Source organism: Pseudomonas sp. 2024-210, from assembly GCF_045062345.1.
In the GTDB taxonomy this organism is placed as follows: Bacteria; Pseudomonadota; Gammaproteobacteria; order Pseudomonadales; family Pseudomonadaceae; genus Aquipseudomonas.
In genome coordinates, this window is record NZ_JBJGEJ010000007.1 from 1 (window position 1) to 57,671 (window position 57,671).

At 52.7% G+C, this 57,671-nt stretch carries 47 protein-coding genes and 1 pseudogene (1 of these 48 running past the window's edge); 10 read left to right on the forward strand and 38 right to left on the reverse strand.

Annotated elements, in window-relative coordinates; genetic code table 11:
- From ACI7MX_RS11850 to ACI7MX_RS11880, 7 genes are all read right to left on the reverse strand, one after another.
- A partial coding sequence (locus tag ACI7MX_RS11850; RefSeq protein WP_405587460.1) for a T6SS phospholipase effector Tle1-like catalytic domain-containing protein occupies positions 1-1,892 on the reverse strand: 1,892 nt, incomplete at its 3' end.
- A complete protein-coding gene (locus ACI7MX_RS11855) occupies positions 1,877-2,413 on the reverse strand; it encodes a DUF3304 domain-containing protein (protein ID WP_405587463.1) in 537 nt (178 codons plus the stop codon). The genes ACI7MX_RS11855 and ACI7MX_RS11850, both read right to left, overlap by 16 nt.
- A complete protein-coding gene (locus ACI7MX_RS11860) occupies positions 2,398-2,922 on the reverse strand; it encodes a DUF3304 domain-containing protein (protein WP_405587465.1) in 525 nt (174 codons plus the stop codon). Before ACI7MX_RS11860 ends, ACI7MX_RS11855 begins: the two co-directional genes overlap by 16 nt.
- A 488-nt stretch (positions 2,923-3,410) precedes the next feature.
- Complete coding sequence (ligA, locus tag ACI7MX_RS11865; protein WP_405587468.1) at positions 3,411-5,768, reverse strand: NAD-dependent DNA ligase LigA; 2,358 nt, start codon at positions 5,766-5,768, stop codon at positions 3,411-3,413.
- A 97-nt stretch (positions 5,769-5,865) separates the two neighbouring features.
- Positions 5,866-6,744 carry a cell division protein ZipA gene (zipA, locus tag ACI7MX_RS11870; RefSeq protein ID WP_405587471.1) on the reverse strand — a complete coding sequence of 293 codons (879 nt, stop codon included), beginning with the start codon at positions 6,742-6,744 and terminating at the stop codon, positions 5,866-5,868.
- Positions 6,745-7,001: 257 nt separating this feature from the next.
- A complete protein-coding gene (gene smc, locus ACI7MX_RS11875; protein WP_405587474.1) occupies positions 7,002-10,490 on the reverse strand; it encodes a chromosome segregation protein SMC in 3,489 nt (1,162 codons plus the stop codon).
- A gap of 2 nt (positions 10,491-10,492) precedes the next feature.
- Positions 10,493-11,152: a GntR family transcriptional regulator gene (locus ACI7MX_RS11880; RefSeq protein WP_314487344.1), complete on the reverse strand. Its 660-nt coding sequence runs from the start codon at positions 11,150-11,152 to the stop codon at positions 10,493-10,495.
- Positions 11,153-11,377: 225 nt separating this feature from the next.
- Between ACI7MX_RS11880 and xdhA the strand changes: the two genes are divergently transcribed.
- The 4 genes from xdhA to guaD are packed head-to-tail and all read left to right on the forward strand — an operon-like array spanning position 11,378 to position 17,381.
- Entirely contained in the window at positions 11,378-12,835 is a 1,458-nt protein-coding gene (gene xdhA, locus ACI7MX_RS11885; RefSeq protein ID WP_405587478.1) for a xanthine dehydrogenase small subunit, read from the forward strand.
- Complete coding sequence (gene xdhB, locus ACI7MX_RS11890) at positions 12,828-15,239, forward strand: xanthine dehydrogenase molybdopterin binding subunit (RefSeq protein ID WP_405587481.1); 2,412 nt, start codon at positions 12,828-12,830, stop codon at positions 15,237-15,239. Before xdhA ends, xdhB begins: the two co-directional genes overlap by 8 nt.
- Complete coding sequence (xdhC, locus tag ACI7MX_RS11895) at positions 15,232-16,074, forward strand: xanthine dehydrogenase accessory protein XdhC (RefSeq protein WP_405587484.1); 843 nt, start codon at positions 15,232-15,234, stop codon at positions 16,072-16,074. Before xdhB ends, xdhC begins: the two co-directional genes overlap by 8 nt.
- Positions 16,075-16,082: 8 nt before the next feature.
- Complete coding sequence (guaD, locus tag ACI7MX_RS11900; protein WP_405587487.1) at positions 16,083-17,381, forward strand: guanine deaminase; 1,299 nt, start codon at positions 16,083-16,085, stop codon at positions 17,379-17,381.
- A gap of 153 nt (positions 17,382-17,534) precedes the next feature.
- Here guaD and ACI7MX_RS11905 read toward each other — a convergent pair whose 3' ends face one another.
- A complete protein-coding gene (locus ACI7MX_RS11905) occupies positions 17,535-18,302 on the reverse strand; it encodes a GntR family transcriptional regulator (protein ID WP_314487358.1) in 768 nt (255 codons plus the stop codon).
- Positions 18,303-18,539: 237 nt separating this feature from the next.
- Here ACI7MX_RS11905 and ACI7MX_RS11910 point away from each other — a divergent pair, with 237 nt between their 5' ends.
- A complete protein-coding gene (locus ACI7MX_RS11910; RefSeq protein WP_405587490.1) occupies positions 18,540-19,730 on the forward strand; it encodes a benzoate/H(+) symporter BenE family transporter in 1,191 nt (396 codons plus the stop codon).
- Between the two features lie 18 nt (positions 19,731-19,748).
- Here the strand turns inward: ACI7MX_RS11910 and ACI7MX_RS11915 are convergent, their stop codons facing one another.
- Positions 19,749-20,510, reverse strand: coding sequence for an SDR family oxidoreductase (locus ACI7MX_RS11915; RefSeq protein ID WP_314487364.1), 762 nt, complete (start codon positions 20,508-20,510; stop codon positions 19,749-19,751).
- 205 nt (positions 20,511-20,715) lie between these two features.
- On the opposite strand from ACI7MX_RS11915, the gene ACI7MX_RS11920 reads away from it, so the two are divergent.
- Positions 20,716-21,720, forward strand: a complete 1,005-nt coding sequence (locus ACI7MX_RS11920; RefSeq protein ID WP_405587493.1) for an NADP-dependent oxidoreductase — start codon at positions 20,716-20,718, stop codon at positions 21,718-21,720.
- A gap of 44 nt (positions 21,721-21,764) precedes the next feature.
- Here ACI7MX_RS11920 and pyrF read toward each other — a convergent pair whose 3' ends face one another.
- Positions 21,765-22,463: an orotidine-5'-phosphate decarboxylase gene (gene pyrF / locus ACI7MX_RS11925; RefSeq protein ID WP_405587496.1), complete on the reverse strand. Its 699-nt coding sequence runs from the start codon at positions 22,461-22,463 to the stop codon at positions 21,765-21,767.
- A 228-nt stretch (positions 22,464-22,691) separates the two neighbouring features.
- Between pyrF and ACI7MX_RS11930 the strand changes: the two genes are divergently transcribed.
- The gene (locus tag ACI7MX_RS11930) at positions 22,692-22,859 is read left to right on the forward strand and encodes a DUF2897 family protein (RefSeq protein ID WP_122783318.1); all 168 of its coding nucleotides are present in this window, start codon (positions 22,692-22,694) and stop codon (positions 22,857-22,859) included.
- Between the two features lie 110 nt (positions 22,860-22,969).
- On the opposite strand, the gene ACI7MX_RS11935 is transcribed toward ACI7MX_RS11930, so the two are convergent.
- The 28 genes and pseudogenes from ACI7MX_RS11935 to mtnA all read right to left on the reverse strand — a co-directional run bounded on the left by ACI7MX_RS11935 (position 22,970) and on the right by mtnA (position 55,146).
- Positions 22,970-23,299, reverse strand: coding sequence for a helix-hairpin-helix domain-containing protein (locus tag ACI7MX_RS11935; protein WP_314487377.1), 330 nt, complete (start codon positions 23,297-23,299; stop codon positions 22,970-22,972).
- Positions 23,300-23,408: 109 nt separating this feature from the next.
- Entirely contained in the window at positions 23,409-25,406 is a 1,998-nt protein-coding gene (locus ACI7MX_RS11940; protein WP_405587500.1) for a polysaccharide biosynthesis protein, read from the reverse strand.
- Between the two features lie 85 nt (positions 25,407-25,491).
- Positions 25,492-26,670: a DegT/DnrJ/EryC1/StrS family aminotransferase gene (locus ACI7MX_RS11945; protein WP_405587503.1), complete on the reverse strand. Its 1,179-nt coding sequence runs from the start codon at positions 26,668-26,670 to the stop codon at positions 25,492-25,494.
- A 79-nt stretch (positions 26,671-26,749) separates the two neighbouring features.
- Positions 26,750-27,406 carry an acetyltransferase gene (locus ACI7MX_RS11950; RefSeq protein ID WP_405587956.1) on the reverse strand — a complete coding sequence of 219 codons (657 nt, stop codon included), beginning with the start codon at positions 27,404-27,406 and terminating at the stop codon, positions 26,750-26,752.
- A pseudogene (locus ACI7MX_RS11955) lies at positions 27,386-27,973 on the reverse strand (sugar transferase); the annotation flags it as partial. The pseudogene ACI7MX_RS11955 and the gene ACI7MX_RS11950, both read right to left, overlap by 21 nt.
- Positions 27,966-29,105: a glycosyltransferase family 4 protein gene (locus ACI7MX_RS11960; protein WP_405587506.1), complete on the reverse strand. Its 1,140-nt coding sequence runs from the start codon at positions 29,103-29,105 to the stop codon at positions 27,966-27,968. The pseudogene ACI7MX_RS11955 and the gene ACI7MX_RS11960, both read right to left, overlap by 8 nt.
- Positions 29,106-29,133: 28 nt before the next feature.
- On the reverse strand, positions 29,134-30,195 hold the full coding sequence (locus ACI7MX_RS11965; RefSeq protein ID WP_405587508.1) for an EpsG family protein: 1,062 nt from the start codon (positions 30,193-30,195) through the stop codon (positions 29,134-29,136).
- 24 nt (positions 30,196-30,219) lie between these two features.
- On the reverse strand, positions 30,220-31,242 hold the full coding sequence (gene galE, locus ACI7MX_RS11970; RefSeq protein ID WP_405587511.1) for a UDP-glucose 4-epimerase GalE: 1,023 nt from the start codon (positions 31,240-31,242) through the stop codon (positions 30,220-30,222).
- 27 nt (positions 31,243-31,269) lie between these two features.
- Positions 31,270-32,013: a glycosyltransferase gene (locus ACI7MX_RS11975; RefSeq protein WP_405587514.1), complete on the reverse strand. Its 744-nt coding sequence runs from the start codon at positions 32,011-32,013 to the stop codon at positions 31,270-31,272.
- Positions 32,014-32,055: 42 nt separating this feature from the next.
- Positions 32,056-33,324 carry a glycosyltransferase gene (locus ACI7MX_RS11980; protein ID WP_405587517.1) on the reverse strand — a complete coding sequence of 423 codons (1,269 nt, stop codon included), beginning with the start codon at positions 33,322-33,324 and terminating at the stop codon, positions 32,056-32,058.
- Positions 33,321-34,601, reverse strand: coding sequence for an O-antigen translocase (locus ACI7MX_RS11985; protein WP_405587520.1), 1,281 nt, complete (start codon positions 34,599-34,601; stop codon positions 33,321-33,323). The genes ACI7MX_RS11980 and ACI7MX_RS11985 overlap by 4 nt, the downstream gene beginning before the upstream one ends.
- Positions 34,602-34,627: 26 nt before the next feature.
- Complete coding sequence (gene rffA / locus ACI7MX_RS11990) at positions 34,628-35,758, reverse strand: dTDP-4-amino-4,6-dideoxygalactose transaminase (RefSeq protein ID WP_405587523.1); 1,131 nt, start codon at positions 35,756-35,758, stop codon at positions 34,628-34,630.
- Complete coding sequence (locus ACI7MX_RS11995) at positions 35,745-36,317, reverse strand: acyltransferase (RefSeq protein ID WP_405587526.1); 573 nt, start codon at positions 36,315-36,317, stop codon at positions 35,745-35,747. The genes rffA and ACI7MX_RS11995 overlap by 14 nt, the downstream gene beginning before the upstream one ends.
- A 126-nt stretch (positions 36,318-36,443) precedes the next feature.
- Positions 36,444-36,995, reverse strand: a complete 552-nt coding sequence (rfbC, locus tag ACI7MX_RS12000; protein ID WP_405587529.1) for a dTDP-4-dehydrorhamnose 3,5-epimerase — start codon at positions 36,993-36,995, stop codon at positions 36,444-36,446.
- Between the two features lie 2 nt (positions 36,996-36,997).
- Positions 36,998-37,885: a glucose-1-phosphate thymidylyltransferase RfbA gene (gene rfbA / locus ACI7MX_RS12005; RefSeq protein WP_405587532.1), complete on the reverse strand. Its 888-nt coding sequence runs from the start codon at positions 37,883-37,885 to the stop codon at positions 36,998-37,000.
- A 161-nt stretch (positions 37,886-38,046) separates the two neighbouring features.
- Complete coding sequence (rfaH, locus tag ACI7MX_RS12010) at positions 38,047-38,568, reverse strand: transcription/translation regulatory transformer protein RfaH (RefSeq protein ID WP_405587535.1); 522 nt, start codon at positions 38,566-38,568, stop codon at positions 38,047-38,049.
- Between the two features lie 88 nt (positions 38,569-38,656).
- Positions 38,657-40,102, reverse strand: coding sequence for an MBL fold metallo-hydrolase RNA specificity domain-containing protein (locus ACI7MX_RS12015; protein ID WP_405587538.1), 1,446 nt, complete (start codon positions 40,100-40,102; stop codon positions 38,657-38,659).
- Positions 40,103-40,181: 79 nt separating this feature from the next.
- Positions 40,182-41,552, reverse strand: coding sequence for a Wzz/FepE/Etk N-terminal domain-containing protein (locus tag ACI7MX_RS12020; RefSeq protein ID WP_405587541.1), 1,371 nt, complete (start codon positions 41,550-41,552; stop codon positions 40,182-40,184).
- A 316-nt stretch (positions 41,553-41,868) separates the two neighbouring features.
- A complete protein-coding gene (locus ACI7MX_RS12025; RefSeq protein WP_405587544.1) occupies positions 41,869-42,117 on the reverse strand; it encodes a lipopolysaccharide assembly protein LapA domain-containing protein in 249 nt (82 codons plus the stop codon).
- 24 nt (positions 42,118-42,141) lie between these two features.
- Entirely contained in the window at positions 42,142-42,438 is a 297-nt protein-coding gene (gene ihfB, locus ACI7MX_RS12030; RefSeq protein ID WP_122783296.1) for an integration host factor subunit beta, read from the reverse strand.
- A gap of 340 nt (positions 42,439-42,778) precedes the next feature.
- The gene (gene rpsA, locus ACI7MX_RS12035; RefSeq protein ID WP_122783295.1) at positions 42,779-44,473 is read right to left on the reverse strand and encodes a 30S ribosomal protein S1; all 1,695 of its coding nucleotides are present in this window, start codon (positions 44,471-44,473) and stop codon (positions 42,779-42,781) included.
- A gap of 123 nt (positions 44,474-44,596) precedes the next feature.
- On the reverse strand, positions 44,597-45,286 hold the full coding sequence (gene cmk / locus ACI7MX_RS12040) for a (d)CMP kinase (protein ID WP_405587548.1): 690 nt from the start codon (positions 45,284-45,286) through the stop codon (positions 44,597-44,599).
- Positions 45,283-47,490, reverse strand: coding sequence for a bifunctional prephenate dehydrogenase/3-phosphoshikimate 1-carboxyvinyltransferase (locus tag ACI7MX_RS12045; protein ID WP_405587959.1), 2,208 nt, complete (start codon positions 47,488-47,490; stop codon positions 45,283-45,285). Before ACI7MX_RS12045 ends, cmk begins: the two co-directional genes overlap by 4 nt.
- A gap of 28 nt (positions 47,491-47,518) precedes the next feature.
- On the reverse strand, positions 47,519-48,631 hold the full coding sequence (gene hisC, locus ACI7MX_RS12050; RefSeq protein WP_405587551.1) for a histidinol-phosphate transaminase: 1,113 nt from the start codon (positions 48,629-48,631) through the stop codon (positions 47,519-47,521).
- 12 nt (positions 48,632-48,643) lie between these two features.
- Entirely contained in the window at positions 48,644-49,738 is a 1,095-nt protein-coding gene (gene pheA, locus ACI7MX_RS12055) for a prephenate dehydratase (protein ID WP_122783292.1), read from the reverse strand.
- Positions 49,738-50,823, reverse strand: a complete 1,086-nt coding sequence (gene serC, locus ACI7MX_RS12060) for a 3-phosphoserine/phosphohydroxythreonine transaminase (RefSeq protein ID WP_405587553.1) — start codon at positions 50,821-50,823, stop codon at positions 49,738-49,740. Before serC ends, pheA begins: the two co-directional genes overlap by 1 nt.
- A gap of 193 nt (positions 50,824-51,016) precedes the next feature.
- A complete protein-coding gene (gyrA, locus tag ACI7MX_RS12065; RefSeq protein ID WP_405587556.1) occupies positions 51,017-53,680 on the reverse strand; it encodes a DNA gyrase subunit A in 2,664 nt (887 codons plus the stop codon).
- 389 nt (positions 53,681-54,069) lie between these two features.
- A complete protein-coding gene (mtnA, locus tag ACI7MX_RS12070) occupies positions 54,070-55,146 on the reverse strand; it encodes an S-methyl-5-thioribose-1-phosphate isomerase (protein ID WP_405587558.1) in 1,077 nt (358 codons plus the stop codon).
- 108 nt (positions 55,147-55,254) lie between these two features.
- On the opposite strand from mtnA, the gene ACI7MX_RS12075 reads away from it, so the two are divergent.
- The 3 genes from ACI7MX_RS12075 to mupP all read left to right on the forward strand — a co-directional run.
- On the forward strand, positions 55,255-56,586 hold the full coding sequence (locus ACI7MX_RS12075; protein WP_405587561.1) for a TRZ/ATZ family hydrolase: 1,332 nt from the start codon (positions 55,255-55,257) through the stop codon (positions 56,584-56,586).
- A gap of 62 nt (positions 56,587-56,648) precedes the next feature.
- Positions 56,649-57,347 carry a bifunctional 2-polyprenyl-6-hydroxyphenol methylase/3-demethylubiquinol 3-O-methyltransferase UbiG gene (gene ubiG, locus ACI7MX_RS12080; RefSeq protein WP_314488136.1) on the forward strand — a complete coding sequence of 233 codons (699 nt, stop codon included), beginning with the start codon at positions 56,649-56,651 and terminating at the stop codon, positions 57,345-57,347.
- Positions 57,348-57,350: 3 nt separating this feature from the next.
- Positions 57,351-57,671, forward strand: partial view of an N-acetylmuramic acid 6-phosphate phosphatase MupP gene (mupP, locus tag ACI7MX_RS12085; protein WP_314488133.1) — the start only. Its footprint extends 351 nt past the window's final position; only the first 321 of its 672 coding nucleotides appear in the window; the start codon lies at positions 57,351-57,353; the stop codon falls past the right edge of the window.

Consider the following 57,671-nt stretch of genomic DNA (forward strand, 5'->3'; position numbering starts at 1 on the left):
TTGGTCAGATACACCAGCCCGCCGGCGGCCATATCGACGAACCGACCGACCGTGAACATCTCCGAGTTTTCCGGCAATTGCCACTCGGCCACGTAGTCAACGCGGAACTCGTTCATGGCGGCCCTCAGCTGGCTGTGGTCCAGCGAGGGTTCAAAGGTTTTGGCGGTGTTAATGGCGACGGGGGTGGACGCGCCGATGCGCTGCTCGAAGGCCCGTTTGGTGTGCTCATGCTGCACTCGTTCTTCACGCTCGCTGTCCGACCATTCGGGTAACGGCTGGCCAGAGCGAGCGGCCTGATCTTCTGCCAGTTGCATCGCGTGCAAGGCCTTGAATGCCTCGCGTTCTTTAACGGTCATGTCCGGGCTTTCGCCAGGGTACTTACCGGTGACGTGAGAGTAAGCGGCGGAATCCTCGAACCAGTAACTGGCATAGCGGTGGATGCGCCAACCAGTGATCAGCCCGGCCTGATGCGCCATGGCGGTTTCAAGCGGGCCGGGAATCAGGGTGGTGCGCCAGGTGTTGAAGTGTTGGATGAGGGTTGGGGAGACTTCAAACTCGGCTAACGTTTGTGCATCCATTAACAACCAAGGGCTACGTTCTACTTGATCAGAATGAAGGGCTTCCCTCGGAGCCTGCAAGGGAGCACCCACTTTATAAGCCTCACTGAACATGTGGTGCAGGGCGATTTGCGAAAGTACCTCCTTACTCCCTCCAAGTGATTTGCCCTGATCCCCCGGCGGATAGCCACCGCCCACATCTGAGTGCATGCCGGGGTACAGATATTCAACAGTGCCATTGCGATAGGTCGAGGGGCACAGCGGATCGTCAGGCCGCGCTTTGCGCCGTATCGAATCCAGCGGGAAACAGGCGCGCTGTTCGTGGGCCGAAACCAGATGCACGCAGCGCTCTAAAAACACCTCCGAATCCGACAGGCGCAGCGAATCGTCAGCCCAGCCCATATGCCCGCTGGCAAAGGGCGCCAGATACGCCACCCCCACTGACGCCACCGTGTCGAACAGCCCCATAAAGGCAATGCTGATGGGCAACCCGGCAAACAGATAACAGGTTTCACCTTCGACCTCGACCTTGGTCAAGGCCTCTAGCCAATTGGCAAAGGCCCGTGCTTCGGCAGCACCACGAGAAAAGCCGTATACATACAGGCGCATGGCCTTGATCAGCGGGGCGGTTTTCAGGCGGTTCTGTAACTCGACCTTTTGTTGCAACTCGCGAATCGGGCCTTCAAGGACTGCCTTGCGGCGGGCATAGCCGTCGCTGACAAGTGAAGCGCCCAGGGCATCCATGCCCACAGACGTGCCCATTTGCTGGATGAGTGCATAGGCATTTGCAGGCGCAAGGGGTTCTTCACGACAGGACACTTTCAGGGCATCCAGCAACCGGGTCAGTCCCCAGTTAATGCGATTCTCGCCCCCAGTAGCCGTGCTCAACCCCGAGCTGCTCGGCCCGAACTCGTGAATTTCCTTGAACTCGGTGCCCACACCGGGGATGTAGTAACGATAAAAAGCCAACTGACCGATTCGGGTTTTCAATGCACCTTCAGGGTTGCCGAGACTCGCATGATAAAGCCGCGCCACATTACTGGTGGTGGGTGGATTGCTCAATTTGTCAGACGGCTCATGATTATTGGTGCCGTCAAAACACAAGGTGATGTTCAACACATCCATACACGGTGGACCAAAATATCCTCGGCGTGCAGCCAGCTCAGTCCGCTCGGTTTCAATAGCGATCTGTCGCTCCACTTTGCGCTGCGCGATGCCGTTATCGGCCACCTGCTGAGGATGCGAAGGTAACAACCCCTTTTCGGGAAATTCCGGGGTCATCGCCAGAGGTTCCGCTGGCGGGCGTTTATCGAACGTATTCACGGAGTCGGGCATGTGCTGGGCACTTCCATTCGGCGGGGAAAGTTAAAGGGGTAATCCGGCATTCCAGGCAGTTGCGCTACGGCCGACACCACCACTTGATCGCAGGGCAGAAAATGCACATCGACGACGCCCAGTTCTTTGTAGGGTGCAACTTCAACGACAGTGCGGTGGTGGGTGTAATTGGCTCGATGGGCTTTGACTCGGTCACGCCAAGCATCCGTGAACATTGGCTCTGACCAATTCGCATAATCATGAGGCAACGGATCCTTCTCCCACTCCACCACCACCGTCAGCCCTTCACGCCATTGCACCGGCAACATCGCACAGCACATCTGGCTACCCGGCCCCCCTCCATAGGGGCCGAGGTTCGGGCCTCCGCCGCCGTTGACGCTGAAATGATTGATGGCGGCCGAAGTGTGGTTAATCCCTGAAACGGGAGCGCCCAACATCGTCGGCCGCGACTCGACACAGCCTTGCAGCATCAGGGTGGCCGCCAGCAGGAGAAATACGCGGCAAATCATGGTGTCGGGCATGGGCTGGGCACTTCCATTCGGCGGGGAAAGTTATAGGGGTGATCCCTGAGACCTTCATAGGTCGGGCTGGCAGAAACCTTGACCTGATCGCATGGCAAGAAATGCACGGTGACCAGTCCCAGTTGCTTGTAAGGCGCTACTTCAACAACTGCGCGGTGACGGATGTATTTGCTTTGATGCTCTTTTGCAGCTGCGAACCAGCCTGCTGAATAGCGAGGTTTTGGCCAATTTACCGAAGCGCCCACATTCGGATCCTTCTCCCACTCCACCACCACCGTCAGCCCTTCGCGCCATTGCACTGGCAACATCGCACAGCACATCTGGCTACCCGGACCACCGCCGTAGGGGCCGATGTTCGGGCCTCCGCCGCCGTTAACGCTGAAATGGTTGATGGCAGCCGAAGTGTGGTTAACCCCAGAAATCGAAGCCCCCAACATCGTCGGCCGCGACTCGACACAGCCTGATAGCAACAGGCTGGCCGCCAGTATCCAGACCCCTCCGGACGTCATGAGGAATGCACGTACACAGCGTTGATGTAGAGCCAAAAAAGATGAGTGACGGCGAAAAAGCTGGCAGAAGATGGGCATCCGTTTCCCTCAATGTAATGGCGGTGAGGGAATGCGGTGTTCGACTCCCCCGTCATGGCTGACAGGGAGGAATTAGATGAGAATACAAAACTCTTGTATGTCGGACGGTTCCGCCTGAGACGACAGAAGCATGCTGTTTTTATGAAACTCGCATCTGACAAAAGCCGCTCATGTGCGAACGCTGTTGTAGACCAAACAGGGGAACGTCTGATCTGGTAGCCGCTGTCGAGTCGTGCGAGGCTGCGTTCGACGATACAATCGTCGCCAACACTATAAATACGCTGTATTTGAAACAAAAAATCCGGCCATCAGGTAGGCCTGATGCACCGGATTTAATGTGTTTACAACGGCTGCGCCGCCGATCGCATCCTCGTACGACTCGGCAGCGGCTACAGGGGTTGTGCCAAGCGCTAGATCGAAATCCCTTGCTGCGCCAGGAACGCGACAAAGGCTTCTTCATCCAGCACTTTAAGCCCGAGCTCATTGGCTTTGACCAGCTTGGAGCCTGCGCCCGGCCCCGCGACCACGCAATGGGTCTTGCCAGACACCGAACCCGACACCTTGGCGCCCAGACTCTCCAGCTTGTCTTTGGCCACATCACGGCTCATCAATTCCAGCGAACCGGTCAACACCCAGGTCTGCCCAGCCAGCGGCAAGCCTTCAACCGCCTTTTTCTCGCTCTGCCAATGCATGCCGAAGTCTCGCAGTTGCGCCTCGACCGCCAGCGCCATGTGAGCATTCTCGGCATTGTCGAAGAACTCCCGTACCGCCTTGGCTTGCTTCTCTGGAAGCGCTTGGCGCATATCGAGCCAATCGGCATCGATCACGGCTTCTAGCGAGCCAAATTTATCCGCCAGCTTCTGCGCACCGCCCGGCCCCACGGACGGAATATGCAATTTGTCGATCAACCCGCCGAGCGTGGCACTGGCCGCGAACTCGGCACCCAGTTCGCCCTGATCCTGCAACTCAAGCCCGCGCTCAAGCAACTGGGCGATCACTTGCTGGTTGTGCGCATCGCTGAAGAAACTGTGAATCTCATGAGCCACTTCGAGCCCGACGTCCGGCAGATAGGTGAGCACTTGCGGCAAGGCACGCTGCACACGCTCCAGCGAGGCCAACGAACGGGCCAGTACTTTCGCCGTCTCTTCACCCACGTCAGGAATACCCAGCGCATAGATAAAGCGCGCCAGTGTCGGTCGTTTGCTGTCAGCGATTGCCGCCAGCAAATTCTTGCTCGACAGTTCGGCAAAGCCTTCCAGGTCGACAATCTGCTCGAAGGTCAGGGTGTACAGGTCGGCAGGTGAGCTCACCAGACCTTCGTCCACCAGTTGCTCCACGCTCTTTTCGCCAAGGCCTTCAATGTCCATCGCCCGGCGCGACACGAAATGAATAATCGCCTGCTTGAGCTGCGCACCACAGGCCAACCGACCGACACAGCGATACACCGCCCCTTCGCTGATGGTTTCGCGGCCCTTGCTGCGTTTGATCAATTGCGTGCGCTCAACGTGCGAGCCGCACACGGGGCACTTCTCAGGAATATGCACAGGGCGCGCATCGGCTGGCCGACGCTCAAGCACCACTTGCACGACTTGCGGAATAACATCGCCAGCACGGCGAATAATCACCGTATCACCAATCATCAACCCCAGACGCGCCACTTCGTCCATGTTGTGCAAGGTGGCGTTGGACACCGTTACACCGGCGACTTTCACCGGCTTGAGCCGCGCCACGGGCGTGACCGCGCCGGTACGGCCCACTTGAAATTCCACATCCAGCAGCTCGGTCAGCTCTTCCATTGCCGGGAATTTATGCGCAATGGCCCAGCGCGGCTCACGCGCACGAAAGCCCAGCTCGCGTTGTGACGCCAGGCTGTTGACCTTGAACACCACGCCGTCAATTTCATAGGGCAGCGATACGCGGCGCTCGCCAATGTCACGGTAGTAATCCAGGCATTCGCCAATGCCCTTGGCCAGCTTCAGCTCGTGACTGATGGGCATGCCCCATTGCTGCAACTGTTTAAGGTTGCCGATGTGAGTATCCGAGATGTCTTCAGAAACCTGCCCCAACCCGTAGCAACAAAATTCCAGCGGCCGGCTGGCGGTAATTTTCGAGTCCAACTGACGCAGGCTGCCCGCCGCCGCATTACGCGGGTTGGCAAACGTCTTGGCACCCACGGCCAACTGAGACTCATTGAGACGCTCAAAACCCGCCTTGGACATAAACACTTCACCGCGCACTTCCAGCACGGCGGGCCAGCCACTGCCATGCAGCTTGAGCGGGATGTTGCGCACCGTGCGCACATTGACGCTGATGTCTTCACCCGTAGTGCCGTCACCACGGGTTGCACCGCGCACCAAAACGCCATCCCGATACAGCAGGCTGACGGCCAGACCATCGAGTTTGGGTTCACAGCTGTACTCGACCTCAGCGCCGCCACCGAACAGATCGCCTGCGGGCATGTCCAGCCCATCGCGCACACGGCGATCAAAGTCACGCATGTCGGTTTCTTCAAAGGCGTTCCCCAGGCTCAGCATCGGCACTTCGTGACGCACCTGAGTGAAAGCAGACAACGCCGCGCTGCCGACTCGCTGGGTCGGTGAGTCCGCCGTGATCAGCTCGGGATGCTGCGCTTCCAGCGCTTTGAGCTCGTTAAACAAACGATCGTATTCAGCGTCCGGAATGCTCGGCTCGTCCAGCACGTGGTAGCGATAGTTGTGCTGATCCAGTTCAGCACGCAGCTCTAGAATGCGGGTATTGGCGGCGGTCATGGCGGGTGTTCTCTCACAAAGCAAAAGAGCAGCCTGGGCTGCTCTAGAGTTATTCATTTCGTGTGTCAGTGGGGGCCAGCGCACCAGCCCCCTCTGTTCAGCGTTTTTGGGTCAGGGCACGACGCTCGAATTCGACGATGCGCTGACGATAATGCTCGATGGTCTGCGCCGTCAAAACACTGCGCTGGTCATCTTTAAGCTCACCGTTGAGCTCCTGAGCCAGTTTGCGAGCCGCCGCCACCATCACATCAAAGGCCAGTTTAGGATTGCGCGGCCCCGGCAAACCGAGGAAGAAGCTGACTGCAGGGGTGCTGAACAGGTCAATATCGTCCAGGTCAAACACACCTGGCTTCACGGCATTGGCCATCGAGAACAGCACTTCACCGTTGCCCGCCATGCTTTCGTGGCGATGGAAAATATCCATTTCACCAAATCGCAGGCCGCTTTCGAGAATGTTCTGCAACAACGCAGGGCCTTTGAAGCCATTGGTATCGCGGCTGATGACGCTAATGACCAACACTTCCTGAGCTTCTGGCTGAGGCTGGGCTTTCTCTTCGCTGGCCGATACCGCAGGCGTCGAGCGGCCACGCGGCTTGGCGTCATGAACAAAGTCATCATCACGAGCGCTGAGGCTCAGGCCATCATCTTCAAGATCAAGGTTGAGGTTTAAATCACCCTGGCTTGGCTCGCCTGCACGCTTGCTGCGCTTGGCGCCTTTATCACGGGCCGTCATGCTGACCGATGGCAAGTCATGCTCATCGAGTTGCGGCTCTTTATGACTCGGGGTGTCCAATACTCGGGAAGGGCCGAGCAACTCAGCACTGGCCTCCTCGTCCGGAGCATTGGAAAAGCTGCGATCCAGGCGAAACTTAAGCTTGCCCTTGCCACCGCGCATGCGGCGCCAGCCATCAAAAAGAATACCGGCGATGACCACTATGCCGATGACGATCAGCCACTCGCGCAGACCGATTTCCATGTAATCCCGTGCCCCTAAAAAATGATTCTATGAAGAAGAGCCTAAAGCCCTTTAAAACGTGGCGCCAACTCTATGTTCTGAATGGCGTTTTGCCCACGTACAAAAAATGAAACGCTAAATTAGCACGACCAAAGATAACTTTACACCGTCCGTCGCTTTGAGCTAATGCAATGTGACCTTCGCTCTATAAACAGATTCGGTCAAATATCCAGGAAATCACTGACTAACAAATTATTTACCCCTTACAAGCTTATAGCTCATGCGTCGACCATTGCCATTGCCTCCTCGACATCGACCGCTACCAGACGCGAGCAACCGGGCTCATGCATTGTTACGCCCATCAACTGATCGGCCATCTCCATGGCGATTTTATTGTGGGTGATGTAAATGAATTGCACGGTCTGCGACATCTCTTTAACCAGTCGGGCGTAACGGCCCACGTTGGCATCATCAAGCGGTGCATCGACTTCATCGAGCATGCAAAACGGTGCCGGGTTGAGTTTGAAAATGGCAAAAACCAAGGCCAGAGCCGTCAGTGCTTTCTCGCCACCGGACAGCAAATGAATCGTGCTGTTCTTCTTGCCCGGTGGACGCGCCATAATCGTTACCCCTGTATCGAGTAAATCTTCGCCCGTCAGTTCCAAGTAAGCGCTGCCACCACCGAAAACTTTTGGGAAAAGCGCCTGTAATCCACCATTTATCTGATCAAAGGTATCTTTGAAGCGACTTCGCGTCTCTTTGTCGATCTTGCGAATCACGTTTTCCAGCGTTTCAAGCGCCTCGACCAGATCGGCATCCTGGGCATCGAGATAACGCTTGCGCTCGGACTGCTGCTGATACTCATCAATGGCCGCCAGGTTGATTGCACCCAGACGCTGAATTCGCGCCGCAATGCGCTCCAATTCTTCTTCGGCCTGCTGTTCATTGATCTCGTCATTGAGGGTGGCAAGTACGCCATGCAAGTCATAACCATCTGCCAGCAACTGGTCTTGCAACGTCGTACGTCGCACGGTCAGCGCCTGCCACTCCATGCGTTGTTGTTCAAGCTGGCCGCGAATCAACTGCGACTGCTGCTCTGCCTGATTGCGGCGCTTTTCAGCCTCGCGCAGTTCGCGGTCGGCATCTTCAAGGGCCGCCTGAGCCACCTTAAGCTCTTCATCCACGGTCAAGCGCTTGTCGAGCAACTCTTCGAGCTTAAGACGCAGCTCTTCAAGGGGGGCTTCGCCCTCCTCCAGATTAAGATTGAGCTGTTCACGCTTCTCAGCCAGGCGCTCGGCCTGCATTTCAAGCCGTTCAAGGGCCTGACGGGTGGAATCGTGCTGCGCTTTGAGTGAGCCCAATCGAACCGCCAGTTGGTGCGCATGGTCCTTGTGCTGACGCGCTTCCTGGCGCACCCGATCGAGCCGCTCGCGTAAGCTGTCGCGCTGAGCCAGCAGCAACTCGCGCTGCTGGGTATCGGTGGCCATGGCGTCCAGCGCGTCTTGAAGCTGCAAGCGAGATTCACCAACGTGCTCATGCTCCAAGGCACGCTGCTCGCCTAACTCGGCCAGCTCTTCATCGAGGCGGCGGCGACGCAAGGTCAATTGCTCGACCTTGGCTTTACTGGCGGACAGCTTTGCCTTGATCTCACCTTGTTGACGGGCTTCGTCCTGCAAACGACGGCGAACCTGCTCGCGAGCCTCTTCTTGCGTCAGTTGTTGCTCACGCAGGTGCTGCAACTGCTCCTCAAGGGTCGCGAGGGTAGCTTCACGCTCATCGCGCTCCAGGCCCAGACGCTGGATTTCCTGACCACGCGCCAGTACCCCGCTTTCCGCCTCGCTGGCACGGCGCACACGCAGAAAGTTTGGGCCTACCCAATACCCGTCGCGGCTGATCAGGCTTTGACCGTCAGCCAACTGATTGCGCAAAGCCAGCGCCTGCTCAAGCGTCTCAACCGGTTTGACCTGGCCCAACCACGGCCCCAGGTCAAAGTCAGCTTCAACCTTATCCAGCAAGCTGCCAGCCATGCGCTCTGCCTGAGTACCGGCACTGAACAGACGCAAGTCGCCTTGAGAAAATCCGGGAAGATCAAGCGCGGCAAAATCATCCACCAGCACGGCTTGAAGGTCGGCCCCCAGTACGGTTTCAACCGCGAGCTCCCAACCCGCCACAACTCGCAACCCCTCAGCCAGACGCGGACGTTCGGCCAGCTGCTGCTCACGCAGCCACTCACCGGCACCCGTGCCCGGATCCAACGCCGCCTGCTGCAGGGCTTCAAGCGAAGCCAGACGACCATTGAGGCGCTGCAACTCGCCTTGTGCCTGCTGTTGATGCTGAGTGGCCTGCTGCAAGTCATGACGCACCTGCTCAAGCCGCTCAACCAGTTGTTCTTCAGCCGCCTGCAATTCTTCGTGGGTCAGCTCGCTGGTGGCGAGTAATTCGCTCAGTTCAAGAATGGCCGCGTCTTCAGGGTCTGCCGCCAGCAAGGCCCGCTCTTCTGCCAGACGACGCTGACGCTCGGCCACGCGCTCCATGCTGGTCTCCAGCTGCTGGATACGGGCCTGCAAGATTTCAGACTGACGCTGCGGCTCGGCCGAGCGCAGATTGAACGCATCCCACTGCTCCTGCCAGCCGTGCATGGTGTGTTCCGACTCTTCCAGCGCGGCGGCGGCCTCTTCAGCCGCTGCGCTGGTCAGCTCTTGCTCGGGCGCGAGCATTTCCAGCTCTTCACCCAAGGTTGCGAGCATCGTGCGGTCGTGCCCCAAGTGCGACTCGGTTTCGAGTCGCGAGCGTTCCGCTTCACGCAAGTCATCTTGCAACTGGCGCAGACGCTGCTGACCGTGCTGAATGCTTTGCTCCACCCGGGCAATGTCGCCACCGACCGAATAGAAGCGCCCTTGCACCAAATTGAAGCGCTCTGATAGATCATGGTGCCCATCACGCAGGCGCTCGATGCTGGCATCGGCATTGCGCTGCTCAGCCACCAAGGCCTCGAAGCTGACTTCCTGATCACCGATGACCGCTTCGCGCTGCCCGACCTGATCGTTCAGCGCCTGCCAGCGCAGAGCCGACAGTTGGGCCTTGAGCTGGCGCTCTTCGGCTTTGTATTCCTGATATTTCTCTGCGGCCTGCGCCTGACGGTGCAAGCGCTCGAGCTGACGCCCCAGCTCTTCTCGCAGGTCGGTGAGACGGGCGAGGTTTTCGTGGGTACGACGAATACGGTTTTCAGTCTCGCGGCGGCGCTCCTTGTACTTGGAGATGCCTGCCGCCTCTTCGATAAAGTTGCGCAAGTCTTCGGGCTTGGACTCGATCAACTTCGAGATCATGCCCTGCTCAATGATCGAATAGCTGCGTGGGCCAAGGCCGGTGCCGAGGAAGATATCGGTAATGTCGCGTCGGCGGCACTTGGTGCCATTGAGGTAATAGGTGGTCTGGCTGTCGCGCGTCACTTTACGGCGAATGGAAATTTCGGCGTAAGCCGCGTATTCGCCCAATAAAGTGCCATCGGAGTTGTCGAAGACCAGTTCGATACTGGCCTGACTGACCGGCTTGCGAGTCGTGGAGCCATTGAAAATGACGTCCGTCATCGACTCGCCACGCAGGTTCTTGGCCGAACTCTCGCCCATTACCCAGCGTACGGCATCGATGATGTTCGACTTGCCGCACCCGTTAGGGCCCACCACCGCGGCCATGTTGCTCGGAAAGTTAACCGTGGTCGGATCAACGAAAGACTTGAAGCCAGCCAGCTTGATACAGGTCAGACGCACGCTCAGGCACCCGTCAAGGCAGACAGCACCAGCGCACAACTGCGCTGGGAGTAGGAGCTCAACACCTCTCGAACTTGCGGTAAATCACGGGCCAGAACGGCCTCGAGCAGCTGGGCAAAGAGGGCCAGAAACTCGCTCATTTCAGCCTTGCGCTGTTCCAGAGCCAGGTAATAGGCACGACTCATGGCCGGGTGCAGGTTTTCAACGGTTTCCTGCAAGTACGGGTTATCCGCAAACGGATACGCCGCACGCATCACATTGAAGCTTTCCTCCACAAAGGCGCTGATGTCCTGACGCTCCAGGCTGGCGATCAAACGCTGCTGGATTTGCAGGAACGGCCCCAGGTCGGCGGGCACCGACCAGCGCTGGGCCACGGCGTTTCCGAGCAAGATGTACATCTCGCTCATCAACGTACACAGGCTTTGCACATTGTGCGGGGTCAGTTCAGTCACGTGCGCGCCGCGCCGCGGCAGGATGGCGATCAAATGGCGGCGCTCAAGGATCAGCAACGCTTCGCGCACAGAACCACGGCTGACATTCAGCGCCAGCGTGACCTTCTGTTCTTGAATACGCTCCCCAGGCTTGAGCTCCCCGCGAATGATCCGTTCGGCGAGGTGGTGAGCGATTTGCTCGGCGAGGCTGTCCGGCGCCTTGAACGTCATGTTTTACCTTCAGAATCTTTGATCAGTGCAAGCGGCGCAGTGTAACTCAGTTGATAGGTGCTCGCGCAGAGGCCCAAGTGCTCAATTTGGCACGATTTAAGCAATTAAATCGGGTGGATATGAATTCCAGGGATCGCTAAAGCCCATTTGTTGACCCCGAGGTCAACTTTAACTAGATTCAGTAGATCCCGCCCAAAGAAAAATAATGATTTTGCGAGGTAATCCGTGATCCAGTTCCTACTTAACCAGACATTGCGCACTGAGCACGCACTGGATCCGAATATTACCGTGCTGGAGTACTTGCGCGAACATGCGCACAAACCCGGCACCAAGGAAGGGTGCGCCAGCGGCGACTGCGGTGCTTGCACTGTCGTGGTCGGCGAGTTGCACACAAACCAGGGGGGTGTTGAGCAGTTGCGCTACCGCAGCATTAATGCGTGCCTGACCTTTGTATCGACCCTTCACGGCAAACAACTGATCAGCGTCGAAGACCTCAAGCATCAAGGGCAGCTGCACAGCGTGCAACGCGCAATGATGGACTGCCACGGCTCACAGTGTGGTTTTTGCACGCCGGGGTTTGTCATGTCGCTGTTCGCCCTGCAAAAAAACACCACGGCCAATCCTGATGGGCAGCAGGCCCACGAAGCCCTCGCGGGCAACCTGTGTCGCTGCACCGGTTACAGGCCGATTCTGGCGGCCGCCGAACAGGCCTGCTGCACTCGCCAGCCGGATCAGTTTGATGCCCACCTCAGCCAAACCGTCGCCCGCCTTAACGCCATCGCAACCGCACCGCCGGCTGAGTTGCACAAAGGTGACAAACGCTGCCTGTCGCCCCTGACCATCGACGATCTGGCCGAACTATATCAAGCGCACCCGCAAGCACGCCTGCTGGCGGGCGGGACTGATCTGGCGCTGGAAGTGACTCAGATGCATCGCCCGCTAACGCTCATGATTCATGTCGCCAATGTGGCCGAGATGAAGCGCATCGAGCGCGTCGGCAATCAGCTGGAAATCGGCGCTGCCGTCACGCTGACAGACGCTTATACAACCCTCAAATCTGAATACTCCGACTTCGGGGAGTTGCTGCACCGCTTCGCCTCAATGCAAATTCGCAATCAAGGCACGTTGGGCGGCAACATTGGCAACGCGTCACCGATTGGCGACACACCGCCCCTGCTCATTGCACTCGGCGCGCAGCTGGTCCTGCGCAAGGGTGCAGTGCGTCGCACACTGGCGATAGAAGATTTCTTTATCGACTACCGAGTGACAGCCCGCCAGGAAGGCGAATTCATTGAAAAGATCGTCATACCTTGCGCCAACCCTGACCATACCTTTCGCGCCTACAAAGTATCCAAACGCCTGGATGACGACATCAGCGCCGTCTGTGCAGCCTTCAACCTGCGCATCGACGAGGGCCGAGTGGTCGACGCACGTATTGCCTATGGTGGCATGGCAGGAACACCGAAACGGGCCAACCGCTGCGAAGCTGTGTTGCTGGGCTCACCCTGGAACTCAGCCACCGTTGAGCACGCCTGCGCCGCACTGGCTGACGATTTCACCCCGCTCTCCGATTTTCGCGCCAGCAAGGAATACCGCCTGTTGAGCGCGCAAAACCTGCTGCGCAAGTATTTCATCGAGCAGCAAACACCCCACCTTGAAACGCGGGTGACAGCTTATGTCTAACCATCACACGACCGAACCGACACAGGCCGAACTGAGCGCCCTCTTCCAGCAAGACCTGAAGACCGGTGTGGGCCGTAGCGTTAAACACGACAGCGCCGAGAAGCACGTGTCGGGTGAAGCGCAGTACATCGACGACCGCCTGGAATTTCCTAACCAACTGCATCTTTATGCACGCTTGTCCGACCGTGCTCACGCCAAAATCCTCAGGGTTGATACCACGCCCTGCTATGCCTTCGACGGCGTTCGGCTGGTGATCACCCACACCGACATTCCCGGCCTCAAAGACATAGGCCCGCTGCTGCCCGGCGATCCGCTGCTGGCCATCGACATTGTCGAGTTTGTTGGCCAGCCGGTGCTGGCGGTGGCCGCTTGCGATCTGGACACCGCGCGCAAAGCCGCGATGGCGGCCATTATTGAATACGAAGACTTGGAACCCGTGCTTGATGTGGTGGAGGCCTTGCGCAAAAAAAATTTTGTGCTCGACAGCCACACCCACCAACGCGGTGATTCCAGCAACGCCCTGAGCAAAGCCACTCATCGCCTGCAAGGCAACTTGCACATTGGCGGGCAAGAACACTTCTACCTAGAAACGCAAATTTCTTCTGTCATGCCCACCGAAGATGGCGGGATGATCGTTTACTGCTCGACGCAGAATCCGACTGAAATCCAGAAACTGGTGGCCGAAGTCCTCGACGTTTCAATGAATAAAATCGTCGTCGACATGCGCCGCATGGGCGGCGGCTTTGGCGGCAAGGAAACCCAGGCCGCCAGCCCCGCCTGCTTGTGCGCCGTGGTGGCACGCCTGACGGGCCAGCCGACAAAAATGCGTTTGCCGCGTGTCGAAGACATGATGATGACCGGCAAGCGTCACCCGTTTTACATTGAATATGACGTCGGCTTTGATGATCAGGGCAGACTGCAAGGGATCCAGCTGGACTTGGCGGGCAACTGTGGCTATTCGCCAGACTTGTCCAACTCGATTGTTGACCGCGCCATGTTCCATGCCGACAACGCCTATTACCTGGGCGACGCGACCATCAACGGCCATCGTTGCAAGACCAACACCGCATCGAACACCGCCTACCGTGGCTTTGGTGGGCCACAAGGGATGGTGGCCATTGAAGAGGTCATGGACCGTATCGCCCGCCATTTGGGACTCGACCCGCTGACCGTGCGCAAGGCTAACTATTACGGCAAGACCGAACGCAACGTGACCCACTATCACCAGACCGTGGAACACAACCTGCTCGAAGAAATGACCGCCGATCTGGAAGCCAGCAGCCAGTACGCAGCGCGGCGCGAAGCGATCAAAGCTTTTAATGCCAGCAGCCCGATCCTGAAAAAAGGCTTGGCCCTAACCCCGGTCAAATTCGGTATTTCCTTTACTGCCAGCTTTCTCAATCAGGCCGGCGCACTGATCCACATCTACACCGATGGCAGCATCCACCTCAATCATGGTGGCACCGAGATGGGCCAAGGCCTGAACATCAAAGTGGCGCAAGTGGTGGCCGAAGTGTTCCAGGTTGACGTCAGCCGGGTGCAAATCACTGCAACCAATACCGACAAAGTGCCTAACACCTCGCCTACCGCCGCCTCCAGTGGCAGCGATCTGAACGGCAAGGCTGCGCAAAACGCCGCTGACATCATCAAGCAGCGTCTGGTGACCTTTGCGGCTGATAAATATCAAGTCGAGCCTCAGGCGGTGGTTTTCCGCAATGGCCAAGTACGCATTGGCGAACAACTGCTGAGCTTTGAAAGCCTGATCCAGCAGGCGTACTTTGGCCAGGTGTCGCTGTCGAGCACGGGCTACTACAAAACACCGAAGATTTTTTATGACCGCACGCAAGCACGCGGCAGGCCGTTCTACTATTTCGCCTTTGGCGCCGCCTGCGTCGAAGTCATCATCGACACCCTGACCGGCGAATATAAAATGTTGCGCACCGACATCCTGCACGATGTCGGCGCCTCACTGAACCCGGCCATCGATATCGGTCAGGTCGAAGGCGGCTACCTTCAGGGGGCTGGCTGGCTGACCATGGAAGAACTGGTGTGGAACGCCAAAGGCAAACTCATGACCAATGGCCCGGCCAGCTACAAGATCCCGGCCGTCGCCGACATGCCGCTGGACCTGCGCGTCACCTTGGTTGAAAACCGCAAAAACCCCGAAGACACCGTCTTCCACTCCAAGGCCGTGGGCGAGCCACCGTTTATGCTCGGCATCGCTGCGTGGTGCGCCCTCAAGGACGCGGTGGCCAGTCTGGCGGATTACCGCGTGCAACCCTGCATCGACGCACCGGCGACACCCGAGCGAGTGCTGTGGGGCTGTGAGCAAATGCGCAAACACAACGCGAATTCCTCCCAGACTCTGGAAGCCGTCGCCGTCGAGGGATATTGCGATGAATAACTGGATAAGCGCCCTCGCCGACTTGCAGCAACAAGGCGAACCTTGCGTGCTGGTGACCATCATCGAAGAACTCGGCTCGACCCCTCGCAATGCCGGCTCGAAAATGGTGATCAGCGCCACCCGCACCTACGACACCATTGGTGGCGGGCACCTGGAATACAAGGCCATGACCATTGCTCGCGACATGCTCGAAAGTGGCAAACAAGACACCCAACTGCAGCGCTTCAACCTGGGCGCCAGCCTGGGGCAGTGTTGCGGAGGGGCAACAGTGTTGCTGTTCGAGCCGATGGGTCAAGTGCAAGCGCAGATCGCCGTATTTGGCGCAGGCCACGTAGCGCGCGCCTTGGTGCCGCTGCTTGCCAGCCTGCCCTGCCGCGTGCGCTGGATCGACTCACGCGAACAGGAATTCCCCGAGCACATTCCGTCGGGCGTGCGTAAAATCGTCACCGATGAACCCGTCGACGAAATAGCTGACCTGCCAGCCGGTTGCTACTGCATCGTGATGACGCATAATCACGCTTTGGATTTGGAACTCAGCGCCGCACTGCTCAAACGCAACGACTTTACCTATTTTGGCTTGATCGGCTCCAAAACCAAGCGCGTAAAGTTCGAGCATCGCCTGCGCGACCGAGGTATCAGTCCACAGCACCTGCAGCGCATGTGCTGCCCGATGGGGTTGAGTGAAGTCAAAGGTAAATTGCCTGTTGAAATTGCCATTTCCATCGCCGGCGAAATTATCGCCACCTACAATGCCCATTTCGGCCAGCACACCGCCCGCGCCGAACCCATTACGCACTTGCTGCCGTCATCAAGACGCAGCCACGCCACGACTTGAGAAACATCATGACCCGCAAAGCTTACCGCGCCGCCATTTTGCACAGCATCGCCGACCCTGCCGAAGTGGGCATAGAAGCGTCCTACGAATACTTCGAAGACGGCTTGCTGGTGGTTGAGAACGGTCAGATCAGCGCTGTCGGCCACGCCAGTGAATTGCTGGCGACGCTGGCCGCCGACACCCCCGTCACCGAATACCCCGACGCGCTGATCACGCCGGGCTTTATCGACACCCATATCCATTTTCCGCAGACCGGCATGATCGGCGCCTACGGCGAGCAACTACTGGACTGGCTGAACACCTACACATTCCCGTGCGAAAAGCAGTTCGCCGACAAGGCCCATGCCGACGAAGTCGCGGATATTTTCCTGAAGGAACTGCTGCGCAACGGCACCACCACCGCGCTGGTATTTGGTAGCGTTCATCCGCAATCGGTCGACGCCCTATTTGAGGCCGCCCAACGCCTTGACCTGCGCTTGATCGCCGGCAAAGTGATGATGGACCGCAACGCGCCCGACTACCTGACCGACACCGCCCAATCCGGCTACAGCGAAAGCAAAGCCCTGATCGAGCGCTGGCACGGCAAAGGCCGCTTGCATTACGCCGTTACCCCCCGCTTCGCTCCCACCAGCACCCCTGAGCAACTGACGCTCGCCGGCAAGCTGCTGAGCGAACACCCGGGCCTGTACCTGCACACCCATATCAGCGAAAACCTTCAGGAAATCGAGTGGGTGAAGTCGCTGTTTCCTGAGCGCAAAGGCTATTTGGATGTGTACGACCACTACCAACTGCTGGGTGAGCGCTCAGTGTTTGCACACGGCGTGCACTTGTGTGATGAAGAGTGTGCACGCCTGGCCGAAACGGGCTCAGCTGTCGCCTTCTGCCCGACATCCAACCTGTTCTTGGGCAGCGGTTTGTTCAACTTGCCGATGGCTGAAAAGCACAAACTCAATGTCGGTTTGGGAACGGATGTGGGCGCCGGCACCAGCTTTTCGCTGCTCAACACCCTGAACGAAGCTTATAAGGTCATGCAACTGCAAGGCGCCCGCCTTAACCCATTCAAGTCGCTGTATCTGGCGACTTTGGGCGGAGCACGGGCACTGCGTCTTGAAGACCGTATCGGTAACCTGCAACCGGGCAGCGATGCTGATTTTGTGGTACTCGACTACAACGCCACACCATTGATGAGCTATCGCCTGCAGCAGTCGAAAAACATCGCTGAAACGCTGTTCGTATTGATGACCCTGGGCGACGACCGCACCGTAAAAGAGACCTATGCGGCGGGCAACCGGGTGCATGCGCGCTAGATATCACCTGACTTCGTAGCAGCTGCCGAAGGCTGCGTCCGGCGGCGCAGCCGTCGTAAAGTCGCAGAATGCGTTATTTCTGATTGGCCGCACTCACTCAATTTACGATCACTGCGTGATCGGACGTCGCCTTCGGCAACTGCTACGAAAAGCTCAGAGTTTGGTTGCCGACCGAGCGTTTTTACCCTTGGTTTGCAGCAAGTGAGAAAACACTGCATGCAAATCATCCGACGCGCTTTCTTCGTCGAGGTTGAGCTTGCTATCGATGTGATCCATGTGGTGCATCATCAAATGCACCGCCTGCTTGGCATCGCGCGCTTCAATGGCATCAATCAATTGCATATGCTCGTCGTATGAGCAGTGCGAACGGTTGCCACTTTCGTACTGGGCAATAATCAAAGACGTCTGCGACACCAGACTGCGCTGGAAGCTGATCAAGGGCGCATTCTTCGCCGCCTCGGCCAACTTGAGGTGGAACTCACCCGAAAGCCGAATGCCAGCCCCGCGATCACCGCGCGAAAAACTGTCGCGCTCGTCCTGCACCATGCCGCGTAGCTGCGACAAATCCTCGGCCGTAGCATGCACAACCGCCAATTCAGTGATCGCCTTTTCAACCAGTCGACGGGCGAAAAACACCTGGCGCGCTTCCTCTACACTCGGGCTCGCCACCACCGCACCGCGATTAGGCCGCAATAACACGACGCCCTCGTGTGCCAGACGCGACAGTGCGCGTCGAATAATGGTGCGACTCACCCCAAAGATTTCGCCCAGCGCTTCTTCGCTCAACTTAGTGCCAGGCGCCAGACGCTGTTCAAGGATCGCCTCGAAAATATGCGCGTAAACGATATCGTCCTGGGTTCCACTTCGGCCGGTCTTGCCTGCGCGGGGTTGTTTCTTGAGAGGCTGCAACTGTTCGTTCATGGGCACTCGTGTGGGAAAACGGCGGCGAATAGGCGCTACGTTAATACGTAAACGGGCGTCGCTGACAGAGAATTAATGCGAAAAAAACAGCACGCATTGTACACAACCAGCAGTGCCAGTACGACTGTACGGTCATTTGCGCCCCCGTCTGTATGGCAACGAAATGTAACGTTTGCGCTTAGGCTGACGCCAGCTCCACCGCAACCGTATTTATTCAAGAACAAGGACTCTCGCTTCATGAACGACGCCTCCCTGCCGCGCTTGCATCCGCTGAACGACACGTCACCCTCGGCAGTGGTTGCTGGCTTTATCGCCATGATGACCGGCTACACCAGCTCGCTGGTGCTCATGTTCCAGGCCGGCCAGGCAGCAGGCCTGAGCAGCGGACAAATTTCTTCGTGGATCTGGTCGCTATCGATTGGCATGGCGGTGTGCAGCATAGGCTTGTCGTTGCGTTATCGCACGCCCATCACCATTGCCTGGTCAACACCGGGTGCCGCACTGCTGATTACCAGCCTGGGTGGCGTCAGGTATGACGAGGCCATCGGTGCGTACATCACCTGTGCGGTGCTGGTGATCATATGCGGCATGACCGGCAGCTTCGAGCGGCTGGTCAAACGCATACCGGCGTCACTGGCGGCAGCTTTGCTGGCCGGCATCCTGTTCAAAATCGGCAGTGAAATATTCGTCGCAGCCCAACATCGCTCCGGGCTGGTGATCGGCATGTTCGCCACCTACTTGATCGTGAAGCGCCTGACCCCGCGCTATGCCGTTTTGGCGGCATTGGTGATCGGCACCCTGCTCTCGGGCTTGCTCGGGCTCCTGGACTTCAGTGGTTTCGCTCTGGAGGTGGCCGTACCGGTATGGACCACGCCTTCATTCTCGCTGGCGGCCACCATCAGCATCGGCATCCCGTTGTTTGTAGTCGCCATGACTTCACAAAACATGCCGGGGATTGCGGTGCTGCGCGCCGATGGCTACACCGTCCCCGCCTCCCCGCTGATCACTACCACGGGCGTGGCTTCACTGCTGCTGGCACCCTTTGGTTCACACGGAATCAACCTCGCCGCGATCAGCGCCGCCATCTGCACCGGCCCGCATGCTCACGAAGACCCGAAAAAACGCTACACGGCGGCGATGTGGTGCGGGATTTTCTACGGCATTGCCGGCATCTTTGGGGCCACACTGGCGGCGCTGTTCGCCTCCTTGCCCAAAGAACTGGTGCTGTCGATTGCAGCGTTAGCCCTGTTCGGCTCCATCATCAACGGCTTGACCATCGCCATGAGCGAAACGAAAGAACGCGAAGCGGCGCTTGTCACTTTCATGGTGACGGCATCCGGCATGACACTGTTTTCAGTGGGCTCGGCGTTCTGGGGCATCGTCGCAGGGGTGCTGACCTTGATGATCTTGAACTGGAAAGCCAAGTAGGGGCTGTCGGTCAACCCTTCAGATCGCCATCGCGCCACCATCGACCGCCAATGCATGCCCGGTGGTGAACGCGGCACCGTCGGAGCACAAATACAAAACGGCACTGGCGACTTCTTCAACGGTGCCGATACGTCCAACCGGGTGAATGGCTGCCGCAAACTCAGCTTTTTTAGGATCAGATTGGTAGGCCCGGCGGAACATATCGGTATCGATCACCGCCGGGCACACCGCATTGACCCGAATACGCTTTTTGGCATATTCGATGGCCGCTGACTTGGTCAGCCCAATCACCGCATGCTTGGACGCCGAGTAAATACTCATCTTCGGCGCTGCTCCCAACCCTGCCACCGACGCAGTATTGACGATTGCACCACCGCCCTGAGCCATCAATAGCGGCAATTGATACTTCATGCACAGCCAGACGCCTTTCACATTGACACCCATGATGGCGTCGAATTCGTCCTGCGTGCCGTCAGCCAGGCGCCCCTGCTCAATTTCGATGCCGGCATTATTGAAGGCGTAGTCAAAGCGACCATAAATCAGCAATGTCTGCTCCATCAGATGCTTCACATCCAGTTCGCGGGTCACATCGCACGGCACACAGTGCGCGCTACCTCCCGCCGCCCGAATGAGCTCAACGGTTTGCTCGGCGCGCGGTACATCCACATCAGCCACTATCACGCTCAAACCCTCAGCGGCAAAAGCCAACGCGGTGGCGCGCCCAATGCCAGCACCGGCTCCAGTGATCACCACAACCTGACCGGAAAACGTCATGCTCATTATTCTTGTCCTCACAGGGAAAAAGGCTCTCAAGCCAATAAACGCGATGCCGTCACCTATCAAGCGCTTATTTATCGAAGTGATAAACACCCGACCACAATAATCACTCAACCTAATGAAAAACCATTCGTAACTCAGCATTCACTTGATGACAGCCTCAAGAAGGTCTATCAACAGGCTTTGTCTTTAACGCTGAGAGCCTGCGATGACCACCGAGACCAACCGCCAATTTCTTCTCGCCAAACGCCCCGTTGGTGCAGCCACCCGCGACACCTTCACCTACCAGCAAGTCCCGGTCGAGCAACCGAAAGAAGGCCAGATTCTGGTCAAAAACCAGTACTTGTCACTCGACCCGGCGATGCGTGGCTGGATGAATGAAGGCAAATCCTATATCCCGCCCGTGGGCCTGGGTGAAGTCATGCGCGCTTTGGGGGTCGGTGAAGTGATTGCCTCCTCCCACCCTGACTTTGCTGTAGGCGACTACGTCAATGGCGCTTTGGGCGTACAGGACTACTTCCTCGGGGAGCCTCGAGGCTTTTACAAGGTCGATCCAAAACTGGCCCCCTTGCCGGTGTATTTGTCTGCACTGGGCATGACAGGCATGACCGCCTACTTCGCCTTGCTCGAAGTAGGGTCGCCTAAATCCGGTGACACGGTTGTGATTTCGGGCGCCGCAGGCGCGGTGGGCAGTATTGCCGGGCAAATAGCCAAGCTTAAAGGCTGCCGCGTGGTCGGCATTGCCGGCGGTAAAGAGAAATGCAAAGTACTGATCGAAGAACTCGGCTTTGACGGGGTTATCGACTATAAGAACGAAGACGTCACCGCGGGCCTGAAACGTGAATGCCCTAAAGGGGTCGACGTGTTTTTTGACAACGTGGGCGGCGATATCCTCGACGCAGTCCTGAGCCAATTGAACTTCAAAGCCCGCGTCATCATCTGCGGCGCCATCAGCCAGTACAACAACAAAGAGGCTGTAAAAGGCCCGGCCAACTACTTGTCACTGCTGGTCAACCGCGCGCGCATGGAAGGGTTTATCGTAATGGACTATGCCGACCGCTATGTCGCTGCGGGGCAAGAAATGGCGGGATGGCTGGGCAAGGGGCAATTGAAAAGCAGAGAACATATTGTCGAGGGTCTGGAAACGTTCCCGGAAACCCTGATGAAGTTGTTCAGCGGTGAGAACAACGGCAAATTGATTTTGAAGGTCTGAAATCGTAATCGCTGCCGCGTAAATGCGGCAGCGATTACTGACTCTTAAGCCAGCTCAGCAACCACTGCAGCGAGAGCTTTGGCCGGATCTGCTGCCTGGCTGATCGGACGGCCAATCACCAGATAATCCGAGCCTGCATCCAGCGCCTGACGCGGCGTCAGAATACGACGCTGGTCATCCACAGCGCTGCCCGCTGGGCGAATACCCGGTGTCACCAATTGCAGCGACGGGTGCGCAGCTTTCAAGGCTTGTGCTTCCAGAGCCGAACAAACCAGACCATCCATGCCGGCTTTTTGCGCCAGAGCGGCCAGGCGCAATACCTGCTCCTGTGGCTCGATATCCAGGCCAATACCGGCCAGGTCTTCACGCTCCATACTGGTCAACACCGTCACACCGATCAGCAGCGGCTGTGGGCCAGTGCGCTTGTCGAGCACTTCACGGCAAGCAGCCATCATGCGCAAACCGCCCGAACAGTGAACATTGACCATCCACACACCCATTTCGGCAGCCGCTTGAACAGCCATTGCAGTGGTGTTGGGAATGTCATGGAATTTAAGGTCGAGGAATACCTCAAAACCCTTGTCACGCAGCGTGCCGACAATTTCCGAAGCACAGCTGGTGAACAGCTCTTTACCCACTTTGACGCGGCACAACGTGGGGTCCAACTGATCGGCCAGTTTCAGTGCGGCGTCGCGCGTAGGAAAATCCAGGGCAACGATAATAGGAGTCTGGCAGTCGGACATTAGCGGGTTCTCAGGCTGGTCGAAATCGGCGCGCATTGTAGCGGAACAAGCCGCTCTCCGGCACCCGATGATCGAATTTTCACGATTTTAATCCCGGCGGCCCCATAGAGTGCTATTTGGAATAACCGGCCTACAATTGAACCACTGAACATCACCTTACTCACATATGAAAGAACTCCCCGCAGGGTAACCCTCTTGCCCCGCGGATAACCCTTCAAGGAGAACACAATGCCGTGGTATGCCTGGTTAATTCTGATCGTTGCCATCGGCGCCATCGTTGGCGCATTGATGACCCTGCGTGAGACCGCCAACAAAGTCGAGCTGACTGAAGAACAGCGTAAGCGTGTTGCCGAGCGTAATGCGGAAATGGATGCGAAAGAGAACAAGGACGGTTGAGATTGCGGGTGGTTTGAGCGGTGCTTTTGAAGCGGCTCCAATTACAAACCTTAAACCCGGAAACGAAAAAGGCCAGTCAATGACTGGCCTCAAGCATTCAAGTAACCGATTTAATTAACCGCTACCTTGTCGCGATTTTTTTCATAAATGGCTTTGCCAATGCCTTTCACTTCCAGCAACTCATCAGCCGAAGTGAACTCACCATTAGCCTCACGGTACGCCACAATGGCTTTGGCCTTGGCTGCGCCTACACCGGAGAGTTCACGCTGGAGTGTCACCTCGTCGGCCGTATTGAGGTTGATCGTGACCAACTCCGCCTCTGGCAAGGTATTCGCAGCCACAATCGGATCCGCGCCAACTGGCGCGGGAGTCGCGTGGACTCCGCTGGAGATACCGACCATCAAAGCCAAAAACATCGAAGAAATTAAGGCACTACGCATAAATGACACTCCATTACATCGTTAAGTGGAAACAGCTTTCCTGAGCTGTACTCCAAACGTAGGCGATGCTTATGGAGTGTCAAAAACCAGTGCATTGCAGGGTGTGTAGTTATAAAGGCTCTGCACGACGTTGTTGGTGAATCCAGTCGACAATCTCACCCTCTGGCGCATAACCACTGACCGTATTGCGCAACAACTGTCGAACCCGAGTGTAGTCATCCTCATCAACGGCCGAGAGCAGCTCCTCCAAGCGTTGCTTGAGCTCATCCCAGGACAACATGTCCTCATTGGCGCTCATGATCATCGGATGCTGCGTGGCAACCACGTTGTCACCGATCAGCAACTCTTCGTAAAGCTTTTCACCGGGCCGCAGGCCTGTGAACTCAATCTCAATATCGCCATGCAGATTTTTATCGGAACGAACGCTTAAGCCAGACAGGTGGATCATCTTCTCAGCCAGCTCGACGATACGCACCGGCTCGCCCATATCCAGCACAAAGACATCACCGCCCTGCCCCATGGAGCCCGCCTGAATCACCAACTGAGCGGCCTCCGGGATCGTCATGAAATAGCGGGTGATCTTTGGATGCGTAACGGTTAACGGGCCGCCCGACTTGATCTGCTTATGGAACAGTGGAATGACTGAACCTGAAGACCCCAACACATTGCCAAAACGCACCATGGTGAATCGGGTTTTATTGACGCGGGACACATTCGCCTTGTCACCGAACAACACAGGCGCGGCCTCACGGCTGAGCGCTTGCAGTGTCATTTCGGCCAAACGCTTGGTGCTGCCCATGACGTTGGTAGGACGCACTGCCTTGTCAGTCGAAATCAACACAAAGTTGGCCACACCCGACTGCAAAGCCGCTTGAGCTGTATTGAGTGTGCCAATGACGTTATTCAGTACGCCTTCAGCGATGTTGTGCTCAACCATCGGCACATGCTTGTAGGCGGCGGCGTGATAGACCGTGTCTACATCCCAGGTTTTCATCACATCCAGCAGTTTTTGCTCATTGCGCACAGAACCGAGGATAGGCAACAGCTTGACTGACAGCGATTCGCGCTCAATACGCTGCTCAAGTTCTGAAAGAATGCAGTACAGATTGAATTCACTGTGCTCGAACAGCAGAAGCGTCGTGGGCCGAAGCTCCAAAATCTGACGACACAACTCAGAACCGATGGAACCGCCTGCGCCGGTTACCAAGACACTCTGACCTTTGATGCAGTGTTCCAGTAAATCACCTTGAGCGGGCACAGGATCACGGCCCAGCAAGTCAGCGATATCGACTTCCTGAATATCATCAACCTTGACCCGGCCGCTGGCCAAATCCATAAAGCCGGGAATACTGCGAACGTGCAGCGGGAAGCCTTCAAGCAGCCCCAGAATCTCACGACGTCGCCCACGCGAAGAAGAAGGAATCGCCAACAGCAATTCCTGAGCGCCGGTGCGATCTATCATTTGTTGTATGTTTTCGGACTTGAATACCTGCAGACCGGAAATAACCCTGTCGGCAATACTTTCATCGTCGTCAATGAATGCCACAGGGCGCATCACACGCCCCATGCGCAGTGTTGCGACCAATTGATTGCCCGCAGCACCCGCGCCGTAAATAGCTACACGGGGTAAACCATCATCCCGGCTGGTGAAAGGCACATGCTGAGCGGCTGCAAACCAGTCACCCAAAAAATATTGACGCATGGCAAGGCGCAAGCCGCCGAGCATGATCAGGCTTAACCACCAGTAGTTGAAGATGATTGAGCGGGGTACGACGTTGTCGTGATTGCTGTACCAATAGACCACGACCGCCAAGATCAGCGATGAGAGACTGACGGCCTTGATAATGGCGATAAGGGCATCGTTGCCGAAGTAGCGCATGACGGCGCGGTACATGCCGAAGCGAATGAACAGGGGGATGGCAATGACAGGCGCGCAGATGAATAACCAGGCGTGCATCTTGACCGGGTTGATCATTTCGTCCATGCCCAAGCGCACGACAAACGCCAGCCAAAGCGCTAACCAGACTAGAACAACATCTGTCGCCACTTGTAAAACCCGCTTTTGGTGCCGTGAAAGGCTGAGTAAATACGCTCGAATTTTATCCATAACCCCTTTAACCACCTATGCCGCTCCAAAATACAGCTCGCAGTATACAAACCTGCATCACACACTACTTCAACAAACTGAGGTCTTAAGCTTGAGTGGCCTGCTGAACGACTTCACTGAGGACCTTACAGGTCAGCTCGATTTCCTGTTCAGTCAAGGTTGGGTGCACCAGGAACATCATGCTGGTTTCACCCAATGCCTTAGCATTGGCAAGACGTTGCGATGGTCTCCAACCTGTATTGTCAAAAGCTTTTTCAAGGTAGACCTCTGAGCAAGAGCCCGAAAAAGCCGGAACCCCCTGCGCAGCAATTTCAGTCAAGATGCGATCACGAGACCAATCGGCTTTCAGACGCTCAGGACGTATAAATACATAAGCCTTATACGCTGCGTGCACATCCTCACTGGACAAAACAGGCACACGCAGGGCTGGCAACTTCTGGGCCGTTTCCCAAATACAGGTGGCATTCTTGATACGGGCTGCCTGCCATTCCTGCATACGGCGTAATTGGATACGCCCTATCACAGCCTGGGCTTCAAGCATGCGCCAATTTGTGCCAAAGCTCTCATGCACCCAACGGAAACCCGGAGCATGCTCACGCTCATACACCGCTTCCCAACTTTTGCCATGATCCTTGTAAGCCCACATATCGGCCCACAATTGACGGTCGTTGGTGGTGACCATGCCGCCCTCACCCCCGGTCGTCATGATTTTGTCCTGACAGAAAGACCAAGCGCCTACATGACCAATAGAACCCACTGGTCGGCCTTTGTAATGCGTGCCATGAGCCTGAGCGCAATCCTCAATGACTTTTAACCCGTGCTCGTTGGCCAAAGCCATGATCGGGTCCATATCACAAGGCCAGCCAGCCAAATGCACACAGATCAGTGCTTTGGTACGCGGGGTCATGACTGCCTTGATGGTTTGAGCCGTGATGTTTTGGGAATCCAGATCAACATCGGCAAAAACGGGAACCGCGCCGGCATTGACGATACTGGATACTGATGCGAGGAACGTGCGGGACGTAACAATCACCTCATCACCGGCGCCAATTTTCAGGGCTTTGAGGGCCACGTCCAGCGCTACAGTGCCGTTAGCGAGGGCCACTGCATATTCAGTGCCCGACCAGGCGGCGAATTCTTTTTCAAAAGAACGCGTTTCCTGCCCCGTCCAATAATTAACCTTATTAGACAAAATGACATCACGTACAGCGTTAGCCTCTTCTTCAGTAAAAGAGGGCCAAGGAGAAAATGGGGTATTAAGCACGATTTAGTACCTACTAAAAGAAAAATGAAGAGTTCATCAGAGCTGGCAAGCATTTTTTAAAAAAATTAATGCAGTCGAGTTAGAAAGCTGATAAAGGTTTGGCCGGGACCCCTACAACAGTCACATCGTTAACAACGTCTTTGACTACAACTGCGCCGGCGCCTACCTTGACCCTAGACCCAATAGAGATTAACTGTTTAACACATGCTCCTATTCCAATCCAACTCAATGGACCGATAATAACGCCACCTGCCAGTCGAGCACCAGGTGACACATGGACAAATTCACCCAATGAACAGTCATGGTCGATGCTACATGCCGTATTAAGAATTGCACCGTCACCAATATTTGCACCTGGATGAACTACAACTCCGGCGAAAGCTACAATACCTATACCAAGAATAGCGTATCGACTTATAGATGCTGCGGGATGAATCAGATTAACGATTGAGGCTCCAGAATTGACTAAATCCATCATTTTTTGTCGGCGAATTTCATTATCGCCAATTGCGACAATTACGCCTTCATATTCATTCAGACGTTCAAACAATGTGCTTGTATTGCCTACAACTGGCCAATGCCTTAGAAGATTAATTGCGGGCCATTGGTCATCAAATATTTCGACATGGTTCCACCCGCACATTTCTGCAGTGTCAGCGACTACTTTTGCATGCCCACCAGCACCTAAAATCGCGATCTTTTTGGAAGAGCTCGTGCCTCCTGTAAATTTTGACATCGTGACTTCTCCATTGGCACTGATTCCCTCGCGCGCGAAAACCTTTTTCACAGTAAGAATGATTATTTTAAGATCAAGCCAGAATGAATGGTTATCCACGTACCAAACATCGTATTCGAATTTTTGGTCCCAGCTAATGGCATTACGCCCGTTAACCTGTGCCCATCCAGTAATCCCGGGCCTGACCAAATGGCGACGAGATTGTACAGGGCTATACAGAGGGAGATATTCTACAAGGAGGGGCCTCGGCCCTACTAAACTCATATCGCCTTTTAATACGTTCACAAGGCCTGGCAATTCGTCCAAACTACTGGATCGCAAAAAAGTTCCGAAAGATGTCATGCGTTCAGAATCAGGAAGAGAATTTCCATTCTGATCAAAAGCATTTTTCATTGTTCGAAATTTATACATCTTGAATGGTTTGCCATTAAGCCCAGGTCTTATCTGAGAAAATAATATAGGCCGACCTAAATTTCGCGCCACTAGGAAACTGACCACAAGAATGATGGGCAGTAATATGAGCAATCCTAAAAAAGACAAGCTCACATCCAATAGACGCTTAAACATTAATTTCTTCCTTATAGAAAGTGGCCATGCGCATGAAGTGGTCATTCCGGTTAAAACGACTGGTAACTCGAAGCTTGGCATTCTCTCCCATTTGCTTGAGCAATACGGGAGAAGTTGTTAACGACTCAAGCATTGCTTTCGATAGCGCACATTCATCTTTTGGGGGCACCAGCCAACCATTGTATCCAGGTGCTATTATCTCATTACAACCATTGATATTAGTAACGATACATGGAAGCCCCATTGCACCCGCCTGCAACACTACATTGGGGAAGCCTTCGCGATAACTTGGCAATATCAAAATATTTGAGCTATATAACGCAGGACGAATGTCTTTTTGAAACCCCAATAAATTAACTCTTGGATGAGATTCAAAAAAATCAATTACTTCAGGATTTATAGGGGCGGATGGATCATGATCTCCAACAATTAATAACTGTACATTGCCTGGCATTTTAGCAAAGGCCTCCGACAACTCACTCAACCCTTTGTCTTTATTCAACCTTCCGACAAAGCAAAAAACAAAATCATCAGACTTTATATTTAACAAAGCTGTTAATTCTGTAGCGCTACGGCTAACTGCGGGAGATTCAGCATTGAAATATGATAAATCTACACCTGCAATATTTCCATAACCGATAACACCGAGGGGCTTTGAGGTAATATTATATTTTATTAAATCCTGTTTTACGCCCTCACCTTCCGGCACTATGCGAGTAGCACAAACACAAATCAAACGATCAATCCATATTAATAACTTCTGCTTAAATCCATTTTGAGTTGGAAATATTAGACCAGTGAATGTATGAATCCGAACCGGAACACGGCATATCCATGCTGCTAACATTGAGACCAGACCAGCTTTGGGTGTATATGAATGAATTGCATATGGACGCTCCTTGATGATTAAGGAAACCATTTTAAGAACAGATATAAGATCCCGAAATAGACTAATCCCCCTGTTCATTGGCACACGATGAATCTTCAGGCCCTCATCAATAATGTGTGATTTATTGTCTGGGGACGTGACGAGTTCAACTTTAAAGTACTGACTCAGATAACGAGGCTGATCTTTTAGTATACTAGCGAATGTCTCAGGTACAGTTGTCACAATAAATATTTTTTTACGCACGTTAGAAACCTCAAATATTTGAATACAATCAATCTAAAGTAGCAATGTGCTGTCTTTTTCTAAATCCGCGAATCAAATTGGCTACAATTGCGCTAAAAATAAATGAAATTAGAATGGGGTAGTAAAACCAACCATACAAGCCAAACCTGTCATTATAGGCAACGCACAAAAGCGCGATATGAATAATACCAATAAATGCCAAAACCTTCATGAAAAAAAGTTTTTTTAAGTTAGCACTATTGTCAACTTTTGAGTCAAAACACAAACACACAACAGGAAATGAAGAAAAAAACCAAAAATCCCATCGAAAACCTGTTATGTACTGAGTATCTTCAAGATCAGTATAATTGCTAGAAAGACCTAATAATGAAAGTTGACTAAATACAACATTTGAAAGCGACGCAAACAATCCAAAGTAAGAAGCTAGTGATACAAGCGCCCAAACCTCAATTATACGCGAAAGCTTAATGCTTAAAACAAATTGGTTTAAAACAATGAAGGGAGCAAATATAATTGCAGACTTATGGAACAAAACAGCCACTATAAAAAAGGAGATAGCCCAGCCCTTCTTACTATTGAATAAGCTTGAAAAACACATTGTTATCATTACCACAGCCAAACCTTGCCTTATTACATTTGCAGATAAAGAGAAGAAAAATGGAAACATAACAACACTACATACTAAAAGCAAAGGAACTAAAGAAGATACACTGTAGAGGTTTTTGCACAATATAAAATAACTAGCCACCAAAAGAAAAGGAACAAGCCAAAACAAAACAACATAAGTCATTTCAAAATAGACCAGGAGCTTTGACAAATACACAAAAGCCTTATCAAACGGACCAATGATGCCATTCAATAAATCCATATAGAATTGATAGTAAGCTAACGTGTCCCCTTCGATATTTAAAGGCCGGGTACTTACATCACTGGCCACAACTGCGGAGAGCACACATACTAAAATCAAGTCAATACAGTACATCGCCTTTAATGATAAGCATTTAATATAAAATCGTAAGGACACTGCCCACAATAAAACAGCAATCATAATACAATATACATTAACCGTATAAAGATCTAAGTATGACATTCATAACTCCATACGCGCATCACATTATGAAACTTCAATAAAATCCTTGGGGATATTCGACTGCCACCTCCAAGCATCTGAAACCATATCTTGCAAACTAAGTTCAGCTTTCCAACCGAGCTCATCTAATGCTTTCTGAGGATTAGACCAGCACTTTGCAATATCACCCGGCCTGCGTTTTAATATGGTGTAAGGAATTTTTATCCCTGAAGCCTTTTCAAAAGCCGATAAGATTTCCAATACTGAATATCCCACACCAGTTCCCAAATTCCAGGTATGACATCCAGTATTAGCGCTCAAGTAGTTGACTGCTGCAAGATGTCCTTTAGCTAGATCTACAATATGAATATAGTCACGAACTCCAGTGCCATCAGTTGTATCGTAGTCATTACCAAAAATAGATAAACATTTTAATTTACCCGTAGCTACCTGACAAATATAGGGCATCAAGTTATTTGGTATGCCGGTAGGAAGTTCACCGATAAGTCCTGACGAATGCGCACCCACTGGATTAAAGTAACGCAGTATTGCTATTGACCACTTATCACTGCTCGATGCAAGCGATCTAAGAAACTTTTCAACAACTACTTTAGTTTCACCATAAGGGCTGTTTGCAGGTTCTAAATCTGTCGACTCTTTTATAGGCAATATTTTAGACTCGCCATACACTGTTGCTGAAGAGCTAAACACAAAGTTATATACATGCATTTCCTTCATGACTTCGAGAAGATTAATACTTCCACAGACATTTTCTTTATAATACTTAAGAGGGTCTACGGCACTTTCTCCTACAGCTTTGAGACCCGCAAAATGTATAACGGAGTCAATAGTATGATTTAGGAAAATATTTTTCATACTTCTATAGCATCCTACATCCGCTTTGATGACAAGAGGACTACGGCCACAGATTTTAATTATCTGCTCAAATATTCCTTCTGAACTATTAGAGAAGTTATCTACAACAATGACCTCATGTCCGCTATCCAATAGCTCAACTACTGTATGAGATCCAATAAAACCAGCACCACCAGTGACCAAAATTTTCATAAAAAACCTATATGCAAATATTAATTCTCAACGAGCTTTGAATAGCGTTTTCAATATACTAAAAAAAACTGCAGCTGCGTTTACAATGCTTTTATGAAGCAAAAATTCTCGAAGTAATGCTCCTGAAGTTTCTGCATAACCAAGCAGGCGGCGTTGTGAGGCACCGGGGTGCATCCTGTAGTCGAGTAAAGTTTCAGGCATATTATCCCACCGCACACCTATACGCTTTAGCCTCAACCACAGGTCATAATCTTCAGAGTTAAAACCAGCATTGTAACCTCTGACCTTTATAAGCATTGATTTACGAATTAAAGTGGAGGGATGCACAAATACATTTTTGAAAGGAAGATATTTGTTAATGGAACTCCCCTTAGGCAGCACTTTATATCCTGTAACTTCTTCAGATTGGTTAATAATTCTTATATCAGTCCCAACAACATCCAAGTCGTTATTCAGAAGGTATTCAAGCTGAAGCTTTAGACGCTCCGGATGAGCGATATCATCAGCATCCATTCTCGCGACGTAGTCAAATTTCGCATGCTCAATACCTACGTTCAAAGCATATGCCAACTGCGGAATATCACTCTTGATGATCACCAGCCTCTTTTCTTCAGAAAAGTTCTCCAACAAGAAATTTTCAATATCTTTAGCGTCTGGTCCATTTGCTACAACTAAGAGTTCGAAATCTTCAAAGCTCTGATCCAGAATACTTCGGACGGCTTTTTTCAAATAGTCATTACAGTTGTTTGTTGCCATCAAAACACTAATCATTACTCGACCTAATTGACAAAATGGATAAACAATAAATTAAAGCTAAATTATACGCTCGTATTTTTTTCTATACTCACTTTTACCTACAAGTCGTGGAATCAACTCTGCTGCAGAAAAAAAAGCCATGTATATATAAAAGGGGTACCGCGAAGATTTATAATAAGGCGCCGCATTAAACGCGTTGAGAAAATTATCGGCACAAACTTCAATTCCAAATATTGTGCTTTTCTGAAAATGATTATTTTCTAGGTCGACCACTTGGTCGCTAGTTAAACTAGCATAACTAATCAATAGCTCGGAAATTGGTTTTTTAACATAATTTAGATTTTGTTCGTGATATTCAGTGCCTGATAGGTCTGAAAAGAAACCGTATGATAAAGCCGACGGTTCATTTTCAATAGCAGTCACGCAAGGAATACCATTTGAAGCAGCCTGCAACAAGGCTGTACCTGTACCAACAAATACATCATATTTCTTAAGCGTTTCATCTAACGAACTGTAAGGCAGCTCTCCTTTAAGAGCTACATAGTTCTGAAGGCATAAAGTCGCAATTTTATCCTGCATCTGTTGATGCAAGGGGCCGGCTCCATAGACATCATACCTAACATCATAATTTTGGCTAACTAATGCTTTAACAACATCAAGCATATATAAATTATAAGTCTTAAAAGCCGTCAACCTACCAACTGAGATAATACGTAATTGTTGTTTAGACCTATCAATTGGCATTCTAGTCTTGGAGGCTAAATTAATTCCGAGAGGAAATGTTTTTGATAAAACATTATCGACGCCATTATTTTTGAGAGTAATTACTTGTGAAGCACTATTAAAAAATGCTATCAGTAGATTACGTCCACCAAAGATATATTTTCTAAAATATCTTTCATACAATGGTATATCCCCCTGCCCCCAAGCCAACTCATTAGAATGATATACCCCGAATATAAATTTAGCTTGAACACCTAAACAAGAAAAAACTCTCATGGCCGTAAAATATGTTAACGCACACGACACATGTACAAATTCACAACCAGAGAAAACCTCTCTCAATCGTTTTTTTCTCAACGGCATAAAAAGTTTAAATCTGGAGCCAATAAAGTTTTTACCTCCTAAAAAACAAAAGTCCTCCCAATAATAAATATCTGCAAATTTCTCAATTTCACACATCAATTCATGATTGCCAACATTCTTAAATAGAAATAAAAATTTTAGCCTTCTATTATTTTTTGCGAATTGCTTGGCAAGCCTTACAAAGAAAGTCTCAATCCCCCCAAGACTTAAAGACGGGTATATAAATAAGTACTGTTTCATTTGCGCATACCTTCTGCATTAATTTTGGGATTTTTCAAAAGATAAATTGACAATGCTATACAACAAACTAGGAAATAAATTCCATAGGTGATTGCATAGCTTTCCATAACCGTAATCAATCCTTTGTCACTATTGCCAAACAAATATACACACGCAATAAACAGAATAGATTGTATGCATTCAGCACCGATATAAAGCGCTGTCGCTCCTTTCGCAACGCCTACAAAACCAATAACATATGCACATATTTTGAAAAAATCACCAATCAACTGATATACAATCACTTCTCCAAGACCATTAAAAGATTCAGAAAATAGAAAACTGATAAAGAAATAACGCCACACATATAATATGCTGCCCCCCCCAATAAAAAGTACTGCAATTACCGACATGTATTTGACAACCAGCTTAAATATTATATCTTTTCGAGACTGATCAGAAATTACAGGTAAAAATACATATGCAAGAAATACACTAAAAAAACCCAGATATGCAGCAGATAACTTGATTGATCCTTGCCACAATCCTGCATCAAGATAACCAGCGTGTTCAATAAGCCACTGCCTGATTATAATTTCAACTAGCGGAAAAGCTATAACACTAGTAATCAACATTAATGAATAATGCGGCAGTCTTCCAAAAGAAAGTGTTCGTATTTTATGCGGAAGAAATGTAATTCTAATTTCTGATAATTTATAAACATATAATGCAGGAATCAAACTTAAAAATGCAGCGGATATAATTGCTAACGAAGCGCCAGGTAAACCACCATAGCGGACAAGAAGGTAAACGATCGGAACTGCCAGTAAGGAACCTGTGATTTGAATAAATGCGAACTTATGTGTTTGCCTTAACCCACTGACAATAGCATTAACTAGACTAGTTACGGCGTAGCCACACTGTGCAATACCGATAATTACGAAGACCCAATATAGATTCGTGTCGCCAAAGATATAGGACGCTAAGATTTTGGAGGTCAGACAACAGGATATCAAAATAACTATTGAACAAAAAAGTGAAAACGTAGCAGCTTCATTTATAAAACTTTTTAACTTATTATCATTACCGTTAAATTCGGCAACATATTTAATTACTCCATTGGTCACACCCCCCCCAGCCATTAATGCAAGGATTGAAGCAAAGCTAATAAACTGACCCAGCCTACCAAGGCCTTCTGGGCCCGCATAATAAGATATCAGCTTTATAAGTAGCAAACCAAGCATCATGCGCACTAAATGTGCAGATGAAGTTAATATAATGTTGCCGAAGCTAGACAATTTAATTTCCAAAGAGAATGTTCGAATTATTTGTAATAACTGATAACAGCATTAGATACAGTATTGATATCCAAACAAGTCATTCCAAACCACATAGGCAAACGTATAATTCGCTCACTTTCTACAGTAGTGTGTACATCGGCCCCTGCGAATTTTCCATATTTGACGCCTGCAGTTGCAGAATGCAATGGAATATAGTGAAATACGGCCTGTATACCGCAAGACAGTAAGTATTCAATCAACGACGATCTTTCTTCCAAATTCTTTACTTTAATATAAAACATATGAGCATTGTGCTCACACAATTCATTATTTGCAGGTAAATCAATAAACCCTGAAGCCTCAAGATGTTGAAGACGTTCTTTATATTTTTCCCATATCAAAAGCCTAGCTTCATTTACTTTATGCGCAGACTGCAATTGCCCCCAAAGATAAGCAGCTTGTAAATCGCATGGCAAATAGCTGCTCCCAACATCAACCCAACTGTATTTATCGACCATACCTCGAAAATATAAGCTTCGGTTAGTACCCTTCTCGCGAATAATTTCAGCGCGCTCGGCAAAGGCAGCGTCATTAATAATTAATAGTCCTCCCTCACCTCCGCTAGTATAGTTTTTAGTTTCGTGAAAACTATACGCACCAAAATGTCCAATAGAACCAAGAGGTTTACCTTTATAAAATGACAACATTCCTTGGGCGGCATCTTCGATAACATACAAATCAAATTTTTTGGCAATGCTCATAATTGTGTCCATTTCACATGCAACACCTGCATAGTGAACGGGTACAATTGCTCGTGTCTTATCTGTAATAGCCGCCTCAATCAGACTCTCATCTATATTCATAGTATGCGGTTTAATATCAACGAATACTATCTTAGCTCCACGCATAACAAAGGCATTAGCCGTACTAACAAATGTGTAGCTAGGCATGATTACTTCATCACCTGGCTGGATATCTATTAGTAGTGCAGCCATTTCCAGCGCGTGCGTACAAGAAGGCGTAAGTAGCGCCTTAGTACATCCTAAAAATACTTGAAACCAATTTTGACAAAGCCGACTAAACTCACCGTCGCCAGATAATTTTGTACTACGCATAGATTGGATAACATAAGCATCTTCACAGCCAATATGTAACGGCTTATTAAATGGTATCATTTTCATATCCCTGTAGGTAAGCCACTTCCATCTCTAGCAGATTTTTATTTCGCTCTTTTATTCGTCGCGCAGGATTACCAAGATATATCCCCCACTCCTTAGTGCTTTTATTAACAAGAGTCATGGCCCCAACTGAACATCCTTCAGCTATATTTACCCCAGGAAATACCATTGATCCGGCCCCTACTATGACATGGCGACCAATACTAACTGCAGCTTTTTTTTCCTTTTTGAATCTTGGTGGAACTGTTGGATTAGTAAGGCTAGCGCCAGAGTAGTCATCTGACTGACTAAAAACTTGGACACCATAAGCAAGACCAGAAAAATCCTCCATGGTTATTCCTAACTCGCCACCTGCCACCAAACAGAAAGGAGCAATATGCACATTACAGCCAATTTTAACCTGTCCAGAAAGCACACAGAAATCATCGATTCTAGAATTGTTTCCTATCTCAATAGATTCAGTATTGTATAAACTGGCCTTATCACTTATTTTTACTCCTACGCCTAACTTTTTGAAACCCATATTTTCTAATTGCTCTAATGTGTAATATGCCAAAACAACCTCACTTATTAATTATATGCACATGAGACGAATCATTTCTTTAGGCATATAAATATGCACATTCAGCAATGACTAGGTTTTTTTGGAAAGACAGCCGCTATGCCTCCCGTATCAAAATATTTAAGCCCCATTAAAGCACGGTGATAATTTATCTTTTTCGTTAATTATATATGCACTTCTTATTGGCCATTTGATCGCTATTCTCGAATCGTCCCACCGAATACTTCTTTCGGAATCTTTGTTGTAAAAATCAGTGACCTTGTAATTAAAGTGAGTATCGTCTTCTAACGCAAGAAAACCATGCGCAAAACCCGCAGGGATCCACAACATTTTTTTATTTATTTCATTCAACTCAGTTCCAAACCACTGCCCGTAAGTTGGCGAAGCTGGTCTTATATCTACAGCTACGTCGAAGACAGCACCTTTGGTAACACTCACAAGCTTTCCTTGCGCAAAAGGTTCTACCTGGTAATGCAATCCCCTTAGCACATCTTTTTTAGATAATGAGTGATTATCTTGTACAAAAATTTTTGCCTTTGGCACCCCTAAATCTTTCAAGCCTTCGTCGAAACGGAGTTGGTTAAAGCTTTCCATTAACCAACCTCGCTCATCTTCAAACACATCAGGCTCAATAATGACGATATCAGGAAGTTCTGCACAGTAGAATTTCATGCTTAAATCTCTTCTGACAATAGCTTGTTCAAGTACTGACCGTAGCCAGTTTTTTTAAACTTTTCAGCTTGTTCAGCTAATGTTTCTCGGGAGATCCATTGTTTATTAAAAGCAATCTCCTCAAGGCATGCTACTTTTAATCCTTGACGGTGTTCAATAGTATGCACAAAGTGGCTTGCTTCGAGCAAAGATTCATGCGTGCCAGTATCAAGCCATGCAAAGCCCCTACCTAGCAGCTCTACGTTAAGGCTTTGTTGCTCAAGATAAGCCCGATTAATGTCCGTGATTTCAAGCTCACCTCGCTGAGATGGTTTGATATTTTTTGCTATATCAATAACTTGATTATCGTAAAAATATAGTCCCGTGACTGCAAAATTAGATTTTGGAGTATCCGGTTTTTCTTCAATACTAAGTACTCGACCAGCCGTATCAAACTCTACGACTCCAAAACGCTCAGGATCTGATACATGGTACCCAAATACGGTTGCTCCGGTTTTTTGAGACATAGCTGATCGTAGATTACTTGAGAAATATTGTCCGTAGAATATGTTATCTCCAAGAATCAAACAAACTGGATCAGAACCTATAAACTCTTCGCCAATGATAAAGGCTTGCGCCAAACCATCGGGGCTAGGCTGTTCGGCGTAGCTGAGCTCAATCCCGTATTGGCTGCCATCACCCAGCAATTTTTTAAAGCATGGCAGGTCTTCAGGGGTCGAGATGATCAGAATTTCTTGCATCCCCGCTAGCATCAGCACAGACAGCGGGTAAAAAATCATGGGTTTGTCATAGATTGGCAGCATTTGTTTCGACACGCCCAGGGTGAGCGGGTGCAGCCGCGTACCTGAACCGCCGGCGAGAATAATACCTTTACGCTTGATGGTGCTCATCTAACTAGCTCTTCCTTAACTAATATGCGGTTGTCGCCTGACATGCTTTCAAGCGACGAGATTTAAGTCTTTAGACACGCTACCGCCCCAGGATTGATCGTCAATTTCCTGAGAACTCGCAGCTTCATCATTGCCCAGGCTCGACACCCGAGTACTGTTTATCAATTGGCGACAGAAGCCAAAGGCATACTAATCTGTAGTTGACGGTTCATCATTTTGATGAGGAGGATGACGCGTTCTTCGCCGTCCATGGACATGAAAATCGACTCTAGCCCTGCAAACCCTTCATCGTTCAATGTCACTGTTTGGCCGGGTTTGAAAGCGCAGAGCACGTTGGATCGGGCTCGGGCTTGCAATTGCTCAACCAGTTGCTGGCTTACTGGCAACGGCTGGCCGCCAAAGGCAACCACGCGCGCAACGCCGCGACTGGAGCGCAAGGGGGCCCAGTTTGCGCCAAGGGGCATATGAATGAATAGATAACCAGGGAATAAGGATTCTTGGACGAAATGACGCTTACCCCGCAGTAGTCGTTCACGGCTGCATACCGGGCGAGAGCATTCGTAGCCTTGGCGCTTAAGGTTTTCTTCTGCGCGCTCATCCTGCTTTGGCTTGCACTGCACCAGGTACCAATCCCCAAGCTTCGAGGCGACCGAGGTGTGAGGTGCGACGGTAGTTATGTCCATTGACCGTTCATTCTGCGTCTTCCTTGGTTTGCTATTGCGCTTGTCATTGCCTATAGCAAGCCGCTAAGTTCTTATAATGTTTGCGATGCTAGCTCGCTGGTATCAATACATCGACCGGCAGATTTCGTGCGCCGTACAGACCTTGCAGTTCCGCTGCCAATGCTTGCTTTGCTGACATTTCACCGTGCACCAATCTTATCTGCTCTGGCCAGTGGTCCATGCCGGATACGAAGTTGAGCAAGTCTAATTGGTCAGCATGCGCAGAGTAACCACCGAGGGTCGTAATATCTGCCGAAATCCGATGACGTTCACCTTCAAAGTCTACATATCCCCCCTTCGGGCCATACATTTGTATGGCGGCCCCTGGGGTGCCTTGAGCTTGGTAGCCCATAAACAGCACATTATGCCTCGCATCACCCAACATGGCTTTGAGGTAATTAACGATTCGGCCCTTCGAGCACATACCATTTGCGGCAATCACGATCGCCGGACGACCTGTACTGCTTAGGTAATTGACCACTTGCAAATGCTTGGCGTGGCTGTCCACCGTGATGAGCTGCTGGAAATTCAACGGGTTTCGCCCCGCTTTAAGTCGCTGTTGAGCGTCAGCATTCCAATATATATCCAACCCGCGGTATGTCGCCGTCAGTCTACTGGCCAATGGTGAATCGATTATGACTGGCAGCTGCGGCCAATTGATCGGTAAAGACTGATCCCCATCCAAGCTCACGCTCGCTGGCGTCGTTAATGATTTACGGTGAAGGATGTCTTCGATCTCGTAGAGCAGCTCTTGGGTGCGCCCCAAGCTGAAGGCAGGAATCAAAAGTGTGCCTTGATCTGCCAAAGCTTTATCGATAGCTAGCTCCAACCGGTCTTGTCGGGTTGCTCGATCTTCGTGCAGTCGATCACCGTAGGTGCTTTCGAGGATCAGAATATCGGCACGCTCAGGCGATTGAGGCCCAAGCAACAAGGGTGTATTGGGCGCACCCAAGTCTCCAGAAAAGACAATGCGCTGGTTCACGGCTTTTTGCGGGTATGTCAGATCGCATTCCACATAAGCTGACCCCAGTATGTGCCCTGCTCTTTGCAAACGAATTCGCGCCTGTAAAGTGTCGGACTGCGAAATGGGGAACCACTGCCCAAACGGGACTGCTACTGTCTGCTTCTGCACACGCTGCAAATAGCGATCCAGGGTGCGAGTGTCTCGACTGAATTCAAGCTTGAATGCATCCTCCAGGACCAAGGGCAGCAGCTTGGCCGATGGTTCGCTGCAAATAATCGGCCCCTCGAAACCCGCAGCCAGTAAATGCGGGATTCGACCAATGTGATCTGCATGAATGTGAGTCACGATCAATGCTTTGATCCCATTGATGGAGAACTCTATGTTGTTCGCACGGTCATCATCTGCAGGTTCATTACCCTGGAATATTCCACAGTCGATTAACAGACTGCTTTGCGCGGCCATGTGCAATTGATGGCATGACCCCGTGACGCCATTAATGGCGCCATGGTGAATGATGTGCGGGTAAGGCATAAGCTTGCTCTCGATACAGCTCCATGAAGAGGCAATTAGTCCACAAGTAAGGCCGTTAATCACCCGACCTTAATGCTTTTCAGGAGCGATCTTTTTGCAAGGTTTTTCCGCTAAGGCCTGACTCGTTCGAACGAATGAGTGTCGCGGACAATGTAGGCGCCATTGATGGTTGAGGCCCCGCTACACGCGCGTGAAAAAAGTGGCGTACGAGCGCTATAAGCACACCCAACATTCCACCCAATACCAAGCCGAGCAGCAATATCAGGGCCTTTTTCGGTTTGACAGGCGCCGTGGGAGCCAAAGCCTTACGATCAATCGATACCAACTTCAAATTGGTGAAGTCCAGATTGCTCAAATTGCTCAGCCTGACAAGTTCGGCACGTAACGGCTCAACACCCTGCAGAAATACGTCTTCATTTTGACGTTGCTTGAGCACTTCAACTTCGCGATTGCTCTGGAGCAATTGCAATTCTCTTGCAATTTGAGCAATACGCGCTTCGGTGAAGTCATCAGTTTTACGCTGCTGCAAAGCCAACCGCTCTGCCTCAAGGGCATCGACACCCATGAAGTACAACGGGATTTGTTGATTTGTTATTTCGGTGCGCATGATGCTGGAGTCGCTGCTACGTGCAGAATCTCCTAGCGCAGAGGGTGTTGTTGGCTTTTGAATACCCAGCGATCGGGCGATGCCGATGGCTTCGCTCAATTGGGCCATTCTGTCGGTTCGGTTAATTTTTAGCTGATTACGTAACGCTTTTAACTCGTCTTGCAATTGTGCACGCTTCAGAACATCAGCTTCTTCGAGAGAGGCAATGCGTGCTTCCTTGCCATTTTCGTAGCTGGCGCGAGCGGCATTTATCTTGCCTTTAAGCTCGGTGAGACGGTTATTCACAATGACTTTGAGGTCAGCCGCAATCTGATCACGCTCAGCGTTGATGGCGTAGTCTACAAATCCGTTAAGAATTTGAACGCCATCCACCCCTTTTGGATAGTTCAGCTCCAGGCTGATGAAGGCACTCAAGGAATCTGCTTTTTTGGGGTCGGGTTGCATCAGTCGCAGCGAATCGCGGTTGAACTCCTCGAAACTTTGTTCAAGGGTACGCCCCGGTTGTTTGAATTGGCTGAACAGTTCCTGATTTTCGCGGAAAAAGCCCAAGCGCGAATCATAAGACTCAAGGCTGGCACCGACTTTGTGCAAAGCTTCATTGGGTGGGAGGTTATAAACACCGGAGCGGTTCAAAGCATCCAGTTCATTGATCGCTGCCGGGCGCAGAACGCTTGTGACTTTGTATTCTGGGGTCACTGCATAGGCATAAATCAATGCAAGAAGCCCACACACTGCCGTGGTTGCGATGATGATGAGCTTTTGTTTCCAGATGGCCTGGAACAACGCAATCAGATCGACTTCATCAGCTGAAGAATTTCGGGGAAGATTAGAAATACTTGTCACAACAAAGGCCTGCCTTCAAAAAGAAACTGCGGGCTCGTTATGCAGAAATTTTCTTACGTGCATCTTTTTATAGTTTTTTTCAGCAGGCAATGCGTCACTGCGCACCTGAAGAAGCACAAAAATAGCTGGCAATCGAGAACAGACCGGATTTTGCCAGTTTTACAAAACAATACAAGACTTGACTGGAAACTCACGCACCCGTACGACTCTTCCTACAGAAGCCTGGTGCCCTGCCCATAGAGTTGCTCACGGTCGAGGCGTCTCCAGTTTTCGGACTTTGCCCCAACCAGTTGAGGCTAAACCCTGCCAGAAAGCCTTAGCTCGAGCGTAGCTCACGCTTCAATGCAGCTCGCTTGCGCCAGTACATCAACATGCCAAGAAGCGGGCCAATCGCCAGACCGATCAACAACGCGCCAACAAAAAAGAGCGCTATTGAAAGCGGTGGAGACTGCCACCCAAGAAACGTCAATGACGCGGTCTGTTGATTTTCAAGAACAAAAATCACCACGCCAAAAAATATCAGCAAAGCGATAACGATCAACGCAGCTTTTTTAAACGGATGCATGGGCGCCTCCTTTTCCCACAAGGATCAATTGTCGTCTTCCTCGTCTTCATTCACGCGGTCGCGTAATTCTTTGCCCGGCTTGAAATGCGGTACGAACTTACCGTCAAGCCTTACAGACTGACCCGTCTTGGGGTTTCGGCCCACTCGGGGCGCTCTGTAGTGCAGTGAGAAGCTGCCGAAACCACGGATTTCAATGCGGTCTCCAGTAGCCAGGCATTGTGACATTTGCTCAAGCATGGTCTTGATAGCCAGCTCAACATCTTTGGATGAGAGCAGCCCTTGATGGGTGACAATTCGTTCGATCAACTCCGACTTCGTCATATTTTTCCCTTCTTTTTCAAGCAGCTAGATCAGCGCTTCAAAGGTTTTAGCACGATCAAAGCAATTTGAACAGCCCAGGGCTTGACTATCTTTGCGCGAACAGATGCAGCATGTGAGCACCTCTTTATTGCATATCGCCAGCCCCCCGCACAGCGCCGCCGAGCAACTCTGAACTCTCCCAGTCACGCTATATGCGGGCGAATGCAGGAGACTCAAGGTATCCCACATAACAGCTCAGCGCCGCACACGCTCGCCTACAGACTCCCATGCCGCTCTTTATCAAATCGCAGGCACAAAAAAGGGCGACCGAAGTCGCCCTTTTTCTATGGTCAATCAGAACTTAGTTCTGTTTTTCCATTTGTGCACGCAGCAGGTCGCCCAGAGTGGTCGGACCAGCAGCAATGTCAGAGGTAGCTGGCTTGTCGCGCAGGCTCTGGATTGCTTCTTTCTCTTCAGCATCATCTTTCGACTTGATGGAGAGTTGGATTACGCGGCTTTTGCGGTCAACGCTGATGATCTTGGCTTCTACTTCTTCGCCTTCTTTCAGAACGTTGCGCGCGTCTTCAACGCGGTCACGGCTGATTTCGGAGGCTTTCAAAGTCGCTTCGATATCCGGAGCCAAAGTGATGATGGCGCCTTTAGCGTCAACTTCTTTCACGATGCCCTTAACGATTGCGCCTTTGTCGTTCTCTTGAACGAACTCGGAGAACGGATCGCTTTCCAGCTGCTTGATACCCAGGGAGATGCGCTCACGCTCTGGATCAACAGACAGGATAACGGTGTCCAGCTCGTCGCCCTTCTTGAAACGACGTACGGCTTCTTCGCCCACTTCGTTCCAGGAGATGTCGGACAGGTGAACCAGGCCGTCGATGCCGCCGTCCAGACCAATGAAGATACCGAAATCGGTGATCGACTTGATGGTGCCGGAGATTTTATCGCCCTTGTTGAACTGGCCAGAGAAATCTTCCCACGGGTTAGATTTGCACTGTTTGATGCCCAGGGAGATACGACGACGCTCTTCGTCGATGTCCAGAACCATAACTTCCACTTCGTCGCCGACTTGTACGACTTTCGAAGGGTGGATGTTTTTGTTGGTCCAGTCCATTTCGGAAACGTGTACCAAACCTTCAACGCCTTCTTCCAGCTCAGCGAAGCAGCCGTAGTCGGTCAGGTTAGTTACACGAGCGGTAACACGAGTGCCTTCTGGGTAACGGGCTTTGATAGCAACCCATGGATCTTCACCCAGTTGCTTCAGGCCCAGGGAAACACGATTGCGCTCGCGATCGTACTTCAGAACCTTGACATCGATCTCGTCGCCAACGTTGACGATTTCGGAAGGATGCTTGATACGCTTCCAAGCCATGTCGGTAATGTGCAGCAGGCCATCGACGCCACCCAGATCGACGAATGCGCCGTAATCCGTGAGGTTTTTAACGATACCTTTAACTTGCTGACCTTCTTGCAGGGATTCCAGCAGAGCTTCACGCTCAGCCGAGTTCTCTGCTTCAAGAACGCTGCGACGCGAAACAACAACGTTGTTGCGCTTCTGGTCAAGTTTGATGACCTTGAATTCCAGCTCTTTGCCTTCCAGGTGCGTGGTGTCGCGCACTGGACGAACGTCAACCAGAGAACCTGGCAGGAACGCACGGATGCCGTTAACGTCGACAGTGAAGCCGCCTTTAACCTTACCGTTGATAACGCCCTTAACCACTTCTTCTGCTGCGAAGGCTGCTTCCAGAACGATCCAGCATTCAGCGCGCTTGGCTTTTTCACGGGACAGTTTGGTTTCGCCAAAGCCGTCTTCGACCGCGTCCAGCGCAACGTGAACTTCATCACCGATGTTGATGTTCAGTTCGCCAGCGTCGTTGTGGAACTGTTCCAGCGGGATGAGGCCTTCAGACTTCAAACCAGCGTGAACGGTTACCCAGCCAGCTTGGTAATCGATATCAACGATGATAGCGGTGATGATAGAGCCTGCCTGAAGATTCAGGGTTTTTAGGCTTTCTTCAAAGAGTTCTGCAAAGCTTTCGCTCATTTTAATTCCTGTTGAATAAGGGCGAAGGAATACGCCCATCAGCCACACTCCAGACAATGTGGGTTACGTTCATATAAAAGAAGGCAAGCAGGACTATTTCTGGTCTCCTGCCTGCTTTCTTGGTCATCCGGCAATATCGCGAAGTGCGATTTCACTCATGATGCGTTCAAGCACCTGCTCGATAGACAACTCCGTAGAGTCCAGCTGTATGGCATCAGCCGCCGGCTTGAGCGGGGCTATTGCACGCTGCGTGTCACGTTCATCACGGGCACGAATCTCTTCCAGCAGACGCGGGAGACTAACATCATCGCCCTTGGCCTTCAACTGCAAGTAACGGCGGCGCGCACGTTCCTCGGCGCTGGCCGTCAGAAAAATCTTCAATGGGGCGTCGGGAAAAACCACTGTTCCCATGTCCCGGCCATCGGCCACGAGCCCCGGAAATTCGCGAAATGCACGCTGACGTTCCAGCAAAGCCGCGCGCACAGCGGGTAGCGCCGCTACGGTCGAAGCACCCGCAGCCACTTGCTCACTGCGGATGGCGTGTGTGACAACATCACCTTCCAAGATAATGCTCGCCGCCTTGCCATTCGTCGCTCCGACGAACTGCACATCAAGATGCGCTGCCAATTTGCTCAGTAAAGGCTCGTTATCCAGGGCAACACCATGATTGGCCGCAGCAAAAGCCAGCAAACGGTACAACGCCCCCGAATCCAGCAACCGCCACTTCAAAACATTGGCCAGGCGACCCGCAACCGTCCCCTTGCCTGAGCCGCTCGGCCCATCAATGGTAATGACCGGTGCCGGGCTGTTCACGACTGCGCCTCTTGAACGACACGCATGCCCACTTGCTTGCACAGTGCCAGGAAGTTAGGGAATGAGGTCGCCACGTTGGCGCAGTCATGGATACGAATAGGCGCCGTTGCGCGCAATGACGCCACACTGAAGGCCATCGCAATGCGATGATCACCATGACCGTGCACCTCACCCCCACCGATGATGCCACCATCAATAATGATGCCATCCGGCGTCGGTTCACACTTGACGCCCAGCGCCAACAAACCGTCCGCCATCACCTGAATGCGATCAGATTCCTTGACGCGCAGTTCTTCTGCACCGCGCAGAATCGTTCTGCCCTCAGCCACGGCAGCCGCTACGAACAACACCGGGAATTCATCAATGGCCAACGGCACCAGCGCTTCAGGAATTTCGATCCCTTTAAGCTTGGCCGCCCGCACTCGCAGATCCGCAACCGGCTCACCGCCCACCTCACGTTGATTCTCAAGGGTGATATCTGCCCCCATCAAACGCAGAATGTCGATGACGCCTGTGCGGGTCGGGTTGATGCCCACATGCTCAAGCAACAGATCAGAGCCGGGGGCAATCGATGCCGCCACCAAAAAGAAGGCCGAAGATGAGATATCACCCGGCACTTCAATATGAGTCGCTGTCAGCTTATGACCAGACTCAACTGAAGCTGTAGGGCCATTTACCGTTACCGGGTAGCCAAAGCCTTGCAGCATGCGCTCGGTATGGTCACGAGTGGGCGCAGGCTCTGTAACGGATGTTTTGCCTTCGGCATAGAGACCCGCCAGCAGCAAGCAGGACTTAACCTGCGCACTGGCCATCGGCAAGGTGTAATCCATCCCTTTAAGGGTATGACCACCACGAATGGTCATTGGCGGACGGCCTTCAGCTGCGGTTTCTATCACAGCGCCCATTTCGCGCAATGGATTGGCGACGCGATTCATAGGACGCTTGGTCAGAGAAGCATCGCCCGTCAGGGTGGTATCGAAGCTTTGCGCGGCCAACAAGCCGGACAATAAGCGCATCGACGTACCCGAGTTACCCAGATAGATAGGCCCTGGCGGTGCTTTCAAGCCGTGTAGCCCGACGCCATGAATGGTAACGCGACCTTCATTTGGCCCTTCAATCACCACGCCCATGTCGCGGAACGCTTGCAGCGTTGCCAAAGCGTCTTCGCCCTCCAGAAAACCTTCAACCTCGGTCGTGCCTTCGGCCAGCGAGCCGAGCATGATCGAACGATGAGAGATGGACTTGTCGCCCGGTACACGAATACGGCCATTTACTTGGCCACCAGGATTTGCCAGGAAAATCAGATCATTTGAATTCATAGGGTCCACATAAGCCCGGCGGGCCAGGATTTTACTGAAATGCTCGCGAGCAACACGGGCGCGTGTAAAGACGCCCAGCAATTGATGCCCATCCCCTGCATCAACCGCGTCGCGCAAGGCGTCGAGGTCAGTGCGAAATGTATCTAATGTGCGCAGCACCGCTTCGCGATTTGCGAGAAAGATGTCATGCCACATTACCGGGTCGCTTCCGGCGATTCTTGTGAAATCTCGAAAACCTCCCGCAGCGTAACGAAAGATATCCAGATTCTCATTGCGCTTGGCAAGAGAGTCCACTAAGCCAAACGCCAGCAAATGCGGCAAATGGCTGGTTGCTGCCAATACTTCATCGTGGCGCTCAACCTGCATATGCTCAACATCAGCACCCAGGGCTCGCCACAGCGTATCGATAAGGGCCAACGCTGCAGAATCGGTCTGAGCAACAGGCGTCAATATCACTTTATGCCGCTCAAACAGACTGGCATTGGATGCTTCAACTCCGCTTTGCTCAGAACCAGCAATGGGATGGCCCGGTACGAATCGCGCCGGCATACCGCCAAAGGCTTGAGTCGCTGCACGCACAACATTGCCTTTGGCGCTGCCCACGTCGGTCAGCACAGCCTCCCCGAGGTCCATGCCAGCCAGCAGACCGAGCATTTTCTCCATAGCCAGAATCGGTACTGCTAACTGGATGACATCGGCCCCGACACACGCCGCGGCCAAGTCAGACTCACAACGATCGACCACGCCCAGTTCTACCGCCCGAGTGCGCGAAACCGCATTCAGGTCGACACCTACTACCTCACGGCACAAGCCGCTTTCGCGCATGCCCTTGGCAAAGGAGCCACCGATGAGGCCCAGCCCGACAACCACCAGGCGCCCCACAATAGGTTCAACAGATTGCAACGACATGACATCAACCACGAACAAGGACCTTGGCCAGCGCTTCTAGCAGACGCGTATTCTCGACCGGCAAACCTATCGTGACGCGCAAGTGGTTCGGCATGCCGTAATTGGCCACCGGACGCACAATGACGCCTTCACGCAAGAGGCCTTGATAAACAGGAGCGGCCACCTGACCGAGATCCAGCGCAATGAAATTGCCTTTGGACGCAATCCAGCTCAGACCCAGCTCGCGAAAGCCTTCCTGCAATTGGTGCATACCCGCGTCATTAAGACGGCGGCTTTGTGCAAGGTATTCGGTGTCCTGCAGCGCGGCGCAGGCCGCAGCGAGTGCAAAGCTATTCACATTGAACGGCTGACGGACACGATTCAATACATCCGCCACCACGGCGCTCGACAGAGCGTAACCCACACGCAGGGCCGCCAGGCCGTAAGCTTTGGAGAACGTGCGCGAAACCAGTAGATTGGGGTAAGCCGAAAGGAACTCAAGGCCATCCGGCAGCTCGCCACCTTCGGCGTACTCGATATAGGCCTCATCCAGTACCACCAGTACTCGCTCAGGCACATCCTGCAAAAACTCATTCAGCGCATTCGTGTCGAACCACGTCCCCGTAGGGTTGTTCGGATTGGCAATAAAAACGACACGTGTGTTGTTGTCGATCGCCTTGAGCATGGCCGGCAGGTCGTGCCCCCAGTCTTTGGCTGGCACCACGTGCGAATCAGCCCCTACGGCCTGAGTGACGATTGGATAAACCGCGAAGGCATGTTCACTGAAGACGGCATTCAAGCCCGGCGCCAGATACGCGCGCGCGACCAGTTCAAGAACATCGTTCGAGCCATTACCCAGCGTCACTTGGTCCAACTGCACGCCACACTGGTTTGACAACAGACTCTTGAGAGCAAAGCCGTTACCGTCCGGATAACGCGTCAGCTCGGCCAGCTCGTCTTTAATGGCAGCCAGCGCCTTGGGACTCGGCCCCAAAGGGTTTTCATTACTCGCCAGTTTGACGATGGTCGCCGGATCTATATCCAGCTCACGCGCCAACTCATCCACAGGCTTGCCCGGAATGTATGGCGAAAGTAGTTGTACGCCCGGCTGCGCCAGGGCGAGAAAATCACCGCTCATGTTATGACTGCCTCACAAAACCGCTTTCGGGTAGGAACCCAACACTTTAAGCGCCACGGCTTCTTGACTGATTTGCTCCAGAACACTTTTGACCAGCGGGTCGCGGTGATGGCCGGCAAAATCGATGAAGAACACATAGGTCCATTTACCGCTACGCGAAGGCCGCGTCTCAATACGCGTCAAGTCGATGCCGTTTTCATGAAATGGCACGAGCAACTCATGCAGGGCGCCCGGACGGTTACTCATCGATACGATGATCGAGGTTTTGTCGTCACCGGTCGGCGGTACTTCCTGGTTGCCAATCATCAAGAAACGCGTGGAGTTATCCGGGCGATCCTCGATTTTCTCGGCCAGACGGGTCAGGCCGTACAAGCCCGCCGCCATATCGCCAGCAATGGCCGCCGAATTCCACTCACCCTTGACCCGTTTGGCCGCCTCGGCATTGCTCGACACCGCAATACGCTCGACATTCGGGTAATGCGCGTCCAGCCATTTGCGGCACTGAGCCAATGACTGTGCATGGGAGTAAATACGGCTGATGCTGTCGGTCTTGGTGTTCTCACCTACGAGCAAATGGTGGTGGATACGCAGCTCGACTTCGCCGCAGATCACCATATCGTGCTCAAGGAAGCTGTCCAGCGTATGGTTCACAGCCCCCTCGGTGGAGTTTTCGACCGGTACCACGCCAAAATTGACAGCGCCAGCAGCGACTTCACGGAACACTTCGTCAATGGCTGCCATGGGTTTGCTGATCACAGCATGGCCAAAGTGCTTCATTGCCGCCGCTTGAGTAAAGGTGCCTTCCGGGCCGAGATAAGCCACCTTCAGCGGCTGCTCCAGCGCCAGGCAGGACGACATGATTTCGCGGAACAACCGCGCCATCTCTTCGTTGCCCAGCGGGCCCTTGTTGCGCTCCATGACCCGCTTGAGCACCTGAGCTTCACGCTCCGGGCGATAAAAGACCGGCACTTCACCCTCAGCCAGCGAGGCCATTTTAACGCGCGCCACTTCTTGTGCGCAGCGAGCGCGCTCACTGATCAGCTCTAGAACTTTTTCGTCCAGGCTGTCGATGCGTACGCGCAGCGCTTTGAGTTCTTGCTCGGACATTAGCCGTGTTCCTTTTCGAACTCTGCCATGTAAGCCACCAGCGCATTAACCGCGTTGATGTCTACGGCGTTATAAATCGAAGCCCGCATTCCACCCACCGAGCGATGCCCTTTGAGGTTCAACAAGCCACGCGCCTCGGCACCCACCAGAAACGGCTTGTCGAGACGGTCATCCGCCAGGCGGAACGGCACGTTCATCCACGAACGATCTGGGGTGTTGATCGGGTTGCTGTACAAGCCACTGGCATCAATAAAGTCATACAACGTACGTTTTTTGACTTCATTGAGTTTGCCAATCGCTTCGACCCCACCCTGCTCTTTCAGCCACTCAAACACCAGACCGGACAAATACCAGGCCAGTGTCGGCGGCGTGTTGTACATCGAGCCATTGTCGGCTGCGACCTTGTAGTCCAGCATCGTCGGGCAAATCGAGCGGGCACGGCCCAGCAAGTCTTCACGAATGATGCTGACCACAATACCGCTCGGGCCGATGTTTTTCTGGGCGCCGGCGTAGATCATGCCAAAACGCGACACATCAATCGGACGCGACAGAATGTCCGAAGACATGTCTGCAACCAATGGCACATCGCCTGTTTCTGGAACCCAGTCAAACTCCAGACCGCCGATGGTTTCGTTGGGCGCGTAGTGAACGTAGGCAGCATCCTTGGAAAGGCTCCACTCGTTCTGACCCGGAATCGCAAAGTAATCGTAAGACTTGGCACTGGCCGCCACGTTGATGTGGCCAAAGCGCGAGCCTTCTTCAATCGCTTTTTGCGACCAGATACCGGTGTCGATGTAGTCGGCAGTACCGCTTTCGGGCAGTAGATTCAACGGAATCTGAGCAAACTGCTGGCTCGCGCCGCCCTGCAGGAACAGCACTTTGTAATTCGAGGGAATAGACAGCAGGTCACGCAAATCCTGCTCAGCCTTGGTCGCAATGGACACGAACTCATCACTTCGATGGCTCATCTCCATGACGGACAGGCCCTTGCCATGCCAGTCAAGCAATTCTGACTGGGCACGCAACAGGACAGCTTCAGGGAGCGCAGCAGGACCTGCGCAGAAGTTATAGGCTCGTTTGCTCACATCCACTCTCACTCTGATTTGGTGGGTCACGCAATAAATTGGTTGGCGCACATCATCGAGTGCGCGATTGAGCCTGCTCGCGATAGCGGTAACAGTCAGCATGAATGTTGAGTGTTAGTCAGTCATCGCCAGCACGCTCGCTGCGCACATACAACAAGGGGGCGAATCTTCATCCGCCCCCTTGTGTGTCCGCTTATTCCTGCGGCTGCTCTTCGTCAGCGTCTGTCTCTAGCGGCTGCTCATCATCAAGACCGTCGCGCACGGTCTCGACCTCGAGCTCAGCACCACCCTCGCCTTCGCCTTCAAGCTCTTCATCCTCGACTTCCGACGGCTCCTGAACCCGCTCAAGCCCTACCAACGTTTCATCGCTGGCCAGTTTGATCAAGGTGACGCCCTGGGTGTTACGACCCAGGCTCGACACTTCGTCAACACGTGTACGAACGAGTGTGCCCTGATCGGAAATCAGCATGATTTCTTCGCCGTCCTGCACCTGAACCGCACCGACCAGACGGCCGTTACGCTCATTGCTGACCATGGCGATAACGCCCTGACCGCCACGCTTGTATTCAGGGAACTCACTGATCGAGGTGCGCTTGCCATAACCACGTGCCGAAGCAGTGAGGATCTGGCTGCCTTCTTCCGGGATCAGCATCGAAATCAGCTTCTGACCTTCTGGCAGACGCATGCCGCGCACACCACGAGCCGTACGGCCCATGGCGCGGACGTCAGACTCTTTGAAGCGCGTTACCTTGCCACCGTCGGAGAACAACATGACTTCGCGCTCGCCATCCGTGATCGCGGCGCTGATCAGCACATCACCTTCGTCCAGTTCCAGCGCGATCAAGCCGACGCTGCGCTGACGACTGAAGGATTCCAGCGGGGTCTTCTTCACGGTGCCGTTAGCGGTTGCCATGAAGATGAAGTGACCTTCGGTGTATTCCTCGACTGGCAACATCGTGGTGATGTACTCACCTTCATCCAGCGGCAACAGGTTGACCAACGGTCGACCACGAGCTGCGCGGGAGGCTTCAGGAATCTCATACGTCTTGAGCCAGTACACCTTGCCTTTGCTGGAGAACAGCAACAGCGTGGTGTGACTGTTGGCAACCAGCAGATGAGCAATGTAGTCCTCATCCTTGACGCCAGTCGCTGATTTACCTTTACCGCCGCGGCGCTGTGCCTGATACGCAGCCAATGGCTGGGTCTTGGCGTAGCCACCGTGGGAAATCGTCACAACGCGCTCTTCTTCCGGGATCATGTCGCCCAGCGTCAGGTCGAGACGATGATCAAGGATTTCAGTGCGACGCACATCGCCATATTCAGCACGGATGACTTCCAGCTCTTCGCGAATCACTTCCATCAGACGCACAGCGCTGCTGAGGATGCGGATCAATTCGCCGATCTGGTTCAGTATTTCTTGGTATTCGGCCAGCAGCTTCTCGTGCTCAAGACCGGTCAGACGGTGCAGGCGCAATTCAAGAATGGCTTGAGCCTGTTCTGGCGACAGGAAGTACTTGCCGTCGCGCAGACCGTATTGCGGATCAAGGTTATCTGGACGGCACGAATCAGCACCAGCCCGCTCAACCATCGCCACTACCGCCGTCGATTCCCAAGGTGTGCTGATCAGCGCTTCCTTGGCTTCAGACGGGGTTGGCGAGGCTTTGATCAACGCAATAACCGGATCAATGTTGGACAGGGCAACCGCCTGACCTTCAAGGATATGGCCACGCTCGCGAGCTTTACGCAGCTCGAACACCGTACGACGCGTAACCACTTCGCGGCGGTGACGAACGAATGCTTCAAGCAGATCCTTGAGATTGAGGATGCGCGGACGACCGTCGATCAGGGCAACGATGTTGATACCGAACACCGCTTGCAGCTGGGTCTGAGCGTACAGGTTATTGAGAATAACCTCTGGCACTTCGCCGCGACGCAATTCGATCACAACACGCATGCCGTCTTTATCGGACTCGTCACGCAGCTCGGTGATACCTTCGAGCTTCTTCTCTTTAACCAGCTCGGCGATCTTCTCGATCAAGCGCGCCTTGTTCAACTGGTAAGGGAGTTCGGTGATGACGATCTGCTGACGACCACCGACCTTGTCGATGTCTTCGATCATCGAGCGGGCGCGCATGTAAATACGGCCACGACCGGTGCGGTAGGCTTCGATGATGCCGGCGCGACCGTTGATGATCGCCGCCGTCGGGAAGTCTGGGCCCGGAATGAACTGCATCAGTTCATCGATGCTCAGCTCCGGGTTGTCGATCAGCGCCAGGCAACCATCGATGACTTCACCGAGGTTATGCGGCGGGATATTGGTGGCCATGCCCACAGCGATACCGCTGGAACCATTGACCAACAAGTTGGGAATGCGCGTCGGCATGACGGCCGGGATCATTTCCGTGCCGTCGTAGTTCGGCACCCAGTCCACGGTCTCTTTGTGCAAGTCGGCCAGCAGTTCGTGGGCCAACTTGGTCATGCGCACTTCGGTGTATCGCATCGCAGCAGCGTTATCGCCGTCGACCGAGCCGAAGTTGCCTTGACCGTCTACCAACAGGTAGCGCAGGGAGAATGGCTGAGCCATTCGAACGATGGTGTCGTAAACCGCGGTATCACCATGCGGGTGATACTTACCGATTACGTCACCGACCACACGGGCAGATTTCTTGTACGGCTTGTTCCAGTCGTTATTCAGTTCGCTCATCGCGAACAGCACTCGCCGGTGCACGGGCTTCAAGCCATCGCGTGCATCAGGTAGTGCGCGCCCGACAATTACGCTCATCGCGTAGTCGAGGTAGGACTGTTTCAGCTCGTCTTCGATATTGACCGGGAGGATTTCTTTGGCCAGTTCGCCCATGAGAAGCCTGATTCCTTTTTCGGGTGAAACTTCGCCACATCCATTCGGGATCAACGAAGCTCGCCACTGCTGACCATGTGCCAAACAGCGACTTACGACAAATCAATACGTTATGTCATGGATTTGCGCATTAAGGGCACCCCTTACGGGCAACCCTGGAAACCGCCGAATGCTATCACAATCGCCGCCACACACCTATCCCTGTGATGCGCATGGAGCGTAGTAATTCAGCCGTTTATAGGCCTGAGAGGCCTCAGGAGGACTCTGAAGACGATTTGAAGCCCGCAGTCGATGCTGAAGGCTGCCAAAAGTGGCAGCAGGATCTTCACGTAGCGGGTTGCCATGCAACCCTACGCAGCCAGCAGCAGCAGCGACCACAGAGTGATGCCTTAATGCAGCCGCTTGCGGCACATCAATTGGGCAAGCTTGGCGGCATCCGGGCGTTCAATAATGCCTTTCTCGGTCACGATCACGTCAATCAGATCCGCCGGGGTGACATCGAACACAGGGTTGAAAGCCTGAACATCCGCGCCCACTCGCTTGCCCCCTACATTCAGCAGCTCAGCGCCTTCACGCTCTTCAATCGGAATGTCCTCGCCACTGGCCAGCTCCATGTCGATCGTTGAGCTGGGCGCCACCACCATGAAGCGCACACCGTGATGCATGGCGTTCACGGCCAATTGATACGTACCAATTTTATTGGCCACATCGCCGTTGGCCGTGATGCGGTCTGCCCCCACAATCACCCAGGTCACACCCTTGGTTTTCATGATGTGCGCCGCTGCCGAATCAACATTGAGGATCACCGGAATGCCCTCATTGGCCAATTCCCAGGCGGTCAGACGCGAGCCTTGCAACCAAGGCCGGGTTTCGTCGGCGTAGACCTGCTCAATCATGCCTTCGAGCCAGGCACCCCGGATCACGCCCAACGCCGTGCCAAAACCACCGGTAGCCAATGCGCCCGTATTGCAATGGGTCAATACGGTCTGCGCATTGCCTTGGTGCCGGCGAATCACATCGACGCCCAGTTGCGCCATCGTCAGATTGGCCTCACGGTCACTTTCATGAATGGCCAGCGCCTCCCGCTCCAGCACGTGAAGCGCATCGGCACGGTGCTGAACGCGATTGAGTCGATCGCGCATGCGATTCAGCGCCCAAAACAGGTTCACCGCGGTGGGCCGCGAGTCAGCCAGCACCGCGAAGTCTGCTTCCAGCGCGGCAACCCAATCGCCACCGGCGGCCTTGCGCGCACGGGCCGCCAATACAACCCCGTAGGCGGCTGCAATGCCGATGGCCGGCGCGCCACGCACGACCATGTCGCGAATGGCCTTGGCCACACCTTCAGCATCCGTGAATGACAACCAGTTTTCTTCAAAGGGCAAAATGCGCTGATCCAGCAGATGCAGGGCCTCGCCCCGCCAATCGATGGCCTTAACTTTTTCTGCCGCCAACAGTCGATCGCGCATGCTTTCCCCTATTTACCCAGATACAAAACCGTCGATTATAACGATCCCGCCTTTCAGACGCTCGGGTATACTTCGCCTCCTTTTTATTTAGCTCCGGAAGCCGCATTTATGCCTATCCAGCCCCTCTCCTTCGATTTGCTGTTGCTGCCCACCTGGTTAGTGCCTGTTGAACCCGCCGGAGTTGTGCTCAAGGATCACGGTGTCGGCATTGAAGGCGGACGCATCGTATTTATCGGCCCTCGTGAAGAAGCGCTGAAACACACAGCCATCGAAACCCGCGAACTGCCCGACATGCTGCTCAGCCCTGGCCTGATCAACGCCCACGGGCATGCCGCAATGACGCTGTTTCGGGGCATGGCCGATGACCTTCCCCTGATGACGTGGCTGCAAGACCACATCTGGCCCGCCGAGGGCATGTGGGTCGATGAAGACTTCGTGCGCGACGGCACCGATCTGGCCATTGCAGAGCAGCTCAAGGGCGGCATTAGCTGTTTCAGCGACATGTACTTCTACCCCAAAACCGCCACCGAACGCGTCCATAACAGCGGCATACGCGCACAAATCGCCATCCCCATCCTCGATTTTCCGGTTCCCGGATCCAGCTCTGCTGATGAATCCCTGCGTCAGGCAATCGAACTCTTTGGTGACTTGAAGTACCACCCGCGTATCAAGATCGCCTTTGGCCCGCACGCCCCCTATACCGTAAGTGATGAAAACCTGGAAAAAGTCCGGGTGATTGCCGATGAGCTCGATGCGACGATTCAAATGCACGTGCACGAAACCGCTTTCGAAGTTCAGCAGTCCATTGAGGTTTACGGCGAACGTCCGGTTGCACGCCTCGCCCGGCTGGGCTTGCTTGGGCCACGCTTCCAGGCAGTACACATGACTCAAATCAACGATGAGGACGTGGGCCTGATGGTAGAAAACAATGCCAGCGTGATTCATTGCCCCGAGTCCAACCTGAAGTTGGCCAGCGGCTTTTGCCCGGTTGAGCGCCTGTGGCTGGCGGGGATCAATGTTGCCGTCGGCACCGACGGTGCGGCGAGCAACAACGATCTCGACCTGCTGGGCGAAACCCGCACCGCAGCGCTGCTTGCCAAAGCTGTCGCCAACTCCGCCACAGCTCTGGATGCGCACCGGGCGCTGCGCATGGCCACTCTCAACGGAGCGCGCGCACTGGGCCTTGAAAGTGAAATCGGCTCAATCGAGCTGGGCAAGGCGGCAGACCTGGTCGCATTCGACTTAAGTGGCCTTGCTCAACAGCCGGTGTACGACCCTGTGTCACAATTGATCTACGCCACTGGCCGTGACTGCGTGAAACATCTGTGGGTCGCAGGCAAACACCTGGTAAATGATGGCAAACTCACCCGAATGGACGAGCAACAGCTCTGCGCAACCGCCAAGACTTGGGGTGAGCGCATAACCAGCCATACTCACTGATTGAGTGTTTGGGCTACGCACCACAAGCACTGCCTGTTTTTTTAGTTTTTGAGGATTTACCCATGAGCAACGTCGACCACGCCGAGATCGCCAAATTTGAGGCGCTTGCCTATCGCTGGTGGGATCGCGAAAGCGAGTTCAAGCCACTGCACGACATCAACCCGCTGCGCGTTAACTGGATTGACGAGCGCGTGCAACTGGCCGGCAAGAAAGTGCTGGACGTGGGCTGTGGCGGCGGCATTCTGAGCGAGTCGATGGCTCAACGCGGCGCCACCGTGATGGGTATCGACATGGGCGAAGCCCCGCTGGCGGTGGCACGACTGCATCAACTCGAATCCGGCGTAAATGTTGACTACCGCCAGATCACGGCCGAAGCGCTGGCAGAAGAAATGCCAGAACAGTTTGACGTTGTCACCTGCCTTGAGATGCTCGAACACGTTCCTGACCCAGCATCAGTGATTCGCGCCTGTTACCGCATGGTCAAACCGGGCGGCCAAGTATTTTTCTCGACCATCAATCGCAACCCCAAGTCTTACCTGTTCGCGATTATCGGCGCCGAATACATCATGAAGTTGATTCCGCGCGGAACTCACGACTTCAAAAAATTCATTCGTCCTTCCGAGCTGGGCGCATGGAGCCGCCAGGCTGGCCTCAGTGTCAAAGACATCATCGGCCTGACCTACAACCCGCTGACCAAGCACTACAAGCTGGGCGCCGACGTTGATGTCAATTACATGATTCAAACCCTGCGAGAGGAGTAATACATGCGTTTAAGAGCAGTTCTTTTTGACATGGACGGCACCCTGCTCGACACCGCGCCAGACTTTATCGCTATCTGTCAGGCCATGCGCGCCGAGCGCGGCCTGCCGCCGATTGCCGATAAACTGATCCGCGATGAAATTTCTGGCGGCGCTCGCGCCATGGTTGCAGTCACTTTCAGCATGGACCCGCAGGCGCCGGGTTTTGAAGAGCTGCGCCTGGAGTTTCTGGAACGTTATCAGCGCGACTGTGCCGTTCACACCAAGCTGTTTGATGGCATGGAAGAGTTATTGGCAGATATCGAAAAAGCGCATCTGGTATGGGGC

Bases quoted from the DNA above. Each gene is read 5' to 3' on its own strand.
- rfbA (WP_405587532.1), bottom strand. From the start codon at position 37,885: ATGAGCACCATCAAGCGTAAAGGTATTATTCTCGCCGGCGGTTCAGGT.
- rfaH (WP_405587535.1), bottom strand. From the start codon at position 38,568: ATGGACATAACTACCGTCGCACCTCACACCTCGGTCGCCTCGAAGCTT.
- rffA (WP_405587523.1), bottom strand. From the start codon at position 35,758: ATGATACCATTTAATAAGCCGTTACATATTGGCTGTGAAGATGCTTAT.
- zipA (WP_405587471.1), bottom strand. From the start codon at position 6,744: ATGGAAATCGGTCTGCGCGAGTGGCTGATCGTCATCGGCATAGTGGTC.
- ACI7MX_RS11975 (WP_405587514.1), bottom strand. From the start codon at position 32,013: ATGATTAGTGTTTTGATGGCAACAAACAACTGTAATGACTATTTGAAA.
- xdhB (WP_405587481.1), top strand. From the start codon at position 12,828: ATGTCTAACCATCACACGACCGAACCGACACAGGCCGAACTGAGCGCC.
- ligA (WP_405587468.1), bottom strand. From the start codon at position 5,768: ATGACCGCCGCCAATACCCGCATTCTAGAGCTGCGTGCTGAACTGGAT.
- ACI7MX_RS11940 (WP_405587500.1), bottom strand. From the start codon at position 25,406: ATGGATAAAATTCGAGCGTATTTACTCAGCCTTTCACGGCACCAAAAG.
- mtnA (WP_405587558.1), bottom strand. From the start codon at position 55,146: ATGCGCGATCGACTGTTGGCGGCAGAAAAAGTTAAGGCCATCGATTGG.
- gyrA (WP_405587556.1), bottom strand. From the start codon at position 53,680: ATGGGCGAACTGGCCAAAGAAATCCTCCCGGTCAATATCGAAGACGAG.
- ACI7MX_RS11855 (WP_405587463.1), bottom strand. From the start codon at position 2,413: ATGCCCGACACCATGATTTGCCGCGTATTTCTCCTGCTGGCGGCCACC.
- ACI7MX_RS12075 (WP_405587561.1), top strand. From the start codon at position 55,255: ATGCCTATCCAGCCCCTCTCCTTCGATTTGCTGTTGCTGCCCACCTGG.
- guaD (WP_405587487.1), top strand. From the start codon at position 16,083: ATGACCCGCAAAGCTTACCGCGCCGCCATTTTGCACAGCATCGCCGAC.
- pyrF (WP_405587496.1), bottom strand. From the start codon at position 22,463: ATGTCCGACTGCCAGACTCCTATTATCGTTGCCCTGGATTTTCCTACG.
- ACI7MX_RS12025 (WP_405587544.1), bottom strand. From the start codon at position 42,117: ATGCATCCGTTTAAAAAAGCTGCGTTGATCGTTATCGCTTTGCTGATA.
- ACI7MX_RS11935 (WP_314487377.1), bottom strand. From the start codon at position 23,299: ATGCGTAGTGCCTTAATTTCTTCGATGTTTTTGGCTTTGATGGTCGGT.
- ACI7MX_RS11905 (WP_314487358.1), bottom strand. From the start codon at position 18,302: ATGAACGAACAGTTGCAGCCTCTCAAGAAACAACCCCGCGCAGGCAAG.
- ACI7MX_RS11880 (WP_314487344.1), bottom strand. From the start codon at position 11,152: ATGACGTTCAAGGCGCCGGACAGCCTCGCCGAGCAAATCGCTCACCAC.
- ACI7MX_RS11930 (WP_122783318.1), top strand. From the start codon at position 22,692: ATGCCGTGGTATGCCTGGTTAATTCTGATCGTTGCCATCGGCGCCATC.
- ACI7MX_RS11950 (WP_405587956.1), bottom strand. From the start codon at position 27,406: ATGTCAAAATTTACAGGAGGCACGAGCTCTTCCAAAAAGATCGCGATT.
- ACI7MX_RS11910 (WP_405587490.1), top strand. From the start codon at position 18,540: ATGAACGACGCCTCCCTGCCGCGCTTGCATCCGCTGAACGACACGTCA.
- galE (WP_405587511.1), bottom strand. From the start codon at position 31,242: ATGAAAATTTTGGTCACTGGTGGTGCTGGTTTTATTGGATCTCATACA.
- ACI7MX_RS12015 (WP_405587538.1), bottom strand. From the start codon at position 40,102: ATGCCTTACCCGCACATCATTCACCATGGCGCCATTAATGGCGTCACG.
- xdhC (WP_405587484.1), top strand. From the start codon at position 15,232: ATGAATAACTGGATAAGCGCCCTCGCCGACTTGCAGCAACAAGGCGAA.
- ACI7MX_RS11980 (WP_405587517.1), bottom strand. From the start codon at position 33,324: ATGAAACAGTACTTATTTATATACCCGTCTTTAAGTCTTGGGGGGATT.
- ACI7MX_RS11965 (WP_405587508.1), bottom strand. From the start codon at position 30,195: ATGTCATACTTAGATCTTTATACGGTTAATGTATATTGTATTATGATT.
- ACI7MX_RS11915 (WP_314487364.1), bottom strand. From the start codon at position 20,510: ATGAGCATGACGTTTTCCGGTCAGGTTGTGGTGATCACTGGAGCCGGT.
- rpsA (WP_122783295.1), bottom strand. From the start codon at position 44,473: ATGAGCGAAAGCTTTGCAGAACTCTTTGAAGAAAGCCTAAAAACCCTG.
- ubiG (WP_314488136.1), top strand. From the start codon at position 56,649: ATGAGCAACGTCGACCACGCCGAGATCGCCAAATTTGAGGCGCTTGCC.
- pheA (WP_122783292.1), bottom strand. From the start codon at position 49,738: ATGTCCGAGCAAGAACTCAAAGCGCTGCGCGTACGCATCGACAGCCTG.
- rfbC (WP_405587529.1), bottom strand. From the start codon at position 36,995: ATGAAATTCTACTGTGCAGAACTTCCTGATATCGTCATTATTGAGCCT.
- hisC (WP_405587551.1), bottom strand. From the start codon at position 48,631: ATGAGCGGTGATTTTCTCGCCCTGGCGCAGCCGGGCGTACAACTACTT.
- ACI7MX_RS11860 (WP_405587465.1), bottom strand. From the start codon at position 2,922: ATGACGTCCGGAGGGGTCTGGATACTGGCGGCCAGCCTGTTGCTATCA.
- ihfB (WP_122783296.1), bottom strand. From the start codon at position 42,438: ATGACGAAGTCGGAGTTGATCGAACGAATTGTCACCCATCAAGGGCTG.
- ACI7MX_RS11920 (WP_405587493.1), top strand. From the start codon at position 20,716: ATGACCACCGAGACCAACCGCCAATTTCTTCTCGCCAAACGCCCCGTT.